General features: G+C 55.9%; 52 protein-coding genes (2 of these 52 cut by a window edge). 39 read left to right on the top strand and 13 right to left on the bottom strand.

Annotation, left to right across the window (positions count from 1 at the left end; translation table 11 throughout):
• A protein-coding gene (gene pcp, locus E5C26_RS15190; protein ID WP_135317050.1) for a pyroglutamyl-peptidase I crosses the window boundary here: on the bottom strand, nucleotides 1-644 show its 5' portion. Its footprint begins 4 nt before the window's first position; the window shows 644 of its 648 coding nt (coding positions 1-644); its start codon is at nucleotides 642-644; its stop codon lies beyond the left edge, outside the window.
• Nucleotides 645-741: 97 nt separating this feature from the next.
• Between pcp and E5C26_RS15195 the strand changes: the two genes are divergently transcribed.
• The 29 genes from E5C26_RS15195 (at nucleotide 742) to E5C26_RS15335 (ending at nucleotide 37,911) form a co-directional block, all read left to right on the top strand.
• A complete protein-coding gene (locus tag E5C26_RS15195; RefSeq protein WP_135317051.1) occupies nucleotides 742-1,674 on the top strand; it encodes a LysR family transcriptional regulator in 933 nt (310 codons plus the stop codon).
• 1,119 nt (nucleotides 1,675-2,793) lie between these two features.
• Nucleotides 2,794-3,294, top strand: coding sequence for a type VI secretion system accessory protein TagV (gene tagV, locus E5C26_RS15200; RefSeq protein WP_135317052.1), 501 nt, complete (start codon nucleotides 2,794-2,796; stop codon nucleotides 3,292-3,294).
• Between the two features lie 25 nt (nucleotides 3,295-3,319).
• Entirely contained in the window at nucleotides 3,320-3,850 is a 531-nt protein-coding gene (tssJ, locus tag E5C26_RS15205; protein ID WP_135317053.1) for a type VI secretion system lipoprotein TssJ, read from the top strand.
• A gap of 40 nt (nucleotides 3,851-3,890) precedes the next feature.
• Nucleotides 3,891-5,237 (top strand): type VI secretion system baseplate subunit TssK, encoded by a 1,347-nt coding sequence (gene tssK, locus E5C26_RS15210; protein WP_135317054.1) that lies wholly within the window; start codon nucleotides 3,891-3,893, stop codon nucleotides 5,235-5,237.
• A 21-nt stretch (nucleotides 5,238-5,258) separates the two neighbouring features.
• Nucleotides 5,259-6,461, top strand: coding sequence for a DotU family type VI secretion system protein (locus tag E5C26_RS15215; protein ID WP_135317138.1), 1,203 nt, complete (start codon nucleotides 5,259-5,261; stop codon nucleotides 6,459-6,461).
• Complete coding sequence (gene tssM, locus E5C26_RS15220; protein ID WP_135317055.1) at nucleotides 6,461-10,099, top strand: type VI secretion system membrane subunit TssM; 3,639 nt, start codon at nucleotides 6,461-6,463, stop codon at nucleotides 10,097-10,099. Before E5C26_RS15215 ends, tssM begins: the two co-directional genes overlap by 1 nt.
• Before the next feature lie 18 nt (nucleotides 10,100-10,117).
• Nucleotides 10,118-10,837, top strand: coding sequence for a type VI secretion system-associated protein TagF (gene tagF / locus E5C26_RS15225; protein ID WP_135317056.1), 720 nt, complete (start codon nucleotides 10,118-10,120; stop codon nucleotides 10,835-10,837).
• A gap of 23 nt (nucleotides 10,838-10,860) precedes the next feature.
• Nucleotides 10,861-11,886 carry a type VI secretion system protein TssA gene (tssA, locus tag E5C26_RS15230; RefSeq protein WP_135317057.1) on the top strand — a complete coding sequence of 342 codons (1,026 nt, stop codon included), beginning with the start codon at nucleotides 10,861-10,863 and terminating at the stop codon, nucleotides 11,884-11,886.
• A gap of 105 nt (nucleotides 11,887-11,991) precedes the next feature.
• Nucleotides 11,992-12,528, top strand: coding sequence for a type VI secretion system contractile sheath small subunit (gene tssB / locus E5C26_RS15235; protein ID WP_135317058.1), 537 nt, complete (start codon nucleotides 11,992-11,994; stop codon nucleotides 12,526-12,528).
• Between the two features lie 3 nt (nucleotides 12,529-12,531).
• Complete coding sequence (gene tssC / locus E5C26_RS15240) at nucleotides 12,532-14,037, top strand: type VI secretion system contractile sheath large subunit (protein WP_012145726.1); 1,506 nt, start codon at nucleotides 12,532-12,534, stop codon at nucleotides 14,035-14,037.
• Between the two features lie 254 nt (nucleotides 14,038-14,291).
• Nucleotides 14,292-14,732: a T6SS amidase immunity protein Tai4 family protein gene (locus E5C26_RS15245; RefSeq protein ID WP_135317059.1), complete on the top strand. Its 441-nt coding sequence runs from the start codon at nucleotides 14,292-14,294 to the stop codon at nucleotides 14,730-14,732.
• 197 nt (nucleotides 14,733-14,929) lie between these two features.
• On the top strand, nucleotides 14,930-15,412 hold the full coding sequence (locus E5C26_RS15250; protein WP_012145727.1) for an Hcp family type VI secretion system effector: 483 nt from the start codon (nucleotides 14,930-14,932) through the stop codon (nucleotides 15,410-15,412).
• Between the two features lie 52 nt (nucleotides 15,413-15,464).
• The gene (locus tag E5C26_RS15255) at nucleotides 15,465-15,944 is read left to right on the top strand and encodes a type VI secretion system amidase effector protein Tae4 (protein ID WP_135317060.1); all 480 of its coding nucleotides are present in this window, start codon (nucleotides 15,465-15,467) and stop codon (nucleotides 15,942-15,944) included.
• A complete protein-coding gene (locus tag E5C26_RS15260) occupies nucleotides 15,929-16,303 on the top strand; it encodes a T6SS amidase immunity protein Tai4 family protein (protein ID WP_135317061.1) in 375 nt (124 codons plus the stop codon). Before E5C26_RS15255 ends, E5C26_RS15260 begins: the two co-directional genes overlap by 16 nt.
• Before the next feature lie 152 nt (nucleotides 16,304-16,455).
• Nucleotides 16,456-18,210, top strand: a complete 1,755-nt coding sequence (tagH, locus tag E5C26_RS15265; RefSeq protein ID WP_135317062.1) for a type VI secretion system-associated FHA domain protein TagH — start codon at nucleotides 16,456-16,458, stop codon at nucleotides 18,208-18,210.
• Nucleotides 18,210-18,983 carry a PP2C family protein-serine/threonine phosphatase gene (locus E5C26_RS15270; protein ID WP_135317063.1) on the top strand — a complete coding sequence of 258 codons (774 nt, stop codon included), beginning with the start codon at nucleotides 18,210-18,212 and terminating at the stop codon, nucleotides 18,981-18,983. Before tagH ends, E5C26_RS15270 begins: the two co-directional genes overlap by 1 nt.
• A 30-nt stretch (nucleotides 18,984-19,013) precedes the next feature.
• Nucleotides 19,014-20,000 (top strand): type VI secretion system-associated protein, encoded by a 987-nt coding sequence (locus E5C26_RS15275; RefSeq protein ID WP_135317064.1) that lies wholly within the window; start codon nucleotides 19,014-19,016, stop codon nucleotides 19,998-20,000.
• A gap of 17 nt (nucleotides 20,001-20,017) precedes the next feature.
• Nucleotides 20,018-20,833 (top strand): type VI secretion system accessory protein TagJ, encoded by an 816-nt coding sequence (locus tag E5C26_RS15280; protein WP_312847930.1) that lies wholly within the window; start codon nucleotides 20,018-20,020, stop codon nucleotides 20,831-20,833.
• A 2-nt stretch (nucleotides 20,834-20,835) separates the two neighbouring features.
• Complete coding sequence (locus E5C26_RS15285) at nucleotides 20,836-21,411, top strand: type VI secretion system baseplate subunit TssE (protein ID WP_017893256.1); 576 nt, start codon at nucleotides 20,836-20,838, stop codon at nucleotides 21,409-21,411.
• 4 nt (nucleotides 21,412-21,415) lie between these two features.
• A complete protein-coding gene (tssF, locus tag E5C26_RS15290) occupies nucleotides 21,416-23,302 on the top strand; it encodes a type VI secretion system baseplate subunit TssF (RefSeq protein ID WP_135317065.1) in 1,887 nt (628 codons plus the stop codon).
• Nucleotides 23,299-24,372: a type VI secretion system baseplate subunit TssG gene (gene tssG / locus E5C26_RS15295; protein WP_135317066.1), complete on the top strand. Its 1,074-nt coding sequence runs from the start codon at nucleotides 23,299-23,301 to the stop codon at nucleotides 24,370-24,372. Before tssF ends, tssG begins: the two co-directional genes overlap by 4 nt.
• 57 nt (nucleotides 24,373-24,429) lie before the next feature.
• Nucleotides 24,430-27,093: a type VI secretion system ATPase TssH gene (gene tssH, locus E5C26_RS15300; RefSeq protein WP_135317067.1), complete on the top strand. Its 2,664-nt coding sequence runs from the start codon at nucleotides 24,430-24,432 to the stop codon at nucleotides 27,091-27,093.
• Nucleotides 27,094-27,141: 48 nt separating this feature from the next.
• Entirely contained in the window at nucleotides 27,142-28,587 is a 1,446-nt protein-coding gene (locus E5C26_RS15305) for a serine/threonine protein kinase (protein ID WP_135317068.1), read from the top strand.
• Nucleotides 28,588-28,671: 84 nt separating this feature from the next.
• A complete protein-coding gene (locus E5C26_RS15310) occupies nucleotides 28,672-30,600 on the top strand; it encodes a type VI secretion system Vgr family protein (RefSeq protein WP_135317069.1) in 1,929 nt (642 codons plus the stop codon).
• A 39-nt stretch (nucleotides 30,601-30,639) separates the two neighbouring features.
• Nucleotides 30,640-31,080 carry a DcrB-related protein gene (locus E5C26_RS15315; RefSeq protein ID WP_135317070.1) on the top strand — a complete coding sequence of 147 codons (441 nt, stop codon included), beginning with the start codon at nucleotides 30,640-30,642 and terminating at the stop codon, nucleotides 31,078-31,080.
• A gap of 2 nt (nucleotides 31,081-31,082) precedes the next feature.
• The gene (locus E5C26_RS15320) at nucleotides 31,083-35,507 is read left to right on the top strand and encodes an RHS repeat-associated core domain-containing protein (protein WP_135317071.1); all 4,425 of its coding nucleotides are present in this window, start codon (nucleotides 31,083-31,085) and stop codon (nucleotides 35,505-35,507) included.
• A 1-nt stretch (nucleotide 35,508) separates the two neighbouring features.
• Nucleotides 35,509-35,997: a hypothetical protein gene (locus E5C26_RS15325; protein ID WP_135317072.1), complete on the top strand. Its 489-nt coding sequence runs from the start codon at nucleotides 35,509-35,511 to the stop codon at nucleotides 35,995-35,997.
• Nucleotides 35,998-36,502: 505 nt separating this feature from the next.
• Entirely contained in the window at nucleotides 36,503-36,985 is a 483-nt protein-coding gene (locus E5C26_RS15330; RefSeq protein WP_012145741.1) for an Hcp family type VI secretion system effector, read from the top strand.
• A 14-nt stretch (nucleotides 36,986-36,999) separates the two neighbouring features.
• On the top strand, nucleotides 37,000-37,911 hold the full coding sequence (locus tag E5C26_RS15335; RefSeq protein ID WP_135317073.1) for a hypothetical protein: 912 nt from the start codon (nucleotides 37,000-37,002) through the stop codon (nucleotides 37,909-37,911).
• Between the two features lie 94 nt (nucleotides 37,912-38,005).
• On the opposite strand, the gene sbmC is transcribed toward E5C26_RS15335, so the two are convergent.
• The 10 genes from sbmC to E5C26_RS15385 all read right to left on the bottom strand — a co-directional run bounded on the left by sbmC (nucleotide 38,006) and on the right by E5C26_RS15385 (nucleotide 47,088).
• Nucleotides 38,006-38,476 carry a DNA gyrase inhibitor SbmC gene (gene sbmC / locus E5C26_RS15340; protein ID WP_135317074.1) on the bottom strand — a complete coding sequence of 157 codons (471 nt, stop codon included), beginning with the start codon at nucleotides 38,474-38,476 and terminating at the stop codon, nucleotides 38,006-38,008.
• Nucleotides 38,477-38,508: 32 nt separating this feature from the next.
• On the bottom strand, nucleotides 38,509-39,351 hold the full coding sequence (gene kynA, locus E5C26_RS15345) for a tryptophan 2,3-dioxygenase (RefSeq protein ID WP_135317075.1): 843 nt from the start codon (nucleotides 39,349-39,351) through the stop codon (nucleotides 38,509-38,511).
• A gap of 197 nt (nucleotides 39,352-39,548) precedes the next feature.
• On the bottom strand, nucleotides 39,549-40,064 hold the full coding sequence (locus E5C26_RS15350) for a MaoC family dehydratase (RefSeq protein ID WP_135317076.1): 516 nt from the start codon (nucleotides 40,062-40,064) through the stop codon (nucleotides 39,549-39,551).
• Nucleotides 40,058-41,014 carry an ornithine cyclodeaminase family protein gene (locus E5C26_RS15355; protein ID WP_135317077.1) on the bottom strand — a complete coding sequence of 319 codons (957 nt, stop codon included), beginning with the start codon at nucleotides 41,012-41,014 and terminating at the stop codon, nucleotides 40,058-40,060. Before E5C26_RS15355 ends, E5C26_RS15350 begins: the two co-directional genes overlap by 7 nt.
• Complete coding sequence (gene dmpG, locus E5C26_RS15360) at nucleotides 41,011-42,012, bottom strand: 4-hydroxy-2-oxovalerate aldolase (protein WP_135317078.1); 1,002 nt, start codon at nucleotides 42,010-42,012, stop codon at nucleotides 41,011-41,013. The genes E5C26_RS15355 and dmpG overlap by 4 nt, the downstream gene beginning before the upstream one ends.
• Nucleotides 41,996-42,883 (bottom strand): acetaldehyde dehydrogenase (acetylating), encoded by an 888-nt coding sequence (locus E5C26_RS15365; protein ID WP_135317079.1) that lies wholly within the window; start codon nucleotides 42,881-42,883, stop codon nucleotides 41,996-41,998. The genes dmpG and E5C26_RS15365 overlap by 17 nt, the downstream gene beginning before the upstream one ends.
• Nucleotides 42,880-43,743, bottom strand: coding sequence for an HpcH/HpaI aldolase/citrate lyase family protein (locus E5C26_RS15370; RefSeq protein ID WP_135317080.1), 864 nt, complete (start codon nucleotides 43,741-43,743; stop codon nucleotides 42,880-42,882). The genes E5C26_RS15365 and E5C26_RS15370 overlap by 4 nt, the downstream gene beginning before the upstream one ends.
• On the bottom strand, nucleotides 43,740-44,963 hold the full coding sequence (locus E5C26_RS15375) for an 8-amino-7-oxononanoate synthase family protein (protein WP_135317081.1): 1,224 nt from the start codon (nucleotides 44,961-44,963) through the stop codon (nucleotides 43,740-43,742). Before E5C26_RS15375 ends, E5C26_RS15370 begins: the two co-directional genes overlap by 4 nt.
• Nucleotides 44,963-45,817, bottom strand: a complete 855-nt coding sequence (locus tag E5C26_RS15380) for a cupin-like domain-containing protein (RefSeq protein ID WP_206194280.1) — start codon at nucleotides 45,815-45,817, stop codon at nucleotides 44,963-44,965. The genes E5C26_RS15375 and E5C26_RS15380 overlap by 1 nt, the downstream gene beginning before the upstream one ends.
• A gap of 44 nt (nucleotides 45,818-45,861) precedes the next feature.
• Nucleotides 45,862-47,088, bottom strand: a complete 1,227-nt coding sequence (locus tag E5C26_RS15385) for an MFS transporter (RefSeq protein ID WP_135317082.1) — start codon at nucleotides 47,086-47,088, stop codon at nucleotides 45,862-45,864.
• A 535-nt stretch (nucleotides 47,089-47,623) separates the two neighbouring features.
• Here E5C26_RS15385 and E5C26_RS15390 point away from each other — a divergent pair.
• Both E5C26_RS15390 and E5C26_RS15395 read left to right on the top strand, forming a co-directional pair.
• Complete coding sequence (locus E5C26_RS15390; RefSeq protein ID WP_135317083.1) at nucleotides 47,624-48,841, top strand: M24 family metallopeptidase; 1,218 nt, start codon at nucleotides 47,624-47,626, stop codon at nucleotides 48,839-48,841.
• Nucleotides 48,842-49,408: 567 nt separating this feature from the next.
• Complete coding sequence (locus E5C26_RS15395; protein ID WP_135317084.1) at nucleotides 49,409-49,609, top strand: hypothetical protein; 201 nt, start codon at nucleotides 49,409-49,411, stop codon at nucleotides 49,607-49,609.
• A 15-nt stretch (nucleotides 49,610-49,624) separates the two neighbouring features.
• Here the strand turns inward: E5C26_RS15395 and E5C26_RS15400 are convergent, their stop codons facing one another.
• A complete protein-coding gene (locus tag E5C26_RS15400; protein WP_135317085.1) occupies nucleotides 49,625-50,458 on the bottom strand; it encodes an IclR family transcriptional regulator domain-containing protein in 834 nt (277 codons plus the stop codon).
• A gap of 178 nt (nucleotides 50,459-50,636) precedes the next feature.
• On the opposite strand from E5C26_RS15400, the gene E5C26_RS15405 reads away from it, so the two are divergent.
• From E5C26_RS15405 to E5C26_RS15440, 8 genes are all read left to right on the top strand, one after another.
• Complete coding sequence (locus E5C26_RS15405) at nucleotides 50,637-51,323, top strand: 3-oxoacid CoA-transferase subunit A (RefSeq protein ID WP_135317086.1); 687 nt, start codon at nucleotides 50,637-50,639, stop codon at nucleotides 51,321-51,323.
• A gap of 11 nt (nucleotides 51,324-51,334) precedes the next feature.
• Nucleotides 51,335-52,015, top strand: coding sequence for a 3-oxoacid CoA-transferase subunit B (locus E5C26_RS15410; RefSeq protein ID WP_135317087.1), 681 nt, complete (start codon nucleotides 51,335-51,337; stop codon nucleotides 52,013-52,015).
• A complete protein-coding gene (gene pcaF, locus E5C26_RS15415) occupies nucleotides 51,993-53,195 on the top strand; it encodes a 3-oxoadipyl-CoA thiolase (protein WP_135317088.1) in 1,203 nt (400 codons plus the stop codon). The genes E5C26_RS15410 and pcaF overlap by 23 nt, the downstream gene beginning before the upstream one ends.
• A 14-nt stretch (nucleotides 53,196-53,209) precedes the next feature.
• Complete coding sequence (pcaD, locus tag E5C26_RS15420; RefSeq protein WP_135317089.1) at nucleotides 53,210-53,968, top strand: 3-oxoadipate enol-lactonase; 759 nt, start codon at nucleotides 53,210-53,212, stop codon at nucleotides 53,966-53,968.
• An 89-nt stretch (nucleotides 53,969-54,057) separates the two neighbouring features.
• Nucleotides 54,058-55,167 carry a YbdK family carboxylate-amine ligase gene (locus E5C26_RS15425; RefSeq protein WP_135317090.1) on the top strand — a complete coding sequence of 370 codons (1,110 nt, stop codon included), beginning with the start codon at nucleotides 54,058-54,060 and terminating at the stop codon, nucleotides 55,165-55,167.
• Between the two features lie 100 nt (nucleotides 55,168-55,267).
• Complete coding sequence (locus E5C26_RS15430; RefSeq protein ID WP_012145763.1) at nucleotides 55,268-55,447, top strand: hypothetical protein; 180 nt, start codon at nucleotides 55,268-55,270, stop codon at nucleotides 55,445-55,447.
• A 218-nt stretch (nucleotides 55,448-55,665) separates the two neighbouring features.
• Complete coding sequence (locus E5C26_RS15435; protein ID WP_135317091.1) at nucleotides 55,666-56,262, top strand: hypothetical protein; 597 nt, start codon at nucleotides 55,666-55,668, stop codon at nucleotides 56,260-56,262.
• A gap of 2 nt (nucleotides 56,263-56,264) precedes the next feature.
• Nucleotides 56,265-57,038 carry a DUF3307 domain-containing protein gene (locus E5C26_RS15440; protein ID WP_135317092.1) on the top strand — a complete coding sequence of 258 codons (774 nt, stop codon included), beginning with the start codon at nucleotides 56,265-56,267 and terminating at the stop codon, nucleotides 57,036-57,038.
• Between the two features lie 27 nt (nucleotides 57,039-57,065).
• On the opposite strand, the gene mgtA is transcribed toward E5C26_RS15440, so the two are convergent.
• Nucleotides 57,066-57,671 carry the final stretch of a magnesium-translocating P-type ATPase gene (mgtA, locus tag E5C26_RS15445; protein ID WP_135317093.1) on the bottom strand. The gene runs 2,094 nt beyond the window's last position, so the window shows 606 of its 2,700 coding nt (coding positions 2,095-2,700); the start codon falls outside the window, past its right edge — the gene reads right to left on this strand; the stop codon is at nucleotides 57,066-57,068.

A 57,671-nucleotide genomic window follows, 5' to 3' on the forward strand; every position in this document is an offset into this window, starting at 1 on the left:
TGTAGCGCCCCCCCGGTGAGGGTTAAATCTTCCCCCACCGTCAGTGAGGTATGCACAATACTGCGTACCGCCTCGATCATCGTGGCTAGCGCCATACTGGATTTTCCCGGATGATTGACCGCCAGCTCATGGCTGTAGGGAATGTGAATAAAACCGCCCTTGATCGCCAGCTTATGGCTGGCGATATAATGACTCAGGCCATAAAAAAGCTGGTTGCAGTTGTAGGTTCCCGCCGTGTGCGAAACCGCAGCCGGAATGCCTGACTGACGTAGATTGTGCACAATCGCTTTCACCGGCAACGTGGAGAAATAGCCTACCGGTCCGCCCTCCACCACCGGTACATCTATCGGTTGTTTACCGGCATTATCAGGAATACGGGCATCGATCAGGTTGATGGCTACCCGCTCAACGGAAATTTCTCCGCGCCCGCCGGCCAGTCCCAAACAGATAACCACCTTTGGACGCAACTCTTCAATGGCGGTAATGAGCTGCTGGTTGGACAAACCCAGCACGCAAGCCAATTGGCGGACCACCACCTCCGCACCCGCCACCTGTTCCCCGGCCAGAGCTTGCGCAATTTGCCATGAAGGATTAATCGCGTCGCCGTCAAATGGCTCTATACCCGTCACTAATACCCTGTCCATCGCCACACCTGTGTTGTTATTGAATCAGCGTGCTCTCAGCCTAAACAACGCGGTATGATTCTGGAAATGGATTATCTGTATATAGAGTATTCATAATATGAATTTATCCAACGTCGATCTCAATCTTTTGGTGGTGTTTGAGGCGTTGTACCAAACGCGTAATGTCACCGTCGCCGGCCACCGTCTGAACCGCGCTCAACCTTCGGTGAGTAATGCGCTGGCCCGGCTCCGAACCCTGTTTGACGATCCCTTGTTCGTCCGCAGCGGCGGCGGCATGCTGCCCACCGCCCGTGCTCACCAACTGATGTTGCAGATACAACCGGTGTTGGAGCAGATCCATCAGGCATTAACACCGCCGACCCGTTTCGATCCGGCAACGGCCAGCCAGCGCCGCTTTAGGCTGGCAGCCGGTGATTATGCGGATATCACACTGTTACCCACCATCATCAGTCGGCTACGTCAGGCTGCACCCGGTATTGATATCCGCGTATCACGGCTGGATCGGCGCACGGTGGTACAACAACTTGAGCGTGGAGAGATTGATGTAGCCCTGGGTGGGCATCTTGAAGTGCCGGAAGGCATGCTGGTGCAGCCATTGTTTAACGAGAGTTTTACCTGTATCGCCAGTCGGCATCACCCACAGATAGCAGCCGAAAGCTGGGGTTTGGAACAGTACATTAGCCTGCCCCACGCGCTTTATGCACCATCGGACGATGGTTCGGCACGCGGAGTCATCGACCGGCGCTTGACTGAAATGGGGCTGGAACGGCGGGTTGCCGCTACGTTTTCACATATTATCGCGCTGCCTGCCGTGGTGGCGGGTAGCGATCTGATCGCCACCCTTGCCACCAGCGTTGCCCGCCAATTTGCCGATCCTTCACGAATTCAGTTCCTGCCGCTCCCCAGTGAATTGGCCATGCCTGCCTTCCCTATCGAATGTGTCGCCGGCCGACAGGTTAAACGCGACCCGGCGCTGGCATGGTTATGCAACATCCTCAGCCAACTCAATCTTCCTTCTTTCCACCGTTAATCATCCATTCTGCTGTATTAACAACCAAGCCAAGCGCCCCGGTGCGACTGGCTTCGCATTCATACAAATAGGAATCCTCCTAAATTACATTCTTCTTATTTATATATGTGATCATCTTTACCCTGCAAATGGTAAGCACATAAAACAGCCTGTCACTTTTTTTTCGTTAAAAAATAGTTGTTATTTAAGTACATTGGCTTAAGTGTTACACAATTATTTCATGGTATTACCAATGACCCAAATAAATCAAAACCCCATTAACGAAAACAGCAACCATATGTTTTTTATATATAAAATAAAAAATGCGAGTGAGTTAACGAATTAGGCATTGATCCAGAAGGTTATTTTGCAAATTTTCAGGGCTATTGTAGACTGCAGATTCTTTGTTTATATGTAAACTTTGTTAAGTTTTTCGTCAGCCCATGTCTCAAATCGTGACAGATACGCTATCGGGATCGCGCGTCAATTCTCGTGCGGTAGCTATGTCAAAAGCCAGAGAAACTACGAATTATCTTATCATTACTCAATTCCTTCTACCCTGTTTAGCCGCGGTTTAAGCGCCTTCCGGGAGGAGAAGTTCACCGGAACTTTTGAGTCTTGAAAACCTGACCACCGCCTCTACAAAACCACGACATACAAGCAGCCAATAACATCAAGATTGTGAAGTAGCCTGATATCTATTAAACCGAAAAACGGGATTGTTTTTGAGCGATGCAGCCAACTGCTCGCTGATATCTACAGGAAGCCTGACACACACAATGAAAGTCGTAAAACCACTGCGCCCAAGCGTACTTTATCGTTCTTGCCACCGGCAGGGACAACATCAATCCGGATGTCTCCATTTTGGCGTTAGCCGGCGTGGAGGTTTCCCCGCGTCTGCACCCCAAGCCAAGTCTGAACGACGGCAACTCGCCCGCAAGGAGCTACTGCTCAACGGTGGCGTCCTGGATCGCATCATTCCCAAAACCAACTTCAATCAGCAAAAGTGCCACTTTCGTATTGACCATGCTCACTGTGGCCAATCGGCTAAAGCTATTGCTGCTTGCGCCCTGAAATAGGCGTTTTGATTACACAGCCCTTCATTTCATTTCTGCCCATAAAAAGATCAAAGAGGATATTGTGAAAACACGGATTGCTCTAACGCTGCTAGCCGCCCTGACGCTTGCCGGTTGTTCCACCCCGCCACCGCCACCGCCGGTTCTCGATATCAACGCCCTGACCAGCAGCGAAGTGGACGGCGTCAAGCTCCAGCACCGCGCAGCCATCACGGCCCCGCAACAGTTCAAACCCATCGGCAAGGAATACCGCAGCCTGTACGCGGCCAGCATCATGAGTAGCCCGGGTTACAACGGCAGCGCCGTCGGCAGCCTGGACAATGCCGCCGCTTTCTATGTGCTGGGGGAAGTCGAAAATCATTGGCTGGCGATCACCGAGGCCGAAGGTGGAAACCTGATGGGTTACATCCAGGCCAACGCCGGCGTACCGGTTTCGCGCTACAAATCGACGCTGCGTAAAGATTTACCGCGCCGTAATCGCGCAACCCGGCAGGACTGCGTGAAAGTCGGCGGTGACAGCAAAGCCTGTAAAGACAGCGGCTCTGCCACCTGGATCCTTCAGTAGTCCCCCTTGGTTGACGAGACTCACCATGATAACAACACCCACCCTCTCCCGCTGGTGCGGGATAGTGTTCCTGCTGTTGGGCGCATTGGTGCTCAACGGCTGCATGTCCTCTGCCAAGAGCGTGCCCTCACGTTATAGCCTGGTGTTCGATGCCGACAGCCAGGTGAACGCCGCGGCAGGCCAACGGCCGGCACCGATAAAAATTCGGGTACTGCTGTTACGTTCCGATGCGGAATTTATGGACGCCGACTTCTTCAGCCTGCAGAGCGATGCCAAAAGCGTGCTTGGCAACAGCCTGCTGGACAGCGATCAGTTCTTCCTGACACCGGGGCAAAGGGGAAAAAAACTCGGCGGCCAAAGCACGCTGGAAACCCGTTATATCGGCATCATCGCCGAATACCAGAACCTCGATGGCAAAGCCTGGCGCATTTCACTGCCGCTGCCGGAACCGACAGAGACCAATTTCTACAAGGTGTGGCAATTCTCGCCGGATGAGCTGGAAGCCCACATCGTGGCAGGCATTAATGGCCTGCGTACTGTGAAAGATCCCGACTGACCCGCCGCTGTGCCCAAGCGAAGTAACTATAGGTGTGACGATGAAAGATGCTCATAAGGTCGTCTGGACTGAAGGGATGTTTTTGCGCCCTCATCATTTCCAGCAGGCGGAAAACTATCTCGAAAGCTACATGCGCAATTGGGGCCAGGCCCACCAAGGCTGTTTTTGGGGCTTCCTCCATCTGGATTTGGATCAAACCCTGCTGCGTCAGGGCAAAATTGCGCTTAACGCCGCCAGTGGCATCATGCCGGACGGCACGCCATTTCGTTTCTCCGGCGCCCAGCAGGCGCCTGCCCCGCTGACTATCGCCGAAAACAAGACTGGCGAAAACGTGGTTCTGGCATTGCCAACCTACCGCGCGGGCCGTGAAGACGTGATTTTTCAGGAAGCACCGGATGCGTTGGCGCGCTATCTGGCCTATGAAAACGAAGTCGACGACCTGAACGCCGTGTCGGTCGGCAGCGCGGCATTGCAGTTTGGTCAGTTGCGCCTGCGTCTGATGCTGGAAAGCGATCTCAATGCCGAATGGACGGCCCTCGGCGTAACCCGGGTGCTGGAAAAACGCGGTGATGCCAGCCTGCGTCTCGATCAGGTGCAAATTCCGCCGATGCTGAACTGCCAGGGAAGCCCGGTGCTGAAAACCTTTATCAACGATCTGCAAGGCCTGCTGCTACAGCGCAGCCAGCAGATGAGTCAGCGCCTGCTGCAACCAGGGCGCGGCGGCAGTTCCGAGATGGTCGATTTCATGCTGCTGCAACTGATTAACCGCCATCTCGGCCAGGTGAGCCACGCTTACCATCTCGATCACCTGCACCCGGAACGCCTGTTCGCCGACTGGCTGCAGTTCGCCACCGAGCTGGCCAGTTTCTCGGCGCAGCGCACACCGGAAGCCCGGCTGCCGGTATATGACCACGACAACCTGGCGCTGTGTTTCGGCAAGCTGATGCTGTTGCTGCGTCAGGGACTGTCGGTGGTGCTGGAAGACAACGCCATCCAACTGACGCTGGTCGAACGCTCGCATGGCCTGAACATTGCCACCGTCCAGGACACCAAAATGATGCGCGACTTCGGCTTCGTGCTGGCGGTACGTGCCGATGTCGCCGCCGAAGTGCTGCTGACTCACTTCCCGGCGCAAATGAAGATTGCCCCGGTCACGCGGATCCGCGATCTGGTGCAGTTGCAACTGCCGGGCATCGGGCTGCGTACCATGCCGGCGGCACCACGCCAGATCCCCTATCACGCGGGTTATACCTATTTCGAATTGGAAAAAGGCAGTGACCTGTGGAAGCAGATGGAAAAATCCAGCGCCTTCGCTCTGCACCTGGCCGGCGACTTCCCGGGTCTGGATATGGAATTCTGGGCGATTCGCAGCCATACGGACCGGTAACCTATGACTCAGGAAAATAACATGACGCCGACGGGCAACCCGTTGGTAGAAGCCGCGAACCCTTTGCTGAACGCCATTTCGCAAATCCGCCAGTCGGCCACCCATGCCAATCCGGCGCAGCTGCGCCAGCAACTGATCGATAAAGTTCGCCACTTCGAACTCCAGGGGCAGCGCGCCAATCTGCCGTATGAAGTGATTATCGGTGCACGTTATTGCCTGTGTACCGCGCTGGACGAAGCCGCCGCGCTAACGCCCTGGGGCAGCAGCAGCGTCTGGTCCGGCAGCGGGTTGTTGGTCACTTTTCACAACGAAACCTGGGGCGGGGAGAAGTTCTTCCAACTGCTGGCCAAGCTGTCGCAAAGTCCGCGTGAACACATCCAACTGCTGGAACTGATTAACTTCTGCCTGCTGCTGGGGTTCGAAGGCCGCTATCGAGTGATGGAAAACGGCCGCTCGCAGCTGGAAACCATGAAACAACGCCTGCTGCAACTGATCCGCTCGGTACGCGGTGGTTACGCTCCGCCGCTGTCCCCCAACGCACTGGATCTGCCGGTACAGCAAAAATTGTGGCGCCCGCTGGTGCCACTATGGGCCTGCGTGGCATTGACCGGTTTTCTGGCGTCATTGCTGTTTATCGCCCTCAACTGGCGACTGGGCGACAGCACCAGTCCGGTGTTGGCGGCCATTTATCAGACCAATCTGCCACAGGTTACCATCAGCAATCCGGCACCGGCGGCCCCCCCGACGCTGAGCCTGAAAAGCTTCCTGCGCAAAGAAATTGCCGAAGGTCTGGTGGTGGTGCGTGACGAAGCCCAACAGAGCGTGGTGATCCTGAAAGGGGATGGCCTGTTTGACTCCGCTGCGACGACGGTGCGCAGCAACTATATTCCGGTCATTGACCGCATTGCCGCGGCGATGAACGGCGTCAGCGGCAAGATCCTGGTCACCGGCTACAGCGATAATCTGCCGATCCGCAGCGCGCGCTTCGCTTCCAACTGGGAGTTGTCACTGGCACGCGCCGACGCAGTCAGCGCCCAACTGCAAAAGCACCTCGACAACCCGCAACGGGTGAAGGCGGAAGGCCGCGGTGAAAGTAACCCGGTCGCCCCGAACAATAGCAAAGTGAACCGCGCGCTGAATCGCCGGGTAGAAATTACGCTGTTGGTTGCGCCAGAAAATACCCAGGCGGAAATCAACGGCTTGCCGCAAGGAAACGGAAAGTAATGCTCAGTACGTTATTCTCCATCATCACCAGCCGCCTGTTATGGGGCTTTGCCGGCATTACCGCGCTGGCGTTCATCATCTGGATGATCGGCCCGTTGGTGGCTATCGGTGATTATCGGCCGCTGGAGCCGGAACTCAACCGCCAGTTAACCATCGGCGCTATCTATCTGATCTGGTTCCTGTGCCGCATTATTCCACGCCTCTACAGTGCCTGGTTCAACCGCCGCCTGCTGAGTAACCTGCGTGCCGCCGAAGAAGTCCCGGCTGAAAACGGTAAGCCGGTAGCCAAACAGGATGAACAGCTGGCCCAGCGCTTTGATGAAGCGGCGCAATTGTTGAAGAAAGCCCGTTTCGCACCGGGTCAGGGGGACAGCAAACACCGCTGGATGACCCACTTCAGCAGCCAATATCTCTACCAACTGCCGTGGTATGTGATCATCGGTGCGCCAGGTGCCGGTAAAACCACCGCGCTGGTCAACTCCGGTCTGCATTTTCCGCTGGCGGATCGCTTCGGCAAATCTGCCCTGCGCGGCGTGGGCGGTACCCGTAACTGCGACTGGTGGTTCACCAATGACGCGGTGCTGCTTGATACCGCCGGTCGTTATACCACTCAGGAAAGCCAGCGCGAAGAAGACGCCGACGAGTGGAAAAGCTTCGTCGGCCTGTTGAAAAAATACCGTACCCGTCAGCCGATCAACGGCGTGATGGTGACCATCAGCATCGCCGATCTGTTGAGCGACAGCAGTGAAGCCCGCGCGGCGCAGGCCAGCTCGTTGCGTAAACGCCTGATTGAGCTGCATGAACAGTTGGGGATCCATTTCCCGGTTTATGTGTTGGTGACCAAGACCGACCTGCTTAACGGCTTTATGGCCTATTTCAACGGCTTTGATAAGGCGCAGCGCGAACAAATCTGGGGGTTCACCTTCCCCTATGAGGCATCGCGTCAGCCAGATTTCAATCTGAATGCCACCTTCGAACAACAGTATGGCTTGCTGCAGCAACGGCTGGATGCCGCGCTGCCTGAGACCTTGCTGGTTGAACACGATAGTCGCCAGCGCGCTGAAAGCTATCTGTTCCCACAGGAATTCGCGGCCCTGCGTCCGTTGCTGGGCCAGTATCTGGAACAGGTGTTTGCCACCTCCAGTTTTGAAACCCGCTTCACCCCGCGCGGTATTTACTTCACCAGCGGCACCCAGGAAGGCCTGCCGTTCGACCGGGTGATGGGCGAACTGAACCGTTACCTGCAATTGCCGACGGCGAGCAGCCAACCCCACGCCAACCCGGCCTGGAACCATGTGGACTCAGCCGCGCCAATCCCGGCGGGCAAGGGCCAAAGTTTCTTCCTGAAAGACACGCTGGAATCGGTGATTTTCCAGGAGTCCGGGTTGGCGGGCAGCAACCGCTGGTGGGAATACCGTAACCGCGCAGTGCATTGGGCGGGTTATATCCTGCTGGCGGCTTGCCTGGCGATCCTGGCGATTTTCTGGTTCACCAGCTACAGCAACAACAAGGCTTATCTGGCGGAAGTGGCCGCCAAGGTACCCGGCGTAGAGCGCCAGGGGCTGGGTCTGACGCAGTTGGGCAACGGCGATATGCTTTCGCTGCTGCCGTTCCTCAACAGCGTGCTGCATTTGCCGGACAGTCAGAATTTCTCGCTGGAAGATCCCCCATTCACCTATCGCATGGGGCTGTATCGTGGCGATCAGGTCAGTGATGCCAGCGACTCGCTGTATCAAAAAGCGCTGAAGGAATTGCTGCTGCCGCAGGTGGCACAGCAGATCGCCACCACGCTGCGCAACGACAACCACGGCGATGCCGATTTCAGCTACGAAGCGCTGAAGGCCTACCAGATGCTGTATCTGCCGAAACAGTACGACGGCAAATTCCTGCGCGCCTGGGTCATGCTCAACCTGCAACGCAACCTGCCGCAGGGCAGCACCCAGAAACAGCTGCAGCAGATTGAATGGCACCTGAGCCAACTGCTCGACGAACAGATCCAGGCTTCGCCTTACGCCAAAGATGAACCCATGGTGGAGCAGGCGCAGGCCGCGCTAAACCGGGCGCCCCTGTCACAGCGGGTGTACGGCCGTCTGAAGCGTCTGCTGTTAAAGCAAACCGAGATTAAACCGGTCAGCCTGGTTGACCTGGCCGGCCCGCAAACCGAACTGGCGTTTTCGCGTAAAAGTGGCAAGCCGGTGACCGACGGGGTACCGGGCCTATTCACCTCTCGGGGCTACTGGAAAACCTTCAACGACAATATTGATCCGGTGACCGATACCCTGCGTCAGGAAGATGTTTGGGTGCTGAACAGCAAAACGCCGGATCAGAAAAACGCCGATTTGATCAAGACCATTCGCCAACTGTACATGCAGGATTTTATCAGTGCCTGGGATGAACTGCTGGGTGATATTCAGTTGGCCAATATCGGAAACCTGAGTCAGCGCATCAGCAGCGCACGCTTGTTGTCCGGCAACCCTTCGCCGATGCGTAACCTGCTGGTTAACGTCAGCAAGAATGTCACCCTGCGCGACGAGAAAAGCACTGCTGACTCCCGTTCACTGCTGGATAAAACCGAAGACCGGCTGAGCCAGAGCGCCAACCATCAACTGGAAGCGCTGTTCACCAATCGACCGGCCAACGCCGACGGCGATGTCTCTGCCCAGCCGGAACAACTGGTAATGGCGCATTTCGCCGCATTACTCGAGCTGGCGCAAAGTCAAGGTGAAGGCAACAAGGCGATCCCGTTCGACAGCGTGCTAAAACAGGTTGATGAGCTGTACAGCTACCTGACCGCAGTTCAGGGCGCGGCCAACAGCGGCATGTCGGCACCGCCCAGCGATATCATCCCACGCTTGCAGGCCGAGTCCGGCCGTTTGCCGGTGCCGTTCAAACAGATGCTGTTGTCGCTGGCGATTGGTGCCAGCAGCGACACGCAACGCAAAGAGATGGAAAACGTCAAGAAGCGCATCAGCGTCGAAGTCGGCAGCTTCTGCCGCCAGGCGATTGCCGGGCGTTATCCTCTGGTCGCCAGGGCGCGTCAGGAAGTCACGCCGGACGATTTGGCGCGCATGTTTGCGCCCAACAGCGGGCTGATGGACAGCTTCTTCCGTGACAATTTGCAGGGCAAGGTCGACACCACCCGTGCCAACTGGCGTTTCACTCCCGGCGTAGACGGCAAGACGCTGCCCGGTGGCGAAGGCATCCTGCGTTCATTCCAGCAGGCGCAACGCATTCGTGACGCCTTCTTTGCCAACGGCACCGCGACGCCGTCTTACCGCGTGACCGTTCGACCGGTACGGATGGATAACGACATCCTCAACCTGACGCTGGATATCGACGGGCAACTGTTCAAATACAGCCACGGTCCGCAGGTTCCTCTGGTGATCAGTTGGCCGGGTACCCGTAATACCAATCAGGTGCACCTGCAGCTGGCGCTGGCCAACGGCTCCACGGCCAGCCTGGTCACCAGCGGCCCCTGGGCGCTGAACCGTTTGGTGGATATGGCGCAGACTTCTGCCGGCAGCAGCAGCCTCGGCCGTCAGGCCACCTTTAACCTGGATGGCCACCGCGTAACGCTGGAGTTTACTCCCAACAGTATCCGCAATCCGTTCCAGCTACCGGCATTCTCCTGCCCGTAGCCCCGAAAGGACAAGATGATGAGCAATGACCTGAGCCCGACCACAAGCATTGGCTGGTATGGCAAGATCCCTTCCGCCGGTGACTTCCTGCAGCGTCGCCTGCCGGATCTGGTGGTGAACAATTGGGCCCACTGGTTCCATAACGGCCTGGTGAATCTGCAGCGCAATCCACCGGGCCCGAACGGAAATCCTTTCAGCAATGCGCCCGTGTGGAACTTCGTCATTCCGGCCACGCTCGGCAGTCAGTATGTCCAGATGGGCTGCCTGCTGCCCGCGCGTGACCGGGTAGGCCGTCATTACCCGATCTGCGCCCTGCGCCTGTTCTGCCAGCAAGACTGGCGAACTCAGCAGTTGAACATGGCGGCGGAATGGTACAACCAGCTCGGCCACCGGCTGCTCAATGGCGTGCGCAACGGTTTTTCCGCCGAACAGCTCGATCGTTCGCTGCTGGAGATCCCTGCGTTGCCGACCCCACCGGCGGAGGCCGATTCCGAGATCCTGTCGATCATCGGCTTCCAGCATCCGGACGTGCCCGGCCTGGGCTGGCAACAGGCGGCTGACTGTTTCGACCCGGCGCAGTACACCAGTTTCTGGTGGACCAATCAGGCCGACGGACACCCGCTCTATACCCATGTGCACAGTGGCAACCTTACCGTGCAACTGTTCTCTCTGCTGTTTGAACCCAATGGCTGGGCGCGCCCCGGTCGTGGCGGTCAATATCCGCAGATGTTTGATTAACCTCGCCTGTTGAAGGAAATTTTATGGCTATCGACACTCTGTTAGCCCCGGTTGACGCAGAAAACCCCTGCGGCGAAAACCTGGAATATGACACCGACTTTCTGGCGATGGAGCAGGCTGCGACCGGCAAGAGCGAGCAGCAGTTCGGCAGCACCATTATTCCGGCAGAAGCGCCGGACTGGGTGCAGGTGGAGCGGCTTGCGACCACGCTGCTGACACGCACCAAAGATTTACGGGTGATGCTGTGCCTGACCCGCGCCTGGACGCAACTGCGCGGGTTGCAAGGCTACGCCGACGGCCTGATGCTGATCCACCAGGCGTTGGATCGTTACTGGGACACGCTGCTGCCGTTGCTGGAGTTCGACGGCGAGGCTGACCCGCTGTTTCGCATCAACGTACTGGCCGATCTCGGCGACAAAGCCTCGCTAACCACCAGCGTGCGCGCCGCGCCGCTGCTGAAAGGGGCTACCGGTGAAATCTCGCTGCGCGACGCCGGGGCCTTGCTCGACGGCAGTAAGCTCGAGTGCCCTACCTTTCCTGGTGGCCGTGCGCGCCTGCAGGATGAATTGTCCCAGCCGGAGCGCCCGGAAGCACAATTGGTGATGCGTATCGCCGAAACCCTCGGCGCCATCCGTACTACGGTCACTCGCCATTTGGGTGAAAGCGCCCTGCCGGAAATGCACAACCTGACAAAAATTTTCGCCCTGGTCGCTCAGTTCGGCCAGGACAGCGCCCCGGTCAGCGAGTCAGCCGAACAGCCCGATGATATCGCCGCACCCCCGACGAGCGCGGCCACAGCGGCCCCGGCCGCCACGCTCAACTGGCGCAGTGCGCAAATTCAGTCACGCGACGACGCCCAACTGATGCTGGACAAGGTAAAACACTATTTTCGTCTTCATGAGCCCAGCCATCCGGCGCCGCTGATGATCGACCGGGTACAGCGGCTGATTGCACTGGACTTTATGCAAATAATCCGTGATTTGGCACCCGATGGTCTTAACCAACTGGAGACCATTCTGGGTCGCCCCGATAACGAGGAGAACAACTAGCCGCCGACCCCCTTTGTTCTCTTAACGATACTCATAACCGCATTTGAACCTGACTCTCCAAGCCGGAAGAGGCGCGTTCCCAATCGCCATTAGATGGAGTAAATCATGCCAAACTCGAAATCCCGTAGCGGGCAGAAATTTATCGCCCGCAACCGCGCACCGCGCGTACAGATTGAATACGATGTCGAAATTTATGGCGCAGAGCGCAAAATCCAGCTGCCGTTCGTGATGGGCGTGATGGCAGACCTGGTGGGGAAATCGGTTGATCCACAGGCGAGCGTTGATGAGCGCAAGTTCCTGGAGATCGACATCGACAACTTCGATGAGCGCATGAAATCGCTGAAACCGCGCGTTGCCTATCAGGTCGACAACACCCTGACCGGTGAAGGCAAGCTGAATATCGATCTGACGTTTGAAAGCATGGAAGACTTCTCCCCTGCTGCGATTGCCCGCAAGGTCGACGCGCTGAACAACCTGCTGGACGCCCGCACCCAGCTTTCCAACCTGTTGTCTTATATGGACGGTAAAAACGGCGCTGAAGAGCTGATCTCCAAGATCTTGCAAAACCCGGCTTTACTGCAATCCCTGACCGATGCGCCGAAACCGGCCGCCACGGACGACAACAATCAGCGTGAGGACTAATCGATGAGCAACTCGCCTCAGCAACAAAAAGCGCTGCAGACCAGCGAAGCTTTCTCCAGCGATGAATTCAGCGCGCTGCTGAACAAAGAGTTTCGCCCCAAGACCGATCAGGCCAAGGAAGCGGTGGAAAATGCGGTAAAAACCCTGGCGCAGCAGGCGCTGGAAAACACCGTGACTGTCTCCTCTGACGCCTACCGCACCATTCAGGCGCTGATCGCCGAAATCGACGAAAAGCTGTCGCAGCAGGTTAACCAGATTATCCACCACGCTGAATTCCAGAAGCTGGAAGGCGCCTGGCACGGCCTGCACTATCTGGTTAACAACTCCGAAACCGACGAAATGCTGAAAATCCGCTTTATGAGCATTTCCAAGCAGGAGTTGGGCCGCACGCTGAAGCGCCATAAAGGTGTGGGCTGGGACCAGAGCCCCATCTTCAAGAAAGTGTACGAGGAAGAGTACGGCCAGTTCGGCGGCGAACCCTTCGGTTGCCTGGTGGGCGATTACTACTTCGACCACAGCCCGCAGGACGTAGAGTTGCTGGGCGAGATGGCGAAAATCAGTGCGGCCTCCCACTGCCCGTTCATCGCCGGTACCGCACCGAGCGTGATGCAGATGGAGTCCTGGCAGGAGCTGTCCAACCCACGCGATTTGACCAAAATTTTCCAAAATACCGAATACGCCGCCTGGCGCAGCCTGCGCGAATCGGAAGATGCCCGCTATCTGGGCCTGGTGATGCCACGATTCCTGGCACGCCTGCCGTATGGCATCCGCACCAATCCGGTTGACGAGTTCGACTTCGAGGAAGAAACCGACGGCGCGAACCACGGTAACTACACCTGGACCAACGCCGCCTACGCCATGGCCGCCAACATCAACCGCTCGTTCAAAGAGTTCGGCTGGTGTACCGCGATCCGTGGGGTGGAGTCTGGCGGTGCGGTGGAGAACCTGCCGTGCCACACCTTCCCGAGCGACGACGGTGGCGTGGACATGAAGTGCCCGACCGAGATCGCCATCAGCGATCGTCGCGAGGCCGAGCTGGCCAAGAACGGCTTTATGCCGTTGGTGCACCGGAAAAACTCCGACTTTGCCGCCTTTATCGGCGCCCAGTCGCTGCAAAAGCCGGCGGAATACTACGACGCCGATGCGTCTGCCAATGCCCAGCTCTCTGCCCGCCTGCCTTATCTGTTCGCCTGCTGCCGCTTCGCGCATTACCTGAAGTGCATCGTCCGCGACAAGATCGGTTCCTTCCGCGAGCGCGACGATATGGAACGCTGGTTAAACGACTGGATCATGAACTACGTGGATGGCGACCCGGCCAACTCCTCGCAGGAAACCAAGTCGCGCAAACCGCTGGCCGCTGCGGAAGTTCAGGTGGAAGAGATTGAGGACAACCCGGGCTACTACAGCGCCAAGTTCTTCCTGCGCCCGCACTATCAATTGGAAGGCTTGACCGTCTCCCTGCGTCTGGTATCGAAACTGCCTTCACTGAAACAAAACGACGCATCCTGATGCGCTGAAAAGTGCTCAGTTGTTCCATGGTAGGGGCGCTGCATGCTGCGCCCTATCACATAATCAATAGGTTAAATCGGGTCGAACATGTTCGACCCCTACAGGTTTGCCCGCAATCTGAGGCCGTGGGAACACGGCCTGAAAAACAACATGGAGGTAGGGTATGGGAGCAAGACCTCTCGTTCTCGCAGCATGGAACGCAGCCAAAAATAGATTAATGACTAAACTCCTCGAGCCAGCTTTTGGGAGTTGCCATGAATCCGCTAATTAAATTCAGCCTGCTTTCAACGCTGCTGAGTGTTTCATTGCAGTCGCAAGCTACGGATACCCAAGACCCTGTAGCATTTATCAAACAAATGCCTTATTTCCAGGTGGTTAAAGAGCTGGCACTGACACGCTGTCTGGCGCAGGTTTCCGAATCAGACAAAACCTTCTCTCTTGATGCGGCCAGAACCGCCAATGCGATGAGAGAATGGATGCCGTTTGATATCGAAGCCGGTGATGAAAAAGTGAATACTCTCATCGATAAATTCAAATCCAGAGTGAACGCGTTTCACAGCGAGACTAAAAACAGCAGTACAGGGGTAACCTTAAACTGCCTGCGGCTTTATCACAGCCCCGAGCTGGATAAATTATCTCGTGAAGTCATTGTTGGTGATCCTAATCACTCGTGGAATCAGGATCACCCGCAGTAATCAGCATTGGGCCATTGTCGTTTTTTAATGATGGCTCGGTAATTAATACCGATAGCATTCGGTATTTAATGAGGTGCATGGCACAAGGATATTAAATGGTAGTGCATTACCAAATTTTCAATTCCTGCTGCTATTACCTGAATTTTTCAACGTAACGTTAATACTACTGTTAACCCTTAATAAAGAGTGAAGAAACTATGGCTATTGATATGTTCCTGAAAGTTGAAGGTGCCAGCGGTGAATCTAAAGATTCAAATCACAAAGGCTGGACCGACATTACTTCTTTCTCCTGGGGCGCTTCTCAACCAGGCAACATGAGCGTGGGTGGTGGCGGCGGTGCCGGTAAGGTTTGCTTTAACGATCTGCATGTCAACGCGCTGGTCGACAAATCAACCCCGGCACTGCTGAAGCACTGCTCCAGCGGTAAACACCTGACCAAGATTGAACTGTCAGTCTGTAAAGCCGGTGGCAGCCAGGTTGAATACGTCAAAATCACTCTGGACGACGTGCTGGTCACTGCCGTGCAGTACACCGGTGCCGGCGGTGAAGACACCGTGGGCGTAACCTACTCCTTCCAGGCATCAAAAGTGAAACAGCAATACTGGGAGCAGAGCGATAAGGGTGGTAAAGGCGCAGAAAGCAGCGCAGGTTGGAATATCAAGGAAAACCGCGAAGCTTAATCTTTCCATAAAGATGCCCCTGATTATGGGGCATCTCCTAACATAGGACGTTATGATGAACCGCCCCTCTTTCCAACAAGCCTGGCAACGTTTTAATGAAATAAATCTGGATATTGTTGAGGTCGGTAAAAAAATTGGCGGGAATGTTGGCGTCAATATTGAACTAGGCATTAATGACCCATTACAAGGTTTCACCAATGCCTGCGCTATACGTATGAGTTACACACTTAACTATTCAGGTTTCAAAGTTGAACGTGGTTCTTGGAAAACCGTCTCAGGGAAAGATAAGAACTGGTACATATATCGAGTCAGGGACGTTATTAATTTCTTGTCTTATAAATTTGGCAAACCTGATAGAACCATCAAAAACCCAACACCAAGTGACTTTTCAAATAATAGAGGCATATTAGTATTCACTGTGCCGGGGTGGAATGATGCCAGTGGACATGCAACACTGTGGAACGGAACCATCTGCTCAGATCATTGCTATTTCCCAAAGGCAAGCGAGGCTTCAATATGGCTGTTAAAATAAAACTAATTGGCATTATTTCTTTTTTTGCATTCACATGCTCTCATACTGCCAATGCTAAAGAAAAATACTCCTCTGAAGAGTATTTGAAAAACTACGCACTTAGCGTCTGTATTGCCGAAGGTTATTCAGCAGCAGAAGTCAAAAATGACGCTGCGGCCGCCGCTCGAGGTTATACCGAGTTTGGTAATTACTCCCTTGAAGCGCATACCGCAGTTCGTAATCTCGCCAAACAGTTTTTAGCACGTCAATACGATAGCATGTCGGGCGAACCAATGACGATGGCAAAATGTATCGACCTTTACCATAGCCAGGAACTAGAACAAATAATCAGCAAGTACAAAGATAAAGATGACAACTAGGTTTTATAACTGACCTCAAATCCCAATTGACCTTTAAATATTTGCAAAAAACCACAGCATAAACTGGCTTACCAAAATAACCGCCGATTTTGGTAAGCCAGACACCGAAATAATAATTAACTGCAATATCTCCTAATCAGCAGGAATGCCTTATGCGATTTTCTATTGTCAAAAATAAAAGTGGCCAGGTTCCGCCACAGAGCAGCTGCGACTTTCTGCCACCTGGCGGCACCATTGGCCGTAGCGTGGACAACAACCTGGTATTGCCGGACGAAGAACGTGCCATCTCGCGGTTGCAGGCGATCGTACATATTTCTGCTGATGGCGAATGCCGCGTAACCAACCGCGGTAACGTCACCCGCGTGTTGCTGAACGATATTCCGCTGGAGCGCGGCCGTCAGGTGGAGCTGCAGGATGGTGACATTCTCGGCATCGACGATTACCAAATCCAGGTCACCTCCTTACAGCAAGCGGCAGCACCGCAGGCTCAGCCGGTTGTGGAAACCGCCGACACCGCACCAGTCACGACGCCGCCCGCCAAAGAGAAAGCGGCAGCGCCTATCCCGAATGAGATCTGGGACAGCCTGGTAGAAGAGTTCACGCCAGCCGCAGCGGTGAATCCGCGCCCGGCACCGGCCATTAATCAGGACAGTCATCCGCTGCTGGAAACCCCAGAGCCTGAGATGAACCCAGCCGATCCGCTGGCGCAATTGGCAGGCGACGTCGAACTACGTCAACTGCAGTCGCAGCAAACCGATCCGGCAATGTTGTTCAACACCGACACCACCTTCGAACGCGATCCTATTTTGGCCGATACCACCCCGAGTGCGCTGTTGGCCGAACAGCGCCCGACGCCCCGTCAAGCTGTGCCGGTCAAACCCGCTGAGCTGGAAAAGAATGAGCAGGAACTCGATCCGCTGGCGCTGTTTGGCGGTTCTTCTGCCCCTACATCACCGGACGCGTTGAACAGTAACGATCCGCTCGGTCTGCTGATGGGCAGCGCTGTCCCCCTGGCACAGCCAGAGCCTCCGGCGGCGGTGCCACAACCGACACCACCATTACAGCAATCGGTGATACAACAACCGGTGATGACCGCCCCGGTGGAAGCACCACAACCCAAAGCCGCGCCGCAGCCGGTCGCTCAGCCGGAGCCTATTCCGCAACCTGAGCCACAGTTTTCTCCTTCAACCCCGCCGCAACCGCGTCCACGCCCGGCCAACCGCCTGGGTATCGATCCGATTGCCTATCAGACTGCGCGAGCCCAAAACGGTAGCGCTCCTGCAGGTGAGCGCTTGGAAGGCCCACTGTTGGCCGCATTACTCCAGGGGGTGGGCCTGGATGACCTGCAGCCACAGCCGCATTTTGATGAGCAGCAACTGCGCCAGGCAGGTCGACTGCTGAGCCTGTTCTCTCAGGGTACCGTCGCCCTGCTCTCTTCACGCTCAATCCTTAAGCGCGGCGTGAAGGCCGAGATGACCATGATCCTCGACGAGGCCAATAACCCGTTCAAACTGCTGCCCTCGGGCAAAACGGTGTTGATGCAAATGTTCGGCAGCAAGATGCCGGGGTTTATGCCGCCGGAACAGGCGGTACGCGACGCACTGATCGACCTGCAGGCGCACCAGTTAGGCATGATCGCCGGTATTCGCGCCATCATCGCCGCCATGTTGCAGTCATTTAATCCGGATCGTCTTGAAGAAGAGGCGCGCAAGGAAGGCGCGGCACCTCGTTTATCCCTGCCGGCCAGCCGCAAGGCGGCGCTGTGGGATTACTTCGTGAAAAGCTACCAGCAGACCTCCGGCGAAATCGAAGACGACTTTCACACCCTGTTCGGCGAAGCCTTCTTGCACGCCTATGACGTTGAAGTGAATCAATATAAAGACTCACAGACCCAACCGGACGCGTAATGAATATCACTATAGCCTCTACCTCCAATCAGGGCGGCCGCGCCTCTAATCAGGATCAGACCGGTGAAGTGGTCGGTAACCGCGCCGCCTGTTTCGTGGTCTGTGACGGCATCGCCGGTTTTCCCGGTGGGGACGTTGCCGCCAAACTGGCACACGACACCATCCTGCAAAACTTCGACGGTGAAAAACACCTCAATGCCCAGAGCATTCGCCAACACATTGCCAGTGCCAATGCCGCCATCCACCAGCAGCAGCGACAGTCGGACGAATACAGCAAGATGGGCACCACGCTGGTCAGCCTGTTTATCGATCGCGATTACCAACTGGCTTACTGGGCGCACGCCGGTGACAGCCGTTTGTACCTGTTCCGTCGCGGCTATCTGCATTCGGTGACCACCGACCACAGCCTGATCCAGCAAATGCAGGACGCCGGCTACCAAACCAGCGGCATCAACAGCAACCTGCTGTATTTCGCCCTGGGTCTGAATGAAGAACGCGACGCCACCTACAGCGACGTGTTGCAACTGGAAGACGGCGACGTTTTCCTGCTGTGTACCGACGGTTTTTGGCACAGCTTTACCCAGTCTGAACTGGAACAATCGCTGCATATGGTCAACTCCCCCAGCGAGTGGATTGCCCTGATGGAGCAGGCATGGAAGAAAAATAATAACAGCGATAACTACAGCGCTATCGCCGTCTGGATTGGCTCCCCGCAGGAAACCACCCTGCTGCATTCTCTGGCGGATGCGGAGCGGTTTCTGTCCCGCGACTGAGTCAGGCACAAATTCACAGCAAGGTTACCTATGAAATACTGGATGCCCGGATTTATCGCCCTGATGGCGATACCGGCCGCGCAGGCGGCGAATTATCGCTTGGTCTACTCCCCCAGCCAGAAGCTGGAAGTGTTTATCGATGACGTCAAAAACAGCCAACCGGCAAGCTGGTGCAGCAAAACCATCCCGCTGCGCATCGTTTCGGCGCAGAACAAAGATCCCGCAGTCCTGGACGACTTCCTGCCACAGGTTGGCAATCTGTTGGCCAGGCAGTGTGCCAAAGCCAGCCAACTCCCCTGGACACTGACCGACAAACGCGGTGAAAAACTGGCGTCCGGCGAAGCCAGCAAGGCACGGGGCTGGAAACCGGTACACAAACAGCAGGCCGTCGAACCGACTGAACCCCCAGCACCGGTGATCCCCGCCGCCGTAGCGGTCACCTCGCCGCAGGCGGACAGCGCACCGGTACCAAAGTTTGACCTGCCACAGGGCTGCCATTTCCGCACCTACTGGAGCGAAGAGGCCAGCGGCAGCGCACTGTTTATCCCGAGTGGTGACGCCCTGCGTTGTGGTGACGACGGCTGGTTAAACGGCAGCAGTAGCGTAACGCTACAGCAAGATGGCAAAACCGCCTCGCCGGCGTTGTCTTTCTATCAAGGCTATCCGCTGGTGAAGATCAACGTTGGTGAACATCCCTTGAGCGTAGTCAGCGCCAACGTGCAGCGGCTGGTACTCGGTGCCAACCCGCAGGCACCAGGCAGTTTCGCGCTGTTACCTTTCGCCCCGCAGCTTCACGCCTGGTCGTTTAACGGCGAAGTGATCGTCGAAATGCCGCGTGAAGAAGCCGCAGATACCGCCAAAGTCAAACAACGTATTGAGCAGGCCAAGCGCGCCTGGCAACCACTGCTTGCCAGCCCGGCCACGCCGCTGAACTTCAAGCTGGTGGAAAAGCTGGCAGGCGACAGGGTCGATCCTGCCAGTGGCAGCTACCTGTCGGTAAACAACGCCACTCACTGATTATTAAGGAAAGCCCTGTGAAATCATTAACAAACATGTTGCAAGGCGGCTCGGTCAGCGCCGCTATCGGCGCAGTGGAAAATGAGATCAAAGCGCGACCGGCGGATGCCGATCTGCGTGCCGCGTTGGTGCAACTGCTGTGTCTGAGCGGCAACTGGCAACGCGCCAATGCGCAGCTGAAATCCTGGCAGGCATTAAAGCCCATCGCCCAGCCCACCACGTTGCTGTTAATGCAATCGGTCAACGCGGAACTGCAGCGTCAGGCGGTGTTCGCCGGCGAGGCCGCTCCCGCGCTGCTGCAACAAAGCCAGCCCTGGTTGCAACCCATGATCCAGGCGTTACGTCACGATGCCCTGGGCGAAACCGAACAGGCACAGGCATTGCGCGACGACGCGCTGGAAGCGGCACCGGCCAGTGCCGGGCAACTGACCCTGGCTGAACAGCCACAGCCCGTGGCGTTTGATTGGCTGACCGACGGTGATGGTCGTCTCGGCCCGGTTTGCGAACTGGCATTGAACGGCACCTATTACTGGCTGCCATTCGCCGAGATTGCGGAAATTCAGTTCCAGGCCCCGCAAAGCGCCGTTGATCTGGTGTGGAGTCATGCACTGGTGCGACTGAACGACGGTCGCGAGCAGGTCTGCCAACTGCCTGCCCGCTATCCCCTGAACGCAGACAGTGATGATGCGCTGTTGCTCGGCAAACGTACCGAATGGCAAGCGCTGGGCGAAGGGCCGCACTACGCCGGACAGGGGCTGAAAACCTGGCTGAGCGAGAACGATGAGTTCCCGCTACACAGCCTGCGCCACCTGAGTTTTAACGCGAGCGCCTGACGATGAACAGCAAGCGGCCAACCCAACATGATGATGGTGACCTGCGCCGTCAGGGCTATCGCTCCCGCCAGGACAGCGAACGTCTGACCTCGCGCGACAAAATGCAGCCGGTGCTGCTCGACATGCTGACCGACGACGAACCGCAGAAAAAAAAGGAAGCTCAGGTACGCAACCTGGTCTCGCACAGCGAACTGCGCCGCCGGGTGCTGCGCGATCTGCAGTGGCTGTTTAACTGCGTGAACAGCGAGTCCAGTCTCGATTTGGGCGATTTTCCGCAGGTACGGCGTTCAACCCTCAACTACGGCATCGCCTCGCTGGCCGGCAAACGCATGTCGGATATCGAGTGGCAGGATATTCAGCTGGCGCTGACTGAATCCATCCTCAATTTCGAACCGCGCATCCTGCCCGAAGGGCTGCAGGTGCGCTGCATTTCGGACACCGGCTCGCTGGAGCTGCACAACGTATTGTCGATTGAAATCAAGGGCCGCCTGTGGTGCGTGCCCTATCCGCTGGAGTTTCTGTTCCGTACCGACGTGGACCTGGAAAACGGTCACTTCGATCTGAAAGACATAGGGTAAGCCGATGGACAGTAAACTTTTAGACTATTACAACCGCGAGCTGGCCTATCTGCGTGAGATGGGCGCTGAGTTCGCCGAGCAGTATCCCAAAGTGGCAGGCCGCCTTGGCATGCGCGGTATCGACGTAGCGGATCCTTATATCGAGCGTCTGATGGAAGGCTTCGCCTTTCTCACCTCGCGCGTACAACTGAAGATGGACGCGGAGTTCCCGCGTTTCTCCCAGCGTCTGCTGGAGATTATCTACCCCAACTATCTGTCGCCAACGCCATCAATGGCGATTGCCGAGCTGCAACCCGACAGCAACAAAGGCGATATCAGCAACGGCTTTGTCGTGCCACGCGGCACCATGATGGACAGCCAGTCGCTGAAAAAGAGTGGCATCACCTGCAGCTACACCACCGCGCACGACGTCACGTTGCAGCCGGTGCGGCTGAAAAGCGTTGAACTGGGCGGCATTCCGGCCGATATTCCGCTGGCCAGCCTGGGGTTGCAGCACAATGGCTGCGTCAGCGCGCTGCGCATCCGGCTGGAGTGTTATGACAGCGTCACGCTCAACAACCTGCAGTTGGACCAGTTGATGTTTTATCTCTCCGGCCCGGATTTGCAGGCGCAGCAGTTGCTGGAACTGCTGATGCAGCACAGCGTCGGGCTGATTTGCCAGACGGTGGAGGCGCAACCGCAGCGACGGGTGCTGGCACTGGACGGGTTGCGGCAGGAAGGCTTTGCCGCCGATCAGGCACTGCTGCCGAACGATCTGCGCAATTTTGAAGGCTATCGCCTGCTGCAGGAATATTTTGCCTTTCCGGCGCGCTTCCAGTTTTTCAGCGTCAATGGCCTACGCCCGCTGTTGCAAAGCGTACGCGAAGGCAAAAAAACGCTGCGGCAGTTTGAGATCCTGGTGCTGCTTGATCGCCAGGATGCGGCACTGGAGCGGGTAATCGACGTCGACCATTTGGCGTTGCACTGCACGCCGGTGATCAATCTGTTCCCCAAAGTCGCCGAACGCATCACGGTCAGCGAAAAAAGCCATGAATATCACCTGGTGGTCGATAACATTCGTCCGCTTGATTATGAAGTATTCTCTGTTCAGCGGCTCGGTGGCAGCGCCAGCGAAAAACGCTATGAGCAGGAATTCCGGCCGTTTTACAGCACCCTGAGCGCGGATGACGGCAACTACGGCGCCTACTTTTCACTGCGGCGCGAGCAGCGCACGTTGTCCGAACACGCCCGCCGTTATGGCACCCGCACCGGCTATGTCGGCTCGGAAGTGTTCGTCTCGCTGGTGGATGAACGGCAGTCGCCGTGGCACAGCGACCTGAAATACCTCACCGCCGACGTGCTGTGTACCAGCCGCGATCTGCCGCTGATGCTGTTGCAGCAGGATCAGGGCAATTTCGTGATGCCGGACTCGATCCCGATCAAACAGGTGTCGCTGAAAAAAGGCCCGACGCCGCCGCGCCCAGCGCTGGCCGAAGGCATGATCACCTGGCGGCTGATCAGCCAGCTGCAATTGAACTACCTCAGCATGATGGACGGCGACCCGGAACAGGGGGCTGCCAGCCTGCGTCAGTTGCTCGGCCTGTATGGCAACCTGAGCGAGCCGGCAATCACCAAGCAGATCCAGGGCGTACGCCACTGTAACCTGCGCCCGGTATACCGCCGGGTGCCCGAGCCGGGACCGATCGTGTTTGCCCGCGGTATCGCCATCGATCTGACCGTCGATGAACAGTCGTTCTCCGGCAGCAGCCCCTACCTGCTGGGGAGCGTACTGGAGCGTTTGTTCTCTCGGCTGGTAGCGATGAACACCTTTACCGAAATGACGCTTTCCAGCCAGCAACGCGGTGAAATTGCCCACTGGCAGGCGCGCATGGGCAAAAGGACGCTGATTTGAGCGCCCTCCACGCCGAGGCGGAACTGACGGCACCGCCACAGATCAATGCCTTGCACCGCCTGCCGGAGGATTTCTGGCTGCGGCTTCGCAATGCGCCTTATAAGCACGATTTATTTCAGCTGTTGCGCCGCCTGGACGCCCAGGGCGGGCAGGTCTACCTGTTGGGCCGTGCCCCCCTGCCGCGCCATGAAATGCTGCGGCTGGGGCAAGAACCTTCACTGTCGTTCGCCCCGTCGACGCTGGCACAGGTCAGCCCACGGCCGCAAAGCCCGCTGCACGACGTTTCGATTTTCAGCTTTGGCCTGTTTGGCCCCAACGGGCCGCTGCCGCTGCACCTGACCGAATATGTACGTGAACGTGTCTATCACCACCAGGACACCACCCTGCTGGCCTTTGCCAACCTGTTTCACCACCGGCTGACGCTGCTGTTTTACCGTGCCTGGGCCGATGCACAACCCACGGTATCGCTGGATCGGCAGGATAACCGGCGTTTCGACCAATACCTTTCCAGCCTGATTGGCATCGGCCAGCCGGCGCAGCAGCAGCGCGACAGCATCAATGCCCATGCCAAGCATTTTATGGCCGGTCATCTGATTCGCCACAGCCGTGACCCGGAAGGCCTGAGCAAAATCTTGCAGCAGTACTTCAAGGTGCCGGTGCGCATCGTGGAAAACGTCCCACACTGGCTGCGGGTAGAACCACGTGAACAGGCGCGCCTCAAAGCAGGTCGCGGCGCTCCCCGGCTCGGTGAGTCTTCGTTCCTTGGGATTGCAGTGCGCGATATTCAACACAAATTCCGCATCGAACTGGGGCCGATGTCGCAACAAAACTATGAGCGCTTCCTGCCCGGAGCCGAACTGTGCCGGCAGTTGCGCGACTGGGTGCGCCAATATCTGGGCATCGAGTTTGTCTGGGAAGTGCGGCTGATCCTGGCGAGGGATCAGCTCAGCGGCACCCAACTCGGCGGTGCCCAGCGCCTGGGTTTAAGCAGTTGGCTGGAAGACGCCCGTCAACAACGCGACCTTGACGATCTGATCTTCAGCCCCGAACCGCTGGAAAACCCGTTCTGACTATTATTTTGGCCGGAGCCGCACAGCGCTCCGCCACTCTGAGACCTGAGGAAAACCATGTCTGAAATCAGCCGCTCGGTATTATTTGGCAAACTCGATAGCCTGTTATTCACCTCTCTGGAAAGTGCGACGGCGTTTTGCAAGCTGCGCGGTAACCCCTACGTTGAGCTGGCGCACTGGCTGCATCAACTGATGCAGGCACCGGAGGCCGACCTGCAACAGGTGATCCGCCACTTTGCACTGGACGAGGGGCAACTGGCGCGCGATATCGTCGAAGCGCTCGATCGTTTGCCGCGCGGTGCCAGCGCAATTTCCGATCTGTCCGAACATATCGACAGCGCGGTGGAACGGGCCTGGGTTTACGGCTCGCTGAAATTCGGTGCTGCGCAGATCCGCGGTGGCCATTTGCTGCTCGGCATCCTGAAAACCTACAGCCTGCGCCACCTGCTTAAAGCCATCTCCCCCCAATTTGATCGCATCAACGCCGATCTGCTAATGGAGCAATTTGCCACCATCACCGCCCACTCGGCGGAAAACAGCCTGGCGCCGAGCGCTCAGACCGATACCCCACCGACGGCAGCGCAGACCGGCGGCAGCGTGCTGGCGCAATATGCTCAGGACCTGACGGCCAAGGCGCGCAATGGCGAGATTGACCCGGTGACCGGGCGTGACGAGGAAATCCGCCAGATTGTCGATATTTTGATGCGTCGCCGCCAGAACAACCCGCTGCTGACCGGTGAGGCCGGTGTCGGCAAAACCGCCGTGGTCGAAGGTCTGGCGCTGCGTATCGTGGCCGGTGACGTGCCGCCACAACTGCGCGACGTCCAGCTGTATCTGCTGGATATCGGCATGCTGCAAGCCGGGGCCGGGGTGAAGGGCGAGTTCGAAAAGCGCCTGCAGACGGTGATTGACGAAGTTCAATCCAGCCCCACCCCGATCATATTGTTTATCGATGAGATCCATACGCTGATTGGCGCCGGTGGCGCACAGGGCACCGGCGACGCCGCCAACCTGTTGAAACCGGCGCTGGCACGCGGCCAATTACGTACCGTCGGGGCCACGACCTGGTCGGAATACAAAAAATACATTGAGAAAGATCCGGCGCTGACCCGCCGTTTCCAGGTGGTGCAGGTGCATGAACCGAGCGAAGACAAAGCGCTGCTGATGCTGCGCAGCACCGTCAGTCCGCTGGAACAGCACCACCGCGTGCTGCTGCTCGATGAGGCGGTCGACGCCGCCGTGCGTCTGTCGCATCGCTACATCCCGGCACGCCAGTTGCCGGACAAGGCCGTGGCGCTGCTGGACACCGCCTGCGCCCGCGTGGCGGTCAGCCAACATGCCGAGCCGGCCCAGGTGGAAGACTGCCGCCACCGCATTGAAGCCTTGCAGATTGAACTGGATATCGCCCAGCGCGAAGCCAAGGTCGGTATCGGCAATCCGCAGCGCCCACAGGATATCGAGGCTCAGTTGACCCTGTTGCAACAGCAACTGGAGCAGCTCACTGCCCGCTGGCAGGATGAGTTAGCGCTGATCCAACAGATTATCGACCTGCGCGCCCAGTTGCATCGGGAAGATATTGAGGCTGAACCGACTGACGAGGCTGCAGAGGAACCACAACCCAAGCCCTCTGCCGATGAACTGCGCGCGCAATTGGCGCAGTTGCAGCAACAGCTTGGCGAACTGCAGGGCGAGGCCCCGCTGATTTTCGCCGCCGTTGATGCCAACGTGGTGGCCGCGGTAGTGTCCGACTGGACCGGCATCCCACTGGGTCGCATGGTGAAAAACGAGATCGACGCGGTACTGCAACTGGCAGATACGCTCAACCAGCGAGTTATCGGCCAACGGCATGCACTGGATCTGATCGCCCGTCGGGTACGCACCTCACGCGCACGGCTGGACGATCCGAACAAGCCGGTCGGGGTCTTCCTGTTGGCAGGCCCTTCCGGCGTCGGCAAAACCGAAACCGCGCTGGCGCTGGCGGAAACGCTGTACGGCGGCGAGCAAAACGTGATTACCATCAACATGAGCGAGTTCCAGGAGTCGCATACCGTATCAACCCTGAAGGGGGCCCCTCCCGGCTATGTGGGTTACGGCGAGGGTGGCGTGCTGACCGAAGCGGTGCGCCGTCGCCCTTACAGCGTGGTGCTGCTGGACGAAATAGAAAAAGCCCACCCGGACGTACACGAGATCTTCTTCCAGGTGTTCGACAAAGGCTGGATGGAAGACGGCGAAGGCCGCCACATCGATTTCCGTAACACCATCATTATTCTGACTTCCAACGTCGGCACCGATCTGATCGCCGGGCTGTGCAGCGATGCGGACCTGATGCCCGAGCCGGAGGCACTGAGCGGCGCCCTGCGCGAACCGCTGCTGTCGGTATTCCCGGCGGCGCTGCTCGGCCGCTTGCTGGTGGTGCCTTACTACCCGCTGACCGACGCCACGCTGGGCAATATCGTGCGGCTGCAACTGGGACGAGTGCAGCGCCGACTGGCGGAGAACCACGATATCGTCTGCACCTTCGACGACGCGGTGATTGAGCAAATCGTCAGCCGTTGCACCGAAGTGGAGTCTGGCGGCCGTATGGTCGACGCCATTTTGACCAACACTCTGCTGCCGCAAATAAGCCACACCTTACTGACCGGCAGCGCCAACGATCAGCGCTATCGCCAACTGCATATCGCGCTGCAGCAAAACGAATTTATTTGTCAATTTCAGGCATAACGCCACGGCCACCGGTATGGCGGCCATTGTTCACAGAGAGTCATCATTATGTCGGGAACCGGGGTAAGCAAACCGAATTCAAACAGCCTGCCGATCGGCTATAGGTTCAATGAATTCGAGATCAAGGAAGCTATCGGCGAAGGCGGTTTCGGCATCGTCTACCGCGCCTACGATCATCAACTGGAACGTACCATCGCCATCAAAGAGTACATGCCGACCTCGCTGGCGATGCGCAATGACGATCTGAGCATCGGGTTACGCGGCGAGCGTTTCAGCAAAACCTTCCAGGCCGGGTTAAACAGCTTTATTCAGGAGGCCCGCCTGCTGGCGCGTTTCTCACACCCAGGGCTGCTGCACGTGCTGCGCTTTTGGGAAGAGAACGGTACCGCCTACATGGGCACCCAGTTTTACAGCGGCACCACCCTGAAGAACCTGCAGGCGCAGCAGCCGGAGAAAATCGACGAGGCCTGGATCCGCAGGCTGTTGCCGCCGCTGTTCAGCGCCATCAACACCATCCATCAGGAAGGTTACCTGCACCGCGACATTTCGCTGGATAACATTCAGATCCAGGAAAACCAGTTGCCAGTGCTGCTGGACTTCGGCTCAGCACGCAAAGAGATCGGCAACCTGTCCGACGAAACGGAAATCATGCTCAAACCGGGCTTCGCGCCGATTGAGCAATACACCGAGAACAGCGACGGTGAGCAAGGCCCCTGGACCGATATTTACGCTCTGGGTGCCGTGCTGCATACGTTGATCGTCGGTTCACCGCCGCCGGTCAGCGTGGTGCGCAGCATCGAGGACAGCTACCAACCGCTGACCGAGCGTCGCCCGGCAGGCTATTCACTGGAACTGCTGCGCACTATCGACCATGCGCTGGCGTTGAAACCGGAAGACCGGCCACAAACCATCGACGAAATGGCCGAACTGCTGCATCTGCCGATTGCCGATGAAAACGAAATCATCAGCACCCCGGCCGCCGCACCGGAAAACCTGCTGATGGCCACTAATCCGGCCGCCGGGGCCGCAGCGGCAGGCACGGTTACCGCGCACGGCATGAAGCTGACTCGCCCGATGATGGCAGGTGCAGGCGTGGCCGCGTTGTTGGTGATCGGCGTCATCGCCTGGCTAAGCGGCGGCGACAGTACCCCAGCCCCGATAGCAGCCAATACGCCAGACAGTGCACCAGTGGATAAACCCATAACGCCGCCACCAAGCGCGCCGCAGACGACGGCCGAACAGCCGCCTGCAGCCCAGACCACTCCGGCACCGCCGCCGGTGGCACTGGTGTATTTCAAACTGCAACCCGGTGAGCAGGTCAGCCTGGATGGCAAGCCGCAGCAGGTGACCCCAGGCGACAACGGCTTTGCCCGCCTGAATTTGGCACCGGGCAGCTATCAGCTGGAAATCCGCCATAACGACCAGTTACGCCGCCAGCAGCTCAGCATCGAGAACGCCGGCACCTGGCTGGTCAACCCGGTTGCAGCAGGCTAAACCTCGCTTATCCGGCCCGTCACCGCGGGCCTTCACCGTATTTTCATGAGATTGACGCATGCGTCATTCACAGAGGACGTTCTCATGCTGGATCGTATTATTGCGCATACGCCACTGGGCCAGGAGTCATTGCTGTTCCGTTCGCTGGAAGGAACTGAAGCCCTTTCCTCACCCTTTGATTTCGCCATCGAACTGCTGAGCAAAAACGCTCGCCTCGATCGCAAGGCCCTGCTCGGTCAACCGCTGACGCTGGAGATCCCGACCCAGGGCTTTCTTGGCCCGCCCCGCTACCTGAACGGCAAGATCACCTCGATCGCCGTCAGCAGCGAAGAGATCAGCGGCACCCGTTATGCAGTGTATAACCTGCACGTGCAGCCGGATCTGTGGCCGATGACCAAGGACCGCAACTTCCGCATCTTCCAGGAACAGACGGTGCCGCAGATCGTCAAGACCCTGCTGACCGAACATAATGTTCAGTTGGAAGACCAACTCACCGGCGACTACCGCCTGTGGGGCTACTGCGTGCAGTACAACGAGAGCAGCTTCAACTTCATCAGCAGGCTGATGGAGCTGGAAGGCATCTATTACTATTTCAAACATGAGATGGGCAAGCACACCCTGGTGCTGGGCGATGCGCCCCACCATCATCAGCCCTATCCCGGCTACGAAATGATCCCTTACCATCTGACGCCGTCTGGCGGCAGTACCAGCGAAGAAGGCATCAGCCAGTGGACCCTGTCCGATCACGTCACGCCGGGCATATACAGCCTCGATGATTACGACTTCCGCAAACCCAACGCCTGGCTGTTTCAGGCCCGTCAGAACCCCGCCTCACCGACGCCGGGCCAGATTGACGTTTACGACTGGCCGGGCCGCTATACCGAGCATCAGCAGGGGGAGTTCTACGCCCGTATCCGTCAGGAAGCCTGGCAGGCCGAGCATCAGCAGATTGAAGGCACCGCTACCGCACTGGGCATCGCCCCCGGCAGCACCTTCACGCTGTATAACGCCCCGCATATCGACGACAACCGGGAATACCTGACGCTACAGGCCAAATATCACCTGAAGGAAAACCGCTACGCCAGCGGCGACGATCAGCACAGCGAACACCGCATCGATTTCACCGTGTTGCCGGCGGATATTCCCTGGCACCCGGCGCAACAGGCCAGTTGGCCAAAAACCCACGGCCCACAGACGGCAAAAGTGGTCGGCCCGGCCGGTGAGTCGATCTGGACCGACAAATACGGCCGCATCAAGGTGAAATTCCACTGGGATCGCTTCGGGCCCAAAGACGACGGCAGCTCCTGCTGGGTGCGCGTGTCCAGCGCCTGGGCTGGTCAGGGTTACGGCGGGGTACAGATCCCGCGCGTCAACGACGAAGTGGTGGTGGACTTTATCAATGGCGATCCGGACCGCCCGATCGTGACCGGGCGCGTGTATAACGACGCCAGCATGCCGCCCTGGGCGCTGCCGGCCGCCGCAACCCAGATGGGCTTTATGAGCCGCACCAAGGATGGCACCGCCGACAACGCCAACGCCCTGCGCTTTGAGGATAAAGCCGGTTCGGAACAGGTGTGGATCCAGGCGGAACGCAACATGGACACCCAGGTGAAGAACGATGAGAGCCATACCGTCGATAAGAACCATACACACCTGGTCGGCGGCAATCAGATGAAACGGGTGGTGCTCAACCAGGCGACCGGGGTTAAAGGCGACGCTTCGTCGCTGACCGGCAAAACGCGCGCCGACAATGTGGTAGACGCCTTCACCCTGGGCTCCGGGGAGTCACTGCGGCTGGAGTGCGGGGAAAGTGTCATTGAGCTGCGGGCCAATGGCCAGATCAATATCACCGGTACCAGCTTTAACATCACGGTCAAAAACGACGGCGAGATCAACACCGGCGGCAAGCTGCAACTCAATCAACCGGGCGGTGCCGCGCGCACTGCCGCCCCTGGGCCGGATCACAAGACGGCAATCCAGGGTGCCGTCGACCAGTTGTTCCCAAAATCCTGACCGCTGAGTTTTTAGTCCTCAACATTTTAGAGAGTACTCATGAATTATCTTTTCCAGGAAGGTCATTTCACCCTGCCCGCCGGCCCTTGGCAGGACTGCACCGTCAATATCCTCAAAAACCCGCAGACCGGCGCTTCTCTGGTGATCACCCGTGGCGCGATCCCGCAGGACAGCACGCTGGAAGACGAATTTGAAAAACAGTGGCAGACGCTGTTGCCGCAGATCACCGATTTGCAGCAGTCACCACGCCAGCGTATCAGCGTTGGGCCAAACAGCCTTATCCGGGCTATCGAAGTCACCAGCAATTTCATCCGCGCCGGACACCACCATCATCAGCATCAGTTAGCGGCACAGCCCGAAGGGAGCCAGACGCTGCTGATCGTGACGTATTCCTCAATGAAGCCTTTCACCAACGAGGATGACCATGAATGGCAGCAGGTGAAAGCCTCGCTGGCATTGACCGGACAGGATGACCGATAACCATGAGCGATATTTGGGCGGCAAGAAAGGATGACGAACTGATCCATACCAGCCCGCTGGCGGACATCGCCAGCGCCGTTGCCGAGGTTGCAGTTTACTCACTGGCGACAGCCGCCGTTGCGGCTGCAGCGGCAGCGGCAGCTCCGGCGCTGGCGGGTGTGGCAGTGTTGGGTGCGGCGGCAACAGCGGCTTCCGGCTGTGTCGGTGCCGGTCTGATCGTCGGCTTCACCGCCAGCCTGACCGGCGTCGGCGAACATATCAGCAACGGCTGTGACACCGTGGCCAACTGGCTGTTTCCCCCGGTGGTCTCCGGCGTGATCCTTACAGGGTCAGCCAATGTGTTCACCAACGCCAAACCGGCCGCACGTGCCGCTGGGCGGTTGCTCACCGCTGATGAGATCAAAGCCCTGCCCGCGCCGCAACCGCCACAAAGTTTTTGGGATTACGGTTCTGAGCTGCTGGCCGCCGGGGGCAATATCATTTCCCAGCTGTGGCAGCCCAGCGTCGCCGGTCCCAGCCTGCCCAGCCAGGCGCTGGAAGAAGACAAGATCGCTTGCGACAAGCACCCCAGCCCGCAATATCTGGCGGAAGGTTCCGGCAAGGTATTCATTAACGGTCAACCGGCCGTGCGCAGTAACGACCGTTCCACCTGTGAAGCCAAGGTCTCGACCGACGTTTCAAAGAACGTCCTGATCGGTGGCGATGCGGTTGTGGTACGGGATATCAAAAGCGGCAAACTGCCGGGCATCGGCCTGGCACTGACCGTGCTGCCATTGCTGCTCGGCAACCCGTCCAAACTGGTCAAGAACCTGCCCTGCATGATTGGCGGCGGGTTGGCGGCGGCAGGGGCCAATGCGCTCGGGGAAGCGATCCATGCCGCATTTAATCCAGTACACGCCGCCACCGGGGCCAAGGTACTGAACGGTGAAGAGGATATCGATCTGTTGCTGTCGGCACGCTTCCCACTGGTCTGGCAGCGCAATTACAACAGCCGCAACCGCTATCAGGGTCTATTCGGTCACGGCTGGCGTACTCAGTTTGAAACCTGGGTCGATCTGGCTGACGACGGCAAAGGCGGTGTCGAATGTTGCCTGCATGATGAAACCGGCCGCGAACTGCGCTTCCCGCTACCCGAGGTGAACAAACCCAGCTTCAATGCCGGTGAAGGTTTAATGTTCCGCAGCGGCGAAGAAGGTCAACTGGTCATCGCCGATACCGATGGCAGCGTGTGGCGACTGTTTGTCCCGCTGCCACAGGAACCCTCTCGCCTGCGGCTAATGTCGCTCAGCGACGAATATGACAACGCGCTACTGTTGAGCTACGACGAACAACAACGCCTGAGCCAGATCAGCGACAGTGCCAACGCCATGACGTTGCAACTGGAATACGCCGATGATCGCTTTGCCGACCGCGTTACGGCACTGTGCCATAACGATGAGACGCGAGTACGTTATTGCTATAACGACACCGGCGATCTCCACCAGGTGGTTGACGCCGGTGGCCTGATTACCCGCGAGTTCCATTATAACGATCATTCTCTGTTGACCCGCCATCAACAGGCGGGCGGCCCCTATTTCGAATATCGCTGGGCGATGTTTGACGACTGGCGGGTGGTGGAACACCGCGATGAAGCCGGTAGCGGCTGCACCATAGATTACGATTTGGCGGCAGGCCTGACCACCGTCACCGAATACGATGGTCTGCAACACAGCCACCGCTGGAACAGCCAGCAGTTGATTACCGAATACACCGACGAACGCGGTGAAGTCTGGCGTTACCAGTGGAACGACGAAGATATGCTGGTCGCGAGCCAGGATCCGTTGGGCCATGGCTGGCAATTTCGCTACGACGAAGCCGGTAACCTGGTCGAAGAACAGGATCCGCTCGGCAATATCCGTCTGACGCAATGGCTGCCACAGCACGCGCTGCCGGTCAGTATCAAAGCACCTAACGGCGCCACTCAGTATTTTTATTACGATCAGCGCCACGCGCTGGTAGCCGACGTCGATGCACTCGGTCACACCCAGCGTTATTTGCGCGATGACTACGGCCAGGTAGTGCAGTCGGTCGACGCCAACGGCGGCATCAGCCATTTCGCCTATGATGAACACGGCCAGTTGATCCGCGCCCGCGATTGCTCCGGTAAACAGACCACCTACAGCTACCTGCCACAAGGCTGGTTAACCGAGGTCACCGACGCCGCCGGTGAGAGCACTCGTTACCATTACGACAGCGCCGGCCGCCTGACACAGTTGCAGCGTGCCGAAGGCTGGCAGGAGAAACTGGGCTGGAACGAACAGGGTCAGTTGGTGCATTACCAGGGGGCCGATGGCCGCCTGACGCACTATCGTTACGACAGCGTCGGTCGCCTGCTGGCGACCCGCAACCCGCTCGATGGCGAAGTGCTGCGCAGCTACGATACTCGTGGTCGGCTGACCGCTCTGCGCAATGAGAACGGCGAGAGCTACGGCTTCCAGTGGACAGCGGCCAATCTGCTGCAGGAAGAGATCGGGCTGGACGGTATCAGCACCCGCTATCGTTATGACGAGTGCCGCCGGGTTATTGAGCGCACCTTTGCAGCCAATACGCCTGCTGCCTTTTCACACTACTTCAGCCATGACGCCGCCGGGCAACTGTTGAACAAGCAGACGCCGGACGGAGAAACCCGCTATCGCTACAATCCGGTCGGCCAGTTACTGCACGCTGCCTTCTATCGCGGCGATGTATGGCGGGATTACCAGTCGGAAGCGGAGAGCGAAGCCAGCTTCAGCTATGACCTGCTGGGTCGGGTGCTCAGTGAGCAAGGTAACCAGGGCACGCTGAACTACGATTACGACCCGATGGGCAACCGCACGCAGATTGCCCTGCCAGACGGCCGTATCCTGCGCTCGCTGTACTACGGCAGTGGCCACCTGCTGCAGGTGGCGTTGGATGACGTTACCATTAGCGAGTTCGAACGTGACAACCTGCACCGTGAGTTGAGCCGCACTCAGGGCCGACTGACCAGCCGACTGCACTACGATCGGCTCGGACGTAAAGATCGCCGGGAGATTTTTAACGACAATCGCCAACGTCCAGCCCCTGCCAGCAGTTCGCGGCAGTGGTTCTACGACTATCAAAATAACCTGACGCGCGAAGAACAGAACGCCAACCCGTTCGCCTATCAGCGTTATCACTATGACGCCGCAGGCCGCCTGCTAAGCCAGGACGGTACCTTGCCGGACACCGAGCGCTACCGCTACGATCCGGCCTCCAACCTGTTGGATGAAGGCCAGTTCCGCCAGCGGCATAACCGCGTGATGCACTATCAAGGTATCGACTACCGTTACGATACCTTTGGCCGCACGGTGGAAAAGCGCAAGGGCCACTACCGCTGGCAATACCGCTACGACGCCGAACACCGTCTCTGCGAAGTGGTACGTTACAGCCTGCACCGCAGCGAACCCCAGCAGCATGTGCAGTTCCGTTACGATCCACTCGGGCGCCGCACGCAAAAACAGGTGTGGCTGCAAAGCCAGGACCTGCGCCAACCAGGCGGTAAGCGCCAGACCACCACCTTCCTATGGGAAGGTTTCCGACTGTTGCAGGAAACCCGCGACGGCATGCCGCTCACCTATGTGTATGCCGATCAGGGAAGCTATGAGCCGCTGGCACGCATTGACGGCGGGCCGCAGGCGCAGGTGTTTTACTTCCACACCGCGCCCAACGGCGAACCGGAAAGCCTGACCGACAGCGACGGCACCCTACGCTGGCAAGGCCACAGCAGCGCCTGGGGCAAAACAAAGTATGAGGAAAATCAGCAGCATTTGGATTACTCCCAAAACCTGCGTCTGCAGGGCCAATACCTGGATCGCGAAACCGGATTGCACTACAATCTGTTCCGTTATTACGACCCGGATATCGGCAGATTTACCCAGCACGACCCGATTGGGCTTGTTGGGGGATTCAATCTATATCAGTATGCGCCGAATCCTTTGGGGTGGGTGGATCCTTGGGGATGGAAACCGCGATGTGCACCAACCAAAGACAACGATCATAATCAGGCTGCTTTTGGTCGACAGTGGCAAGGGCGTGGTATCTATAAAGGACGGGATTCATGGTCAAACACAATGCTAAAAGAAGGTGATATTGTTTATGGTGGCGCTCCTGGGCAGTCAGGTTTCTACTTTGATAAGGCCACATTAAATGCCGCAGGTGGAAGTCGACAGAAACTCTGGGAGAGTTTGCAAGTGCTTCCACATGAAAAATTTGGCTTTAGATCAAAAATACAAGCATATAGAGTTAAAAGAGAAGCTGTAGCTGGAACAGGTAAAGCGCTATCACAGGACCAATCGAGATTCGGTAAGGGGGGAGGAACTCAATATTTTCTCTCGAATTATAAAACTGTACTTGAACCGATTGGAAAACCTTTTGAACTTGGATTTTAAGATGCAAATAAATACCCATAATGGTGAGTTAGAACTAAACAAAATAACTCTAAGTTCGACCACAACTAAAGAAGAGTTAATGATAAAGTCTGTATCTTTTGAAGGGTGGCCAGAGAAATCAGATGGCAGTACAACTTCATACAGAACCATAATAAATTCAAGCAATAAAAAACTAGGTAAAATATATTTAATAATTGATTTTTCCGAACCATTTTCAAAAAATGCTTTACTTTGTAGTTGGCGTTTTGCTCCGGAGAAATTAATGATGGGAGAACAAAGTAAACCTGAGGGTAAAGTTACCAAAAGTCTTCGAGCATGGTTTAAAAGTGAAACCTCAATACAGTTGCCCGTTAGTGGGCCTTGGGGACACATTGACGCTGCCTATGACCCTCATAATTTAACCGGAACCATAGTATGTAACTATCGAAGCAGCTTTCGTGATGAAGGAGAATGGCAACGTTATTGTAGAAGAAACAAAATAACTTACTGAATTAACGGGGACTCTATCTTCGATTGGGTTTTAATCCAAAGTATCTTTTTGGTTTTAGATCGAAGTTGTACGCTGTACCGTAAAGAACCCCTGCCGCCTATACAGATCCGATATAATCCTTTCAGGCTGACGGGATTAACACGCATCAATATATTCCGAAGCAACCTGCGTTGATAAACATAGAGAAAAGCACATTATAAAAATAGATAATCACCCTATCTCATCAATAAGTGTTTGATAAAAAGCATTCGTTAATTCACCCCTAAATTTAAAAACCTGTGGTAGTGCATTTTCTCTGCACTGCACAACCAAACTCACCCTAAAAACCAAAGGAGAGACACCCACCCATAGCCGTTGCAATCACCATTAATATTTAGTTCAAGTTTAATTCCGGGCGTATTAGCAAATACTGTAACTGCCCAGAAGTACCACCTCACTTATTGGCCTTGATGGATATAAATCCGCTTCGCCAATGCAAATTAATCAATTTCAAATAGGTATCAAAATGGCAATTGACTCATTTCTGAAAGTTGACGGGGTTACTGGCGAATCGAATGATTCTAATCACAAAAATTGGACTGATATTCTGTCATTCAACTGGGGGGCGACCCAGTCTGGCAATATGGCCGTAGGCGGTGGCGGCGGGACAGGGAAAGTAAACTTCAAGGATTTGGAGGTGCAGGCACTTATCGATAAATCTACACCGGCCATTCTGAAGTTTTGCTCCAGCGGTAAACATGTAACCAAAGTTGAACTTTCTATCTGCAAGGCCGGGGGGACCCAGGTCGAATATACCAGGATCGTGCTGGAAGATGTCCTGGTCAGTATGGCGGACTTTACCGGTGTTGGGCACACCGACAATATCCTGGTTAAATATCGCTTCCAGGCTTCCAAGGTCAACCTGCATTACTGGGAGCAAAGCGCCAGCGGCACCAAAGGTGCGGAAACCAAAGCCGGTTGGGATATTAAACAGAATAAAGAGATTTAAACGAGGGCAGCACTATGGCAGACCCAACGCTGGCGATAGACAATCTGCTCAACGATCTCTCGGTATACAATGCTGACGAGCTGCGGATAATTATCGCCTTTGTTAATGAGCTGGATAATACAGCGCTCAACCAGTATGAGAATGACTCCGAACGGGCAATCATGTCCAGTTTCGAACGATTGCGCCAGAGCAGTGATGCTCAGCGCAATGGTGAAGTAGATAACACCAACGAGATGGAAATGGGGCTATTGAATCATGGCAACAATACCACTCTGCAAGAAAACTCTGGTTTCTTCCAAAAATATAAAACCTCGTTGCGGGGTTATGGAGGCAACGTCTATAACGACAGGCAAAAGAGTAACTATGATTATGCCGCCAAGGCAGTAGGTGCCGTGGGCGCATTATCGGGCGCGGGTGCTACCTATGCGGCGATTGCCGCCGCTCAGGCAGCAGACACGCTGATGACCAATATCTATGTCCGGTATGCCATGACGACGATCGGCGCGACAGGTATCGTCAGTGCCGGGCTGTTGATGCTCAGAAACACCTTGTCCGAGCGTCAGCAGACGGATAATAAAGACTTGCTGGAAGCAACCAAAAGAACGGCCAAGGCGAGGATCAAGCTGATTGAGTTCGTTAACGAAACGCGGATAAAAATAATCAAGGATGAAGATAAATGCCGCAGTAATGCCGAGCTGTATATGGGCAGACGTTATACGGACCAGGCCAGGGGCAATGCCGATCCCAATCTGGATCGCATTGAAACGCTGTTATTTACCACCCTGAACGAGCGATCCTCGCCGTTACAAGCCAAAATCCTGTTAACCAGTGAGCAGCAGTATGTCTCGGTAATCAGTGATAGCGGCACGACGAACATCTCAAAGGCGCATATGAAGTTAATGTATGAAATCGCCAGTACCTTCTAGCCAATAATATAGGGAACTGAGCCCGGTATTCGCCGGGTTCAGCCCTTTTTCTCTCCCTGACGCCTCGGCATTTCCCCTTCCCTGCACCGCAAACTCAGCCTTTTTTCACCGTCTGGTAAATATCCAGGTCAAAGTAACCATCCACCTCGCAGTCATTAAGGTAGTGCTCATAGCTCACCCCTTCTACTGGCTGATAACCGCTGGCCGGCAATTCCCGCTGATAGAAATCACCCCATACCCGCTCGAAATCCCCGTCGCTGACGCGCACATTGTAAATCGCATATTGCCCGGCGGGCAGGGTTTGTAACGCAACCCCCTCACTGGCCGACGTCGGCAATACGAAATCATCCGCCACGGTGAACACCACATCGGCCCGCAGTCGCTCGGGGGCCACTTCAGCCGGATCGTCCCAATACAACACCAGCCATTTTCCTAATGGCACCTGGTGTTGCTGCTGCCAGGCCATCAGCCGTTGGCAGCCCTGAGGGATGGTTTGTGGATAAGGCCCGACCACGCGCACCCCCACCACTCTTTCCGCTGATTTATCTTCAATTCTTAACGTCATCGCCCTCTCCTCGCACTGATACGGGATACCGTTCAGGCACCGATCTCGGTTCGCACATCCAGCAGTTCCGGGAAGAAGGTCAATTCCAGCGCCTTTTTCAGGAAGCTGACACCGCTGGAACCGCCGGTGCCGGTCTTAAAGCCGATAATCCGCTCCACCGTCTTCATATGGCGGAAACGCCACAGGTGGAAGCTTTCCTCAATATCTACCAGCTTCTCGGCCATTTCATAGGCTTCCCAATACTTTTGCGGGTGATCGTAGATCTCTTTAAACGCCGGCAGCAGGTCCGGGTTACGCTGGTAAGGCTGGGTCCAGTCACGTTCGATGCACTCCTGCGGAATGGGAAGGCCATGACGTGATAGGTAGAGCAGGTATTCATCGTACAGGCTGGGTGCCTCGAGGATCGCCTTCAGCGCGGCGTGTTTATCTGCATCGTTGCTGAACACTGCCAGCATGGCGGCATTCTTGTTGCCCAGCAAAAACTCAATCGAGCGATATTGATGGGATTGGAAGCCCGATGAGTTGCCCAGCACGTCACGGAATTCAACGTATTCCGACGGTGTCAGGGTTTCCAGCACCGCCCACTGCTCAAACAGCAAACGCTGGATCTGTTTAACCCGGGCCAGGATTTTGAAGCAGTGGCTGAGTTTGTCCTGCTGCACCAGCGTCCGCGCCGCCTGCAGCTCATGCAGCATTAACTTCATCCACAGTTCGGAGGTCTGGTGCTGCACCACAAACAGCATCTCATCATGATGCTGCGGGTTGGACAACGGATGTTGGCAGTCCAGCAGTTGATCCAGGCACAGATAGTCGCCGTAGCTCATGCGTTTGGAAAAATCGGTGACAATCGCGCTTTCTAATTCCCGTTTGTTCATCTGTTCTCTCCGCTGCGCTCACGACCGGAAGCGGCGTGTAGCGTGCTGCAAACAGAAAACATAGTACAGAACCCCCAGCCCTGAGGGACTATCAACCAGAGTTGCCACGCAGATCTCAGGCTGGGTAACAGCGCTTTCATTCAATGGTTTTTTCTGCTCATCCCCGCTGCGGTGATCAACGGGAATGAGCCAGGCATTTAATCCTGCGCGGATGAAGATTGGGCGGCAATATAATCCCGCCGCATAACCATAAACGACCGCTCAAAAGTAATCACCGTCTCACCGGTGGATTTGATACCCAGGGTTTCTACCGTGACAATGCCTTTATTCGGCTGGGATTTTGAAGGCCGTTTTGCCAGGATTTTGCTGGTGGCATACAGCGTATCGCCGACAAAAAGCGGATCTTTCAAACGCACTTTTTCCCACCCCAGATTAGCCACCGCTCGGGCAGACAAGGCTTGCACGGTCATGCCGCTAACCAACGCCAGCGTAATGCTGCTGTTCACCAATACGCGGCCATATTCAACCTGAGCGCCATAGGCCTGATCGAAATGCAATGGATGCTGGTTCATGGTCAGCAAGGTTAGCCAGGTGTTGTCGGCTTCGGAAAGCGTGCGCCCCGGCCAGTGTTTGATGGTCATGCCAGGCTCGAAGTCCTCGTAGTCGCCACCGTGTTCTTCAACGTACTCATTTTCGCCAACTCGTCTTAGCATGGTCTCTTCTCTGTGGATGGATAAAGTGCGATCGCGGCGGCCGTGTCTTCAATCGCCAGCCCCACACTGCGAAACAAGGTGGTCTGCCCTTCACCCGCAGCAGACTCGCCAAGAATGACAGCGCCGAGTTCATTAAGATCTTCAGGTTGTAGGTAACCCTGCGTGAGGGCGGTTCGAACCTCCCCCGCATCTGCCTGAGCGGCAACGGCGGTTTCCACCACCACAAACGCCGTTTTCAGCAAGGCCGGATCAACCTCAATAGCCTCTTCATGGGTGCCGCCGATAATATTCAGATGCGCCCCCGGCGTTACCCAACCGGGCTCAATCAAGGGTTGGGAAGATGAGGTTGAGGTGGTGGTGCAGATGATATCCGCCCCCTGCACCGCTTCGAACACGCTATGGCAAACGGCAATCTCTGCCGCCGTCACCGTTCGCGCCCACTGCACGAACAGATCGGTCCGGGCTGGCGTACGGGAAAAAATTCGCACCTTGCGGATCGGGCGTACGGCAAGCATTGCCAGCAGCACGGCCCGGGCCTGTACCCCGGCCCCCAGAATGGCCAGGTTCCCGGCATCGGCATTAGCACACAGGTCGGTTGCCAAACCGGCCACTGCGCCGGTGCGTACTGCCGTTAGGCTTGCGCCATCAAGTAATGCCAGCATCTGACCGGTATTGATGTCGGTCAGCACCACCACACCGTGGATCAGTGGAAGACCATGTGCGGCGTTACCCGGCGTGAGCGTGGTAATTTTGACGCTGGCGACACCGCGTTTCAGCCAACTGGCCGGGCTGACCAGCATCTCTGAACGGCCATGATCCAGTAAGGTGCGCGGCGGCGATTGTTCTTTACCGCTGCGTAAATCCTGGAACACGTCACTCAGGGTCGTCATCACCTGTCGCAGACGATCACCCCCTGCCATTTCAGCGGCGTCGATGATTGGCAGGATCATGAAGCGGCTCTCTTCAGCTCGGCGACAACCTCAACAATCAGGTCTTCCTGTCCGGCAATAATTTGTCGTCGTCCCAGTTCGAAGAAGACATCGCGCGCATCCACCCCGGCGTTGCCGGCATGGTTTAGCACCGGGCTTTTGAAACCGGAAAAAACGCCGGCCAGACCGCTGACGATGCCCAGGGAGTCAATCATTGGCGGAACCACCATTAACTCTCTGGCGGCAAGATCGGCGGCATCAAGAAAATGATACAGATCGATGCCGGTGTTGAAACCCAGGCGCTCCAATACCGGGATCAGCACTTCCAGTTGGGTATTGCCCGCCCCGGCACCGAACCCACGAGCGCAGCCATCAATAATGCCTGCGCCTGCCTGAACGGCGGCCAGCGAATTCGCCACCGCCATGCCCAGGTTGTTATGCGCGTGGAAAATCAGCGTCACCTCTACCTGCATGCGCATGGCCGTAATACGTGCGGTGACATCCTGCGGCAAGAGACTGCCGGCCGAATCCATAATGCCGACCGCCTGCGCGCCGTAACCCACCAATAACTCGGCCTGGTCAGCCAACTCGGCCGGGCTTGCCATATGGCTCATCATCAGCACCGCATGAGCTTCCGCACCCCGCTCCCGCAGCCAGCCCAGATGGCGTTCGGCCAGCGTAGCCTCGGTACAATGGGTACCAATGCGCACCACATCCGTGCCGTAAGCCAGAGCTTTGGACAAGTCGGCAATGGTGCCCCAGCCGGGCAACATAAACACCCCCATCTTGCTGTTTTGCAAAGACTCGCGCACGCTGGTCAGCATCTGTTCGTCACTCAATGCCGCACGGCCCACCTGATAGGAGGAAGCCCCCAGCCCGTTACCGTGGCCGACTTCAACAATCGCAACGCCGGTTTTGTCCGCCGCAGTGGCGTAGCTTCGCAACTGCGCCGCAGTGAGTTGGTGTTTTACCGCATGCTGGCCATCGCGCAGGGTTGAATCGTTAATGAGAATAGTCATTGGCCACCTCCGCTTTATTTCGATAGTGCGCATACTGTTCGGCGACCAGAATGGCAGCGGAATTAATCAGGTCCAGGTTGCCCGCGTATTCAGGCATAACCTTGCTGCTGGCGGTCACCTCCAGCGAGATTGACGCTCGCCCTTCGGTCACCTGGATCGCCGTTAACCTATAGCCCGCCGAAAACTCCCGCACCGCCGCCGCCGCCGCCGTGACCACCGGGGTTATCTGTTCTGCCGTCACGCCGGGGATATCGGCAAAAATAGTGACCCTGAACATGGCCGGTGGCGTTGCCGGGCTAATATTGAGGATCGCCTTGGTATTTGCCACGCCAGTGAAAGCGCTGAGCGCAATCTGAGTAGTTTCTACGTATTCATCGATGTTGACTCGTGTCGCTCGCCCCAAAATATTGCTGGCTACGGTCGCCACTACCTCGATGTCGTTCATTTGAAAATGTCGGCTCAGGGCATGCAGGATGGGGATCGAAGCCTGTCCACCGCAACTGATCAAACTGACATTGCGATCGGTCAGGGCTTCGGTGCCGGTCACCGTGGGGACAATCATTTTCCCCAGGTGGCTGGGGGTCAGGTCGATCAGCAACGTACCCAGAGGGCGAAGCAACTCCCAGTGTTTGACATGTGACATGGCGTTGGTGGCGTCGAACACCACATCGAATGGCTTGGGAGCCGCCAAAATGGCATCGATCCCCCCTGCACTGATCGGGCACCCCAGCTGAGTGGCGGCAACCAAACCGGCTGAGTCCTTGTTGCGCCCTGCCACCAACCCACAATGCAGCCAGGATGAGCGATATATTTTATTGACCAGATCCATACCTATGGCGCCGGTCCCTATCACGGCAACGGAGAGCGTCATGAGTTGCTCCTGTTAAAACGAGCCGCCCAGGCCTGGCCTAATCCCAGGGTGGTATGGGCCATGCGGGCGAAAGGTGGCCCCACCATATGACCATCCAGCAAGGCAATGCCCCCTTGCGCAGCCTTTACCGCCTCGGTGATGCGGCGCGCCGCCAATAACGCGCCCTCGTTAGGCCGTAAAGCTGAATTGATAGGTTCAAGCTCACTGGGGTGAACGGTAGCTTTGCCGTGGAAGCCCAGATCCCGGATGTTCTGGATTTCGTTTGCCAGCACCTCTGGTTCAGAAAGACGATAGTTGGCGGTATCAATGCAACCAATGCCGTGTCTGGCACTGGCCAGAACCATCGCCTGACGCGCCGCCAGCATCCCCGACCAGGTGATCGGCACGCCCAGCGTGGCCGCCAAATCCGCAGAGCCAAAAATCAGGCCATCGGCGACGGCCGCGACGTCATCGAGATCGGTAATGGCTTCAACGGTCTCTATCGTCAGGTAAATCTCCGGGGACTTGCCCGCAGAGGCAAAAGTCTCACGCAGAAAAACCACCTCGGCAGGTGACCTGACCATCGACATGACGATAAACCCCGGCGCGGTGCCGCCGCCACAAAGCATCACCAGGTCATGCAGCGCATCAACCGTACCCAGCGCGTTGATGCGCACGGCAATATTCGCCGATGGAGGGGAATTATCAAGCGCGGTGCGGCAGATGACCCGCCCTTGTGCCTTCGACGGGCCGGGAACCGAGTCTTCCAGATCGATCAGATGGACATCGGCGTCATAAGTCAGCGCCTTGACTACCCGGTTGAGCGACAAGGCAGGCGTATACAGAATGCTGCGTGGAATAGCGCGTGTGTTATCCGTCATTGGGGAGCCCTTACTTCAGCCAGTATTTTGCACAAACGGCGAATTTGATCTTCTGTTTGCCCGGCACGCATCATGACCCGCAGGCCGGCAGTGCCTTTGGCGACGATTGGGAAGAATACCGGTGAGACATAAAAACCGGCTTCAATCACCTGACGCCCTTCGCTGATCACCGTCTCATCGCTCATCGGCACCAGTCGGATCGGGTAGGCGTTGCCGCTCTGCTCGGTCGGGATCAGGGAATCGAACAGCGCGATGTTGTCGTACAGCTTCTTTTGCAGCATCGGCAACTCTGCCGTGCGGTGAATTTCGGCAGAAGCGAGGCTGGCACCGATGGCCGCGGTGTTCAGATTTTGCGAATAGTTGAGTCCGCCGCCAAAGCGCTCGACCAGGCGTAACATCGGTTGTGAATAGCCGTTGAGCAGTATCGCCGCCCCGCTGGTGCCGAAAGCCTTGTTGAGCGTGACCACCATAACGGTGTTCTCATTGAGCGCCGGGCTGTGTGAGCGAACGTAACCGATCCCACGTTCGCCATAGGCGGAAATAGAATGTGAATCATCGTAGAACACCATCAGGCCGTATTTGTCCTGCAGTTCGGCCAACTCTTTAACCGGGGCATAGCCGCCCAGGCTATCGCTGCCGTCAACCACGTAGCAGACCCGCTGGTATTGCTTGCAGCAGTCCTTGATGAACTCCAGATCGTGATAATTGCAGGTGACGACCTCGGTTTCATCGGCACAGGCGGGTTTTGCCGCCGCCAACGACACATGAGCATGTTTATCGAAAATCATTAACGGCCGAACACCGTTGCCCAAATGTCCGGAGGCGATCAGCGGCAGCAGCCCCCCACTGATACTGCTGGCCGACACGCCACTGAGCACATCGGCCTGGAACAGTTCACCGAGCGATTCCTCCAACTCTTTGAGCACCGGGAGCTGAACCCGGCTACGGGCGATGCAGTGATCCAGCACGCCGTAGCGCCGTACCGCGTCGATGGCCCCTTCTATCACCCTGGGATGGGAGTCCAGATTCAGGTAAGAACAGCAGCTAAAATTGACAAATTGATGACCACCCGGGGTGGACAGCAGATCGTTTTCGAGTCCGGCGACGATCCCTGCGAGTCCGTTCTGCTCTGACATATCCCAGAAGGGATTACCAATACCTATAGCTTTGTCGTTGTTGCGATATTGGTTGGTTGGCATGATCTTCTTGCGGCTGGTCATCAAATTCCTTCCTTCTTGGCAGGTTCGGGTTGATAGTTATAAATGCCTTTAAACTTACGGTAGGCGGCCGTGTAGAGCGCGGAATACAAAACATAAGGCCTGCGCAGGATTTTCAGATCCCACAGCCAAAAATTAACGTTGATATTCAGGTCGTCTAACGACTCGGCCTGATGCCACCAGCCCAGTGGCAAATACAGCATTTCACCGGGCTCAAGAATAAAATCGCGACGCTGCGGGGATTTCGCTGCCAGCCGTGGGAAACGCTGTGGGTCAATATTGTTAAAATCAAAGGCCTGCGATTTATCGCCAAATCCCTTTAGGATAGAGCGCGGGTAATAATCCCGTCGGCCGGGTGGGTAAAGGATGAATCGCTTTCTTCCCTGCAGGGCGATATTAAAGTTTTCGAGTTCATCGAAGTGACTTTGGGTAAATACACCGTGGTAACTTATCCATAAATTGGCCGCATTCAGACCACGACGAGAAGCCAGTAGCGAAAACGCATCGAAGCCGAGAAGAGTATTGATATCTTCTGGCCGGTGCATAATATTGGAAACCACCCGGTACCAGGTGCTGTTGTCTCGCTGGTATTCTTCATTTTCCAAAAAACCACGAAGTTGAATTTTCGTGGTCTGCCATCGCTCGGTATTTTCCTTATTACTCGCTTCCCGGAATAATGTGACATTGTCATCACCTAACCGTTGAGCAATAAGGTCATTAGCGCTATTGCTGGTATCAAGCGGTAAATCAGTAATAATCACAGGAACGTCGGCTCGGAAAATAGCCTCCACTCCCATAGCGACAAATTGATTAAAGCTAATACGTGGAACGGGCATACCCGTGGTTAACTGGTTCACGATGGCCGTTTTCCTGTCTCGATAATAAGAGTGAAAGAACCCGCTTAAATGGGGCTTGGCATTGATTTCTTACTGAGGAGCGATTGGCTGAACAGACTGGCTAATAAGGCGAGCATGCCGGCGGCCAGAGCGATCCAGGCGACCTGGGCAGCCCCTGTTTGATCTGAAAGTTGCCCGCCAACCGAAACGCCGAAGGAGAAACCCAGCCACCCGGCGCTTGAAAGCCAGGAAAACCCTTCGGATAAACAGCCTTTCGGCGTTAACGATTCCAGCAGGTTACTGCAGGTGATTAATAACGGCGCCACCGATAAACCGGCGATGAAAGCAGACAACCCCATAACGATCGGGGAACTGGTGAAAACCAGCGGAACAGTGCCTGCGAAAAGCGTGGCGGAAGTGAGCAACAGCAGCCGTGGCTGCGGGATAGACCAGTTCATGGCGCCATAGCAGAGCCCCCCAACCAGGCTGCCCCCGGCACAAATCGACAGCAGCACCCCGGCAAGAGTGGGATTGCCCACCTCTTTGGCAAAGGCGATCATCATTACATCAATCGAGCCAAGGAAGATCCCCACCGCTGCATAGGAGACCATCAGGCTGCGCACCCAGACCATGCTAATAGCCCGGCGGTTTTTTTCGTCGACCTTCTGCACAATAACCGGCTCTGAACGCCGATGCAGCACCAGTGCCATCGAGCCACTGAAGGTGAAGATGGCACATAAAACCAACCCCGCAGCGGGGTGCAATACCGTGGCTAACACAATGGCGACCAATGGGCCCAACAAGAAAATAATCTCGTCGAGGACGGTTTCTAATGCATAGGCGGTTCGCAGAGCCTCATCGGTGACCATCGCCGCCCAACGGGTACGAATAAAGCCATCTACCGGTACGGATGAACAACCAATACCAATAGCCGCGGCCATAATCAGCCATAAATGGGCATTAAGAAACACCAGACCAATCAGTAAGGCTATAGCGATAATGTGAAAGCAACTGGTGGCAATAAGCACTTTTCGCTGGCTGAATCGGTCAGCAAAGCCCCCCAATATCGGGCTGGCCAAAGCCTGGGTAATCATTAAGGTTCCGGCGACGGTACCTGCGATCCATAACGAATTGGTCGTGGCAGAAAGCAGCATAATGCAGCTGATAGATCGCATTGCTACCGGAAAGCGCAGCAATAAACCAAACAACGAAAGCGCAGCATGTCCGGGGCCGGACAGTAATCGGGTATAGGAACCAAAACTGAATTTAGACTCAACCGCATTTGTTTCCATAAAGGACTCTCGTTAAAAATATCGCTTATACCCAGGCAATTAAATATATTCGTTAGAATATATCCACCCATCGATTAGATTAAATGCGCACAATAGAGATAATAATTTAATTATTCACACACAATGATCCGAGGGAGTGAAAACACGCCCCAAGATTAATTTTCCCCATACTAAATATGCACCCCAAGGTTTATAAATTTATTTAATGTGATGGGCATTAAGAATTAGCAACGCTAATGAGTATTAGCAAGAGCATTTTTGCATCACATTGATGCGTTATTGCATTATCTAGATAATATAACCAGTTAGCGATAAAATAATGACCGAATATAATTTTTATTTCGTTAAACTCACCATTTTAAGAAAAATTTGTTGGCGCTCTGGTGCATCCGAGTGCCAGAGCAAGAAACTGTGCTGTAATCGACAACTTTCTTATCTAATAAAGCCAAGTTTTGTTGCTGTGGTTTACTTATGATGAAGGTTTAGTGCGCAGGAGCATCGGCTCTGACATTTGACACTACACGAGGAGAAAAGCATGGCTACAGGCATTGGCGGTTGTACGGCGCAACAGGCCCTGGAACAGTTGCAACCGTTAACGGAGAATCCGCCTGAAATCGTCGCCGATGAGTATCGGCAACGCATTCAGCATGCACAGCGCCTGATGCGCGAAAACGGTATCGACGCCTGTTATGTCAACGCCGGCAGTAATCTGCGCTATTTTACCGGCACTCAATGGTCGGCTAGCGAACGTATGGTCGGCGCGGTGATCCCGGCCGAAGGCGAAATCGCTTATATTGCCCCCTGGTTTGAGATTGGCACCTTCCAAGACGCCCAGGTGATTGAAGCAGAAATCTTTAGCTGGCATGAGGAAGAAGATCCCTACCGGTTGTTCTTCACCCTACTGGCCTCTCGCGGGCTGACAGGCCCACGCCAGGTGGCGATTTGCGAAACGGCTTCGGTCACCCTGTTCCTCGGCCTGCAACAATATGCCGGCGATATCAGGCTGATCAGTGCCCAGCCGATCACCGGCCATTGCCGCAGCCGTAAATCGGCGACGGAAATCGCGCTGATGCAAACCGCCAATAATATTACGCTACGGGTGCAGCAGGCTGCGGCCAGCATATTGCGCCCAGGCATCACCGCCAGCGAACTGATCGACTTCGTCGATAAAGCCCACCGTAAAATGGGCACCAGCGGTTCATACTTCTGTATTGCACTGTTCGGATCCGATAGCGCTTTTCCACATGGCGTGAAACAACCTAACCCGCTGCAAAACAACGATATTGTGCTGCTCGATACCGGCTGCCGCTATAAGGGCTACCTGTCCGATATCACCCGTACCTATGTGTACGGTGAAGCCAACGAACGGCAACGTTTCGCCTGGCAGGCGGAGCATGAGGCGCAGGCCGCCGCTTTTGCCGTTATCGCACCGGGCGTGCCCTGCCATAAAGTGGATGACGCAGCACGCGATGTGCTGGTCTCCTATGGTTTTGGGCCGGACTACCAATTGCCGGGCCTGCCGCATCGCACCGGGCACGGTATCGGGCTGGATATTCATGAAGCCCCGTATCTGATCCGCAAACAGCAGCAACCGCTCGATGTGGGCATGTGCGCCAGCATCGAACCCATGCTGTGCCTGCCGGGTGAGTTTGGTATCCGCCTTGAAGATCATTTTTACGTCACAAGCGAAGGCGCACGCTGGTTTACCCCACCGGCCAAATCCATTGATAACCCATTTGATTTAGTCAGCTGATCATCCCCTGGGCGGCAGTGCCGCCCAGATTAAAATATAATATTAATACCGAACATGTTTAATAAAACCATTTAGTTATATAGCTTAGTGCAACCAGTAATTAATTTTAAATTTCTCGCTACTTGTGTGAAATAACTCTTGATATAAAAATAGTTGTGAGTTAAAAACTAATCGTCCCTTTCAAAGATGAATATAACAATAAATTATACCTTCAAATGGAGTTGATGATGAAAACAATTGATATAGCTCTGCCAGACCAGAATTTTTACTTAAACAATTAACACAAGCCTCATGAAAAGAACATACTGGACAATATCAGTTTTAATTGGGATGGTTTTATCCTCTGTTTTATTAGCGGGTGCAGGCATCGGCGTTGATTATCTTTACTCTGCGCCAGAAAAAATCTCAAAACTCATCGTTGCCGTGTTCTTTTCACTTTCCATTATTGTTTCTATATATAAAGTCATCTGTGTAGTTTTCAAAAAAGAATAGATGAAACCGCCCAACATATGAGAATATGCGTGGGCGGTTTATTTTTATGCTGAATAAATTAATGGAGTGAAATAAATGAGGAAAATAATTAGACCCGCAATTGTCTTCCTGGCAATCATTGCCACGGCCCCTTTTCTTAGCGGTATCAGGGGCGAGACTTCTGCTTTAGGTTTCTCCGCTCCCTTGGGGGCCTCCACATTTGTCATTACTCTCGCCACCTTTTACGCTTTTGTCACCTTTTCATTAAAAATCTTTGATTTTTTTGAGAAAAAATAAGTTACCCCCAAGCGGTTACAGCAGCAGCGCCAGTTCCATTGCCGTGCGTTGCAGCTGTGGCAGCACTCGCTCACGTAACTCCGCCGCCGAAATTTGCGAAGCATTGACCCCCACGTTCATCGCCGCCACCACACCGCCCTTGCGGGAATGCATCGGTACCGCGATAGAGCGCAGGCCAATTTCCAACTGTTGATCGTTAATGGCGTAGCCTTGCCGACGCACTTTAGCCAACTGTTCACGCAGTTGATCGGCGTTGGTCACGGTGAACTCGGTCAGCGCTTCAAAGCTCACCCGCGACAGATAATCGTCCAACTGTTCTTCGTTCAGCGCGCTGAGCAAGACCAGCCCCATCGACGTCGCGTAGGCCGGCAGGCGACTGCCGCGCCCCAGATCGATAGTCATAATACGTTTCACTGAAGCGCGGGCGATATACAGGATATTGTCACCGTCCAGCGTCGCTACCGAGCAGGATTCATTCAGCAGCTTGCTGAGATAGTCCAGCGAGTTCTGCGCCGCTTTCGCCAGCTCGGAAGAAGAAAGATAGGCGTGCCCGATAGTCAGCACGCGTGGCAGCAGCCGGTAATGGCGGCCGTCAGGACAGTGCACAAATCCCAGCGCACGCAGGGTGTACAAGCAACGACGCACTGCCGCACGGGGAATAGCGGTAATTTGACTGATTTCAGAAACCGACATTTGTGAATACTGCGGCTGGAAAGCCTGTAGCACCTCCAGCCCTCTGGCTAACGACGCCATAAAATTGGGATCGCCCTTATATTGATCGTTGCTTAACTCCCCGATCTCCTGCAACCGACGCAGTTCTCCAGCACCAGATTCCGACACATCACTCATCCTGACCTCCGACTCAATATAGTTATCCGTATCACAGAATTGATAACCAAAAGATTAATGTTTCGATAATCGCACAATACGCTGATATTCGCACTTGTCGCTGTTTTTTTCATCCCTTAAGGTAAATTCAGGCCCATAAGCGTCACGCAGAAATGACCGTTTCGAAACAGGAGAGCAGATGATCGATAAATACGTGGCGTCCATCGATGCCGCCGTCGCCGATATCCCCGATGGCGCGACCATTATGGTCGGCGGTTTTGGCCCGGCGGGTCAGCCCTATGGGCTGCTGGATGCCCTGACTCGCCATCAGCCACGCGGGCTAACGCTTATCAGCAATAACGCGGGCAACGGGGATTTCGGTTTGGCGGCGCTGCTAAAGGCCGGCTGTGTGCGCAAGGTGGTCTGTTCATTTCCGCGCCAGTCGGACTCCTGGGTATTTGATGATTTGTACCGCCGTGGCGAACTGGAGCTGGAGCTGATCCCGCAGGGTAATCTGGCGGCACGCATTCAGGCTGCAGGTTCGGGCCTCGGCGGTTTTTACACCCCGACCGGCTACGGCACCGAACTGGCGCAAGGTAAAGAAACGCGCGAGATCGACGGCAAACACTATGTGTTCGAGCTACCGCTGAAGGCCGATTTCGCGCTGATCAAAGCCGATAAGGCCGATCGCTGGGGTAACCTGCTGTACAACAAAACCGGACGCAACTTTGGGCCGATTATGGCCATGGCGGCCGCCTGCACCATTGCCGAAGTCAACCGCATGGTGCCACTGGGGGAGTTGGATCCTGAAAATATCATTACGCCGGGGATCTTCGTGCAACGCCTGGTGACTACACCCGATCACTCTGCGCAACCCTCGGCTTAAGGAGCGCCCCCATGACCAAACTCACTCATCAACAGTTGGCCGAACGTATTGCACGCGATATCCCTGAAGGTGCCTACGTCAACCTGGGCATTGGTATCCCCACCCAGATAGCCAACTACCTGCCGGCGGACAAAGAGATCTTTCTGCACAGCGAAAACGGCATTCTCGGCATGGGCCCGGCACCGGCGGCCGGCCAGGAAGATCCCGAACTGATCAACGCCGGTAAACAGCCAGTCACCCTGCTGAAAGGCGGCTGTTTTTTCCACCATGGCGACTCTTTTGCCATGATGCGCGGTGGTCACCTGGATATCTGCGTGCTCGGTGCTTATCAGGTTTCCGAACGCGGCGACCTGGCCAACTGGAGTACCGGCGCACCGGGGGCGATCCCGGCGGTCGGCGGCGCGATGGATCTGGCGATTGGCGCCCGTCAGGTGTTTGTGATGACCGGACACCTGACCAAAAAAGGCGAATGCAAAATTGTCCGCCACTGTACTTATCCCCTGACCGGCGTTGGCTGTATTGATCGCATCTACAGCGATCTGGCGGTGATGGACGTCACTTCTCAGGGCCTGATAGTACGCGAAATATTCGGCGGGCTGACCCCGCAGCAATTGCAAGCAGTTACCCCGGTCGAACTGACCTTTGCCCTTCAGCATGGAGAACCGCCGCATGATCCCCGCCTACCTGTGTGACGCTGTCCGCACGCCTTTTGGCCGATTGAACGGCAGCCTGGCCAGCGTTCGCGCCGACGATCTGGCCGCCCTGCCGCTAAAAGCCTTGCAGGCACGCCACCCACAACTTGACTGGGCGGCAGTGGACGACGTGCTGCTTGGCTGTGCCAATCAGGCCGGAGAGGATAACCGTAACGTGGCGCGCATGGCGTTGCTGCTGGCCGGGCTGCCGGTACAGATCCCCGGTTGTACCCTCAACCGCCTGTGCGGCTCCAGTCTGGACGCCGTGGCGATGGCGGCCCGTGCGATCAAAACCGGCGAAAGTGAACTGATGATCGCCGGCGGCGTAGAAAGCATGTCCCGAGCCCCTTTTGTGATGGGCAAGGCGGAAAGCGCCTTCAGCAGAATGATGAAACTGGAAGACACCACCATGGGCTGGCGGTTTATCAACCCACAGATGCAGGCGCTGTATGGCGTGGAGTCGATGCCGCAAACCGCCGAAAACGTCGCCCTCAAGTTCGGTATTAACCGCCAGGATCAGGACGCCTTTGCCCTGCGCAGCCAGCAACGCACCGGAGCCGCGCAGGAAAGCGGCTTTTTCGCCAACCAGTTGATTGAAGTCAGCGTTGCGCAGAAAAAAGGCGAACCCTTAGTGTTCACTCAGGACGAACACCCGCGCGCCACCACGCTGGAAGCCCTATCGAAGCTGAAACCGGTGGTTAACCCCCAGGGTACGGTTACCGCCGGTAATGCTTCCGGGCTGAACGACGGTGCCTGCGCATTGCTGCTGGCCAGCGAAAGCGGGATGACTCGCCACGGACTGCAACCCATGGCCCGTATTATCGCCAGCGCCGTTACCGGTATTGAGCCTTCGATTATGGGCTTTGCACCTACCCAAGCAGTGCGTAAGGTGTTGAAAATTGCCGGGCTGAACCTCGACCAAATGGACGTGATTGAGCTTAACGAGGCTTTTGCGGCGCAGGCATTGGCGGTGACACGTGAATTGGGGTTGAGCGACGACACCGCGCAGGTGAATCCCAATGGCGGTGCGATCGCCCTCGGTCATCCGCTGGGTGCTTCCGGTGGCAGACTGGTGATGAATGCCGCCTGGCAATTGCAAAAGACGCGCGGCCGCTATGGCTTGTGCACTATGTGTATTGGCGTCGGCCAGGGTATTGCACTGATTATCGAACGAGTATGAGACGGAGAAACAGCATGGATATCGACTATCGCCTTGATGGCCGCGCCGGAGCGCCACTGTTGGTGCTGTCCAACTCGCTCGGTACCACCTTCGACATGTGGCAGGCGCAACTGCCGGCGCTGAGCGAGCATTTTAGCCTATTGCGCTATAACCAGCGCGGGCACGGTGCCACGCCGTTGCCTACGCCTCCGCTGCGGCTTGAGGATCTGGGCCAGGATGTGATCGCCCTGCTCGACCATCTGGATGTGCCAAGCGCCCACTTTTGCGGCATTTCGATGGGCGGCCTGACCGGGTTATGGCTCAACCGCTACCATCCGCAACGCATCAGGCGATTGGTGGTCGCCAATACCGCCGCCCGCATCGGCAGTGCCGAAGGCTGGCAACAACGTGCCCAACAGGTACGCCACTCCGGGCTGGCGCCGATCGCCGCAGCCTCTCCCGCGCGCTGGTTTAGCGAAACTTTTTTACAGCATCATCCTGAACGGGTTGCCCCACTGGTAGCCGGGCTGGCGGCTGGCAATGCAGAAGGTTATGCCACCTGCTGCGATGCACTGGCAGTGGCGGATCTCCGCGCGGAGGTCGTTTCCATGACGCGGCCAATGCAGGTGATTGCTGGAGAACTGGATCCGGTGACTACGGTAGCGGACGCCGAATTCCTGGTTGCCAACGCCCCCCATGCCGAACTGCAACGCTTGCCGGCTTCACACATTTCCAATATTGCCTGCCCGGATCTCTTCAACCGCAGCGTTATCGAGTTCCTTATGGATACATAAGCCCTGGAGTAAGACAATGCATCAAGAAACAGCAAAGCCGCCGTGGCGAATTATAATTATCGCAACGCTGTTTCTCTGGGGGATGAACTATGCCATTAGCATTCAAACGCTCGCAAAGGCTCTCCATCGGCACAGAAATAGAACTTCAATTGGTTGATCTGGAGAACTACGATCTCGCGGACAAAGCCGATTTGGTGGTCACAGATCTTGACGATAATAAACACATCAAGCATGAATTGACCAAATCAATGGTGGAACTTAACAGTTCAGTTCACAACAATATCAACGATTTACATGACGAACTTCGGGAACTGACCGCCCTTGTCTGCAACAGTGCGCAAAAATTCGGCTGTGATATTTGTGGGGGTGGTCGCCATCTGAGCAATGACTGGAGAAAGCAGGTCATTACCGACACCGAGCGTTATCAGCAATTGGGCAGCAGGTTTGGCTATCTGTCCAAACTGGCCTGTGTATTCGGTCAGCATATTCATATCGGGGTCAACGACGGGGACGAAGCGATGTATCTGTGCCACGCTTTAACCCCCTACCTCCCTCATTTCATTGCCCTCAGCGCTTCTTCTCCACTCTACCAGGGAGTAGACACGCTGTTTGCCAGTTCGCGTTTCAGCGCACAGAACTCCTTTCCCAATTATGGCTGCCTGGAACAGATCTACGACTGGGAGCAATTCAACGTCTATTATGAATGCCTGAGCACTGCCGGGGTGATCGACAGCATCAAGGATATTTATTGGGATGCCCGGCCCAAGCCGGAACTGGGTACAGTAGAGATACGTATCTGTGATACCCCACTGCAGATCTCTCACGCCGTGCTGTTGGTAGGTTACTGCCGTCTGCTGGCCGATTTTTTGTTGGCGCACCCTACTGAAATTTCTCCAGAATATTACGCCTTGACCAATTACAACAAAATCAATGCCTACCGCAGTGGTTTTGCGGCTGACTACGTCGTCGTCCCCACGTTGGAGCGCCGCAATTTGAGTGATCATATGCTGAGCACATTGGCAGCGTTACGCACTGATGTCGGCGATCTGGAAACGCAAAGCTTGCTAAACAAAATTGAACGCCACATCCGGCTGGGAATAAACGACTCGGACAGAATTCGCAAAATGTTAAATAGCGGCCTGTCGCAAAAACAGGTTATTCAACGACAGTGCCGTGAACTACTGCAAGCGGTGAGTTAAGTTTCAGCTATTGATTCCATACGCCAAAGCGTCTGTTCATTACGTGCTCTTTGGTTACAATCGTTAGCACTGAAATCCACCGTTTCGAGGGCTAACCAATATGTACAATTTCTCACGTTATCAGGCAAAAGAACTGGCGCTGGCTTATATGAGCGGCAAAAAACACGATCTGTCTCCGCAGGAGTTTCTGCAGCAACTGAAAAGCAGCGAGAAATCGTTCGATTATCTGTTGAAGCACGGCAGCGAACAGCCGCGCGAAGTGTTGGTACAAAGCTTCTGAAAACCCGGTCATAACCGTTATATCACCTGCTTCGCCGGTGGCGAGCCATCTGGCCCGCGTATTCCCGGCTGAACAATTCATGTCCATTCTAACTGAACTTCATTTTTCGTACTGAGAGGCGAATAACTGCAATATTCGTATCCAGAAGCGAATTATTGACATATTCGCATTTAGATGCGAAATTTATCGGTAATTCCCCGCTTCAAAGCAGAAAAAACATGCCAGCCCAAGTCAGCGTAATCACCGGCGATCTGGTCAATTCCCGGCAGTTAGACACCACTCACTACCTTAGCGGCTTAAATGCCCTGCTTAGCCAGCTGCAACAGGCTAAGCTTATTGAGCAGTACGAGATTTTCCGTGGCGATGCCTTTCAGGCCGTGGCCGAACCGCAGTCTGGTTTGCTGCTGGCGGTGTATATCCGCATCGCGCTCAAAGCCATGGACGCCCAACGCTGGGATGCCCGCATCGCTGTCGGCCTGGGGACAAAGCAGGCCCAGAGCGCCGGCTATGGCAGCGCCTTTGTGAATTCGGGTCAGGCACTCGATGGCCTGATGAAAAATTGCCGGCTGGCTCTGAAAAATGATAACGATCAGACCAATGCCATTGTCAGCGATCTGTTGCCAATGTTAGATCATGTGGTTAGCCGCCTTTCGCAGACCGAAGCGCGGATAGTCCAGGCGCGTATCTTCGCCACCTCCAATCAGGAAGTGGCAGAGAAACTGCAAAAGGCCGCCTCTACGGTCTCCGCAACGCTCAAACGCGCGGCCTACGAGGAAATAATGCGATTTATTCACGCGATTAACAGGATCACCTGAATATGGATTTAAGCTACCTGCCCCTGCTGATCTGGTTGCTGATAGCCCACTTGCTTGCCGACTTCCCACTGCAACCGCGTAGTTGGGTTGAAGATAAAATACGTCATCGGGCAGGCTCTCGCTTCCTGCTGCTGCATGCCCTGCTGCACGGCGTGCTGGCCGCCTGGGTCGTGGCCGGTTTTGCTCTGTTGCATGGCGGGATCTCTTCTGCTCAAGTGCTGTTCGCCCTGTTGGTTATTGCCATCAGTCACTGGCTGACCGACCTGCTGAAAGTCACCCTGTTAACCCGCCTCAGCCAGGCACGCGGTTTTCTGCTCGATCAGGGCCTGCACCTGACGGTGATTGTTTTGCTGTGGCTGTTGCTTGTGCCGAATGCCCTCGGCCTGATTAGCGTGCTGGCTAACGCCGCGGCGCGCTGGCAATCCGGGTTGGTGCTGCTGGCTTATTTATTGATTTATATGCCGATGGGCATTCTGCTGGGCCAATTGCTGGCGCGCTGGACACCGCAGATGCCGCCGTCAGCCAAAGCGGATAACGATTCACTGTTACGCGCAGGCAAACAAATCGGTTATCTGGAAAGAACGCTGATCCTGACCTTTGTGCTGATAGGGCAGATCCCGGCGATCGGTTTTTTGCTGGCGGCCAAGTCAATTTTCCGTTTTGGTGATTTGCGCCAAAGTGATGACAAAATGCGTACCGAGTATGTGCTGCTCGGTACGCTGTTTTCCTTTACGCTGACCATTATGCTGGGCCTGCTGGTGAAGAAAATGCTGTAGGGGCGCAGCCTGCTGCGCCCGCAAACATTACAACCACTCGCCGAAGCGGCGGATATAGAAACGCTTCATCAACTGTGCGACTACGCAGTAGCTGATCAAGGTACCGGCCAGCCACGGGAAATATTCCCAAGGCAGCGGCTGCAACCCAACCAGGGCACCCAGTGGTGAGAACGGCAGATAAATCCCCAACGCCATCACCAAAATCGTGGTCAGCAGAACCGGCAATGCCGCCGTGCTCTGAATAAACGGAATTTTCTGGGTACGCAACATATGTACCACCAACGTTTGCGACAGTAACCCCTCAATAAACCAGCCGGACTGGAACAGGGCCTGATGCTCCACGCTGTTGGCCGCGAAGACAAACCACATCAACGCATAGGTGGTGATGTCGAAGATCGATGAAGTCGGCCCAATCCACAGCATAAAGCGGCCAATATTTTTCGCATCCCACTTGCGCGGTTTACGCAGGAACTCCTTGTCCATCTTGTCCCACGGCAGCGACAGCTGAGAAATATCGTACATCAGGTTCTGGATCAGCAGGTGGATCGCCAGCATCGGCAAGAACGGAATAAATGCGCTGGCCACCAGCACGGAGAACACGTTGCCGAAATTGGAGCTGGCGGTCATGTTCAG

This window comes from Serratia proteamaculans, assembly GCF_004684015.1.
Taxonomy (GTDB): Bacteria; Pseudomonadota; Gammaproteobacteria; order Enterobacterales; family Enterobacteriaceae; genus Serratia; species Serratia proteamaculans_F.

Coding starts and splice junctions, on each gene's coding strand:
- E5C26_RS15195 (WP_135317051.1), top strand. CDS start 742: ATGAATTTATCCAACGTCGATCTCAATCTTTTGGTGGTGTTTGAGGCG.
- tssJ (WP_135317053.1), top strand. CDS start 3,320: ATGATAACAACACCCACCCTCTCCCGCTGGTGCGGGATAGTGTTCCTG.
- tssK (WP_135317054.1), top strand. CDS start 3,891: ATGAAAGATGCTCATAAGGTCGTCTGGACTGAAGGGATGTTTTTGCGC.
- E5C26_RS15215 (WP_135317138.1), top strand. CDS start 5,259: ATGACGCCGACGGGCAACCCGTTGGTAGAAGCCGCGAACCCTTTGCTG.
- tssM (WP_135317055.1), top strand. CDS start 6,461: ATGCTCAGTACGTTATTCTCCATCATCACCAGCCGCCTGTTATGGGGC.
- tagF (WP_135317056.1), top strand. CDS start 10,118: ATGAGCAATGACCTGAGCCCGACCACAAGCATTGGCTGGTATGGCAAG.
- tssA (WP_135317057.1), top strand. CDS start 10,861: ATGGCTATCGACACTCTGTTAGCCCCGGTTGACGCAGAAAACCCCTGC.
- tssB (WP_135317058.1), top strand. CDS start 11,992: ATGCCAAACTCGAAATCCCGTAGCGGGCAGAAATTTATCGCCCGCAAC.
- tssC (WP_012145726.1), top strand. CDS start 12,532: ATGAGCAACTCGCCTCAGCAACAAAAAGCGCTGCAGACCAGCGAAGCT.
- E5C26_RS15245 (WP_135317059.1), top strand. CDS start 14,292: ATGAATCCGCTAATTAAATTCAGCCTGCTTTCAACGCTGCTGAGTGTT.
- E5C26_RS15250 (WP_012145727.1), top strand. CDS start 14,930: ATGGCTATTGATATGTTCCTGAAAGTTGAAGGTGCCAGCGGTGAATCT.
- E5C26_RS15255 (WP_135317060.1), top strand. CDS start 15,465: ATGATGAACCGCCCCTCTTTCCAACAAGCCTGGCAACGTTTTAATGAA.
- E5C26_RS15260 (WP_135317061.1), top strand. CDS start 15,929: ATGGCTGTTAAAATAAAACTAATTGGCATTATTTCTTTTTTTGCATTC.
- tagH (WP_135317062.1), top strand. CDS start 16,456: ATGCGATTTTCTATTGTCAAAAATAAAAGTGGCCAGGTTCCGCCACAG.
- E5C26_RS15270 (WP_135317063.1), top strand. CDS start 18,210: ATGAATATCACTATAGCCTCTACCTCCAATCAGGGCGGCCGCGCCTCT.
- E5C26_RS15275 (WP_135317064.1), top strand. CDS start 19,014: ATGAAATACTGGATGCCCGGATTTATCGCCCTGATGGCGATACCGGCC.
- E5C26_RS15285 (WP_017893256.1), top strand. CDS start 20,836: ATGAACAGCAAGCGGCCAACCCAACATGATGATGGTGACCTGCGCCGT.
- tssF (WP_135317065.1), top strand. CDS start 21,416: ATGGACAGTAAACTTTTAGACTATTACAACCGCGAGCTGGCCTATCTG.
- tssH (WP_135317067.1), top strand. CDS start 24,430: ATGTCTGAAATCAGCCGCTCGGTATTATTTGGCAAACTCGATAGCCTG.
- E5C26_RS15305 (WP_135317068.1), top strand. CDS start 27,142: ATGTCGGGAACCGGGGTAAGCAAACCGAATTCAAACAGCCTGCCGATC.
- E5C26_RS15310 (WP_135317069.1), top strand. CDS start 28,672: ATGCTGGATCGTATTATTGCGCATACGCCACTGGGCCAGGAGTCATTG.
- E5C26_RS15315 (WP_135317070.1), top strand. CDS start 30,640: ATGAATTATCTTTTCCAGGAAGGTCATTTCACCCTGCCCGCCGGCCCT.
- E5C26_RS15320 (WP_135317071.1), top strand. CDS start 31,083: ATGAGCGATATTTGGGCGGCAAGAAAGGATGACGAACTGATCCATACC.
- E5C26_RS15325 (WP_135317072.1), top strand. CDS start 35,509: ATGCAAATAAATACCCATAATGGTGAGTTAGAACTAAACAAAATAACT.
- E5C26_RS15330 (WP_012145741.1), top strand. CDS start 36,503: ATGGCAATTGACTCATTTCTGAAAGTTGACGGGGTTACTGGCGAATCG.
- E5C26_RS15335 (WP_135317073.1), top strand. CDS start 37,000: ATGGCAGACCCAACGCTGGCGATAGACAATCTGCTCAACGATCTCTCG.
- sbmC (WP_135317074.1), bottom strand. CDS start 38,476: ATGACGTTAAGAATTGAAGATAAATCAGCGGAAAGAGTGGTGGGGGTG.
- kynA (WP_135317075.1), bottom strand. CDS start 39,351: ATGAACAAACGGGAATTAGAAAGCGCGATTGTCACCGATTTTTCCAAA.
- E5C26_RS15350 (WP_135317076.1), bottom strand. CDS start 40,064: ATGCTAAGACGAGTTGGCGAAAATGAGTACGTTGAAGAACACGGTGGC.
- E5C26_RS15355 (WP_135317077.1), bottom strand. CDS start 41,014: ATGATCCTGCCAATCATCGACGCCGCTGAAATGGCAGGGGGTGATCGT.
- dmpG (WP_135317078.1), bottom strand. CDS start 42,012: ATGACTATTCTCATTAACGATTCAACCCTGCGCGATGGCCAGCATGCG.
- E5C26_RS15365 (WP_135317079.1), bottom strand. CDS start 42,883: ATGACGCTCTCCGTTGCCGTGATAGGGACCGGCGCCATAGGTATGGAT.
- E5C26_RS15370 (WP_135317080.1), bottom strand. CDS start 43,743: ATGACGGATAACACACGCGCTATTCCACGCAGCATTCTGTATACGCCT.
- E5C26_RS15375 (WP_135317081.1), bottom strand. CDS start 44,963: ATGACCAGCCGCAAGAAGATCATGCCAACCAACCAATATCGCAACAAC.
- E5C26_RS15385 (WP_135317082.1), bottom strand. CDS start 47,088: ATGGAAACAAATGCGGTTGAGTCTAAATTCAGTTTTGGTTCCTATACC.
- E5C26_RS15390 (WP_135317083.1), top strand. CDS start 47,624: ATGGCTACAGGCATTGGCGGTTGTACGGCGCAACAGGCCCTGGAACAG.
- E5C26_RS15395 (WP_135317084.1), top strand. CDS start 49,409: ATGAGGAAAATAATTAGACCCGCAATTGTCTTCCTGGCAATCATTGCC.
- E5C26_RS15400 (WP_135317085.1), bottom strand. CDS start 50,458: ATGAGTGATGTGTCGGAATCTGGTGCTGGAGAACTGCGTCGGTTGCAG.
- E5C26_RS15405 (WP_135317086.1), top strand. CDS start 50,637: ATGATCGATAAATACGTGGCGTCCATCGATGCCGCCGTCGCCGATATC.
- E5C26_RS15410 (WP_135317087.1), top strand. CDS start 51,335: ATGACCAAACTCACTCATCAACAGTTGGCCGAACGTATTGCACGCGAT.
- pcaF (WP_135317088.1), top strand. CDS start 51,993: ATGATCCCCGCCTACCTGTGTGACGCTGTCCGCACGCCTTTTGGCCGA.
- pcaD (WP_135317089.1), top strand. CDS start 53,210: ATGGATATCGACTATCGCCTTGATGGCCGCGCCGGAGCGCCACTGTTG.
- E5C26_RS15425 (WP_135317090.1), top strand. CDS start 54,058: ATGCCATTAGCATTCAAACGCTCGCAAAGGCTCTCCATCGGCACAGAA.
- E5C26_RS15430 (WP_012145763.1), top strand. CDS start 55,268: ATGTACAATTTCTCACGTTATCAGGCAAAAGAACTGGCGCTGGCTTAT.
- E5C26_RS15435 (WP_135317091.1), top strand. CDS start 55,666: ATGCCAGCCCAAGTCAGCGTAATCACCGGCGATCTGGTCAATTCCCGG.
- E5C26_RS15440 (WP_135317092.1), top strand. CDS start 56,265: ATGGATTTAAGCTACCTGCCCCTGCTGATCTGGTTGCTGATAGCCCAC.